The sequence below is a fragment of the Cupriavidus sp. IDO genome (genome assembly GCF_000812465.1).
Taxonomy (GTDB): Bacteria; Pseudomonadota; Gammaproteobacteria; order Burkholderiales; family Burkholderiaceae; genus Cupriavidus.
Genome location: NZ_JWMA01000055.1, coordinates 108714 through 164073, shown reverse-complemented (window position 1 = coordinate 164073; position 55360 = coordinate 108714). Strand labels below are relative to the sequence as shown.

Annotated in this window: 60 protein-coding genes and 1 tRNA gene (2 of these 61 only partly in view); 34 read left to right on the top strand and 27 right to left on the bottom strand. The window is 63.5% G+C overall.

Annotated elements, in window-relative coordinates; all coding sequences use genetic code 11:
* The 13 genes from RM96_RS18235 to RM96_RS18175 all read left to right on the top strand — a co-directional run.
* On the top strand, window positions 1–2809 hold the 3' portion of the coding sequence (locus RM96_RS18235; RefSeq protein ID WP_039012567.1) for a 2-oxoglutarate dehydrogenase E1 component. It extends 44 nt beyond the left edge of the window; the window shows 2809 of its 2853 coding nt (coding positions 45–2853); its start codon lies off the left edge, out of view; it ends in the stop codon at window positions 2807–2809.
* Between the two features lie 90 nt (window positions 2810–2899).
* Entirely contained in the window at window positions 2900–4171 is a 1272-nt protein-coding gene (odhB, locus tag RM96_RS18230) for a 2-oxoglutarate dehydrogenase complex dihydrolipoyllysine-residue succinyltransferase (protein ID WP_039012565.1), read from the top strand.
* A 93-nt stretch (window positions 4172–4264) separates the two neighbouring features.
* Entirely contained in the window at window positions 4265–5689 is a 1425-nt protein-coding gene (gene lpdA, locus RM96_RS18225; RefSeq protein WP_039012563.1) for a dihydrolipoyl dehydrogenase, read from the top strand.
* Window positions 5690–5835: 146 nt separating this feature from the next.
* Complete coding sequence (gene zapE, locus RM96_RS18220; RefSeq protein WP_039012561.1) at window positions 5836–6933, top strand: cell division protein ZapE; 1098 nt, start codon at window positions 5836–5838, stop codon at window positions 6931–6933.
* A gap of 113 nt (window positions 6934–7046) precedes the next feature.
* A complete protein-coding gene (locus tag RM96_RS18215) occupies window positions 7047–9626 on the top strand; it encodes a heavy metal translocating P-type ATPase (RefSeq protein WP_039012559.1) in 2580 nt (859 codons plus the stop codon).
* A 2-nt stretch (window positions 9627–9628) separates the two neighbouring features.
* The gene (gene ccoS, locus RM96_RS18210; RefSeq protein ID WP_011298204.1) at window positions 9629–9775 is read left to right on the top strand and encodes a cbb3-type cytochrome oxidase assembly protein CcoS; all 147 of its coding nucleotides are present in this window, start codon (window positions 9629–9631) and stop codon (window positions 9773–9775) included.
* Window positions 9776–9943: 168 nt separating this feature from the next.
* Window positions 9944–11392 (top strand): cytochrome-c oxidase, cbb3-type subunit I, encoded by a 1449-nt coding sequence (gene ccoN, locus RM96_RS18205; RefSeq protein WP_039012556.1) that lies wholly within the window; start codon window positions 9944–9946, stop codon window positions 11390–11392.
* A gap of 19 nt (window positions 11393–11411) precedes the next feature.
* Window positions 11412–12080, top strand: a complete 669-nt coding sequence (ccoO, locus tag RM96_RS18200) for a cytochrome-c oxidase, cbb3-type subunit II (protein WP_039012554.1) — start codon at window positions 11412–11414, stop codon at window positions 12078–12080.
* Window positions 12081–12083: 3 nt separating this feature from the next.
* Window positions 12084–12248: a cbb3-type cytochrome oxidase subunit 3 gene (locus RM96_RS18195; RefSeq protein WP_039012552.1), complete on the top strand. Its 165-nt coding sequence runs from the start codon at window positions 12084–12086 to the stop codon at window positions 12246–12248.
* A 2-nt stretch (window positions 12249–12250) separates the two neighbouring features.
* On the top strand, window positions 12251–13165 hold the full coding sequence (gene ccoP / locus RM96_RS18190; protein WP_039012550.1) for a cytochrome-c oxidase, cbb3-type subunit III: 915 nt from the start codon (window positions 12251–12253) through the stop codon (window positions 13163–13165).
* A 49-nt stretch (window positions 13166–13214) separates the two neighbouring features.
* On the top strand, window positions 13215–14687 hold the full coding sequence (ccoG, locus tag RM96_RS18185) for a cytochrome c oxidase accessory protein CcoG (RefSeq protein WP_039012547.1): 1473 nt from the start codon (window positions 13215–13217) through the stop codon (window positions 14685–14687).
* A gap of 82 nt (window positions 14688–14769) precedes the next feature.
* The gene (locus RM96_RS18180; RefSeq protein ID WP_039012546.1) at window positions 14770–14991 is read left to right on the top strand and encodes a membrane protein; all 222 of its coding nucleotides are present in this window, start codon (window positions 14770–14772) and stop codon (window positions 14989–14991) included.
* Entirely contained in the window at window positions 14988–15233 is a 246-nt protein-coding gene (locus tag RM96_RS18175) for a hypothetical protein (RefSeq protein ID WP_039012545.1), read from the top strand. Before RM96_RS18180 ends, RM96_RS18175 begins: the two co-directional genes overlap by 4 nt.
* A 29-nt stretch (window positions 15234–15262) precedes the next feature.
* On the opposite strand, the gene fnr is transcribed toward RM96_RS18175, so the two are convergent.
* A complete protein-coding gene (fnr, locus tag RM96_RS18170; RefSeq protein WP_039012542.1) occupies window positions 15263–15988 on the bottom strand; it encodes a fumarate/nitrate reduction transcriptional regulator Fnr in 726 nt (241 codons plus the stop codon).
* A gap of 78 nt (window positions 15989–16066) precedes the next feature.
* Here fnr and RM96_RS18165 point away from each other — a divergent pair, with 78 nt between their 5' ends.
* From RM96_RS18165 to truB, 8 genes are all read left to right on the top strand, one after another.
* A complete protein-coding gene (locus RM96_RS18165; protein WP_039012540.1) occupies window positions 16067–16825 on the top strand; it encodes a sulfite exporter TauE/SafE family protein in 759 nt (252 codons plus the stop codon).
* Between the two features lie 550 nt (window positions 16826–17375).
* Window positions 17376–18287 (top strand): SMC-Scp complex subunit ScpB, encoded by a 912-nt coding sequence (gene scpB / locus RM96_RS18160; protein ID WP_039012538.1) that lies wholly within the window; start codon window positions 17376–17378, stop codon window positions 18285–18287.
* Window positions 18288–18292: 5 nt separating this feature from the next.
* Window positions 18293–20143: a 23S rRNA pseudouridine(2605) synthase RluB gene (gene rluB, locus RM96_RS18155; RefSeq protein WP_039012536.1), complete on the top strand. Its 1851-nt coding sequence runs from the start codon at window positions 18293–18295 to the stop codon at window positions 20141–20143.
* Between the two features lie 289 nt (window positions 20144–20432).
* Window positions 20433–20921, top strand: a complete 489-nt coding sequence (rimP, locus tag RM96_RS18150; protein WP_039012534.1) for a ribosome maturation factor RimP — start codon at window positions 20433–20435, stop codon at window positions 20919–20921.
* Window positions 20918–22393 (top strand): transcription termination factor NusA, encoded by a 1476-nt coding sequence (nusA, locus tag RM96_RS18145; protein WP_039012533.1) that lies wholly within the window; start codon window positions 20918–20920, stop codon window positions 22391–22393. The genes rimP and nusA overlap by 4 nt, the downstream gene beginning before the upstream one ends.
* An 83-nt stretch (window positions 22394–22476) precedes the next feature.
* A complete protein-coding gene (gene infB, locus RM96_RS18140) occupies window positions 22477–25365 on the top strand; it encodes a translation initiation factor IF-2 (RefSeq protein ID WP_039012531.1) in 2889 nt (962 codons plus the stop codon).
* A gap of 61 nt (window positions 25366–25426) precedes the next feature.
* Complete coding sequence (rbfA, locus tag RM96_RS18135; protein ID WP_039012529.1) at window positions 25427–25795, top strand: 30S ribosome-binding factor RbfA; 369 nt, start codon at window positions 25427–25429, stop codon at window positions 25793–25795.
* A gap of 84 nt (window positions 25796–25879) precedes the next feature.
* The gene (truB, locus tag RM96_RS18130) at window positions 25880–26827 is read left to right on the top strand and encodes a tRNA pseudouridine(55) synthase TruB (RefSeq protein WP_039012527.1); all 948 of its coding nucleotides are present in this window, start codon (window positions 25880–25882) and stop codon (window positions 26825–26827) included.
* A gap of 128 nt (window positions 26828–26955) precedes the next feature.
* Here the strand turns inward: truB and RM96_RS18125 are convergent, their stop codons facing one another.
* From RM96_RS18125 to RM96_RS18110, 4 genes are all read right to left on the bottom strand, one after another.
* Window positions 26956–28557 carry a DHA2 family efflux MFS transporter permease subunit gene (locus RM96_RS18125; RefSeq protein WP_039012525.1) on the bottom strand — a complete coding sequence of 534 codons (1602 nt, stop codon included), beginning with the start codon at window positions 28555–28557 and terminating at the stop codon, window positions 26956–26958.
* A gap of 2 nt (window positions 28558–28559) precedes the next feature.
* Window positions 28560–29816, bottom strand: a complete 1257-nt coding sequence (locus RM96_RS18120; RefSeq protein WP_039012522.1) for an HlyD family secretion protein — start codon at window positions 29814–29816, stop codon at window positions 28560–28562.
* Between the two features lie 44 nt (window positions 29817–29860).
* A complete protein-coding gene (locus tag RM96_RS18115; protein ID WP_039012521.1) occupies window positions 29861–31399 on the bottom strand; it encodes an AdeC/AdeK/OprM family multidrug efflux complex outer membrane factor in 1539 nt (512 codons plus the stop codon).
* An 86-nt stretch (window positions 31400–31485) separates the two neighbouring features.
* Complete coding sequence (locus RM96_RS18110) at window positions 31486–31962, bottom strand: MarR family winged helix-turn-helix transcriptional regulator (RefSeq protein ID WP_039012517.1); 477 nt, start codon at window positions 31960–31962, stop codon at window positions 31486–31488.
* Between the two features lie 193 nt (window positions 31963–32155).
* Between RM96_RS18110 and typA the strand changes: the two genes are divergently transcribed.
* Window positions 32156–33976: a translational GTPase TypA gene (gene typA / locus RM96_RS18105; protein WP_039012516.1), complete on the top strand. Its 1821-nt coding sequence runs from the start codon at window positions 32156–32158 to the stop codon at window positions 33974–33976.
* A gap of 58 nt (window positions 33977–34034) precedes the next feature.
* Here typA and RM96_RS18100 read toward each other — a convergent pair whose 3' ends face one another.
* On the bottom strand, window positions 34035–34898 hold the full coding sequence (locus RM96_RS18100) for a sterol desaturase family protein (RefSeq protein ID WP_039012515.1): 864 nt from the start codon (window positions 34896–34898) through the stop codon (window positions 34035–34037).
* Between the two features lie 219 nt (window positions 34899–35117).
* On the opposite strand from RM96_RS18100, the gene RM96_RS18095 reads away from it, so the two are divergent.
* The 4 genes from RM96_RS18095 (at window position 35118) to dusA (ending at window position 39810) form a co-directional block, all read left to right on the top strand.
* Window positions 35118–36686 (top strand): methyl-accepting chemotaxis protein, encoded by a 1569-nt coding sequence (locus RM96_RS18095; RefSeq protein ID WP_039012514.1) that lies wholly within the window; start codon window positions 35118–35120, stop codon window positions 36684–36686.
* Between the two features lie 113 nt (window positions 36687–36799).
* Window positions 36800–37888, top strand: a complete 1089-nt coding sequence (locus RM96_RS18090; protein WP_039012510.1) for an enoyl-CoA hydratase/isomerase family protein — start codon at window positions 36800–36802, stop codon at window positions 37886–37888.
* A gap of 127 nt (window positions 37889–38015) precedes the next feature.
* Window positions 38016–38576, top strand: coding sequence for an NADPH-dependent FMN reductase (locus tag RM96_RS18085; RefSeq protein WP_039012503.1), 561 nt, complete (start codon window positions 38016–38018; stop codon window positions 38574–38576).
* Window positions 38577–38793: 217 nt separating this feature from the next.
* Window positions 38794–39810 (top strand): tRNA dihydrouridine(20/20a) synthase DusA, encoded by a 1017-nt coding sequence (dusA, locus tag RM96_RS18080; RefSeq protein WP_039012501.1) that lies wholly within the window; start codon window positions 38794–38796, stop codon window positions 39808–39810.
* A gap of 455 nt (window positions 39811–40265) precedes the next feature.
* Here the strand turns inward: dusA and RM96_RS39395 are convergent, their stop codons facing one another.
* Window positions 40266–40415, bottom strand: a complete 150-nt coding sequence (locus tag RM96_RS39395) for a hypothetical protein (RefSeq protein ID WP_193752475.1) — start codon at window positions 40413–40415, stop codon at window positions 40266–40268.
* Window positions 40416–40772: 357 nt separating this feature from the next.
* Between RM96_RS39395 and RM96_RS18075 the strand changes: the two genes are divergently transcribed.
* Window positions 40773–41036, top strand: coding sequence for a hypothetical protein (locus tag RM96_RS18075; protein ID WP_039012664.1), 264 nt, complete (start codon window positions 40773–40775; stop codon window positions 41034–41036).
* A gap of 121 nt (window positions 41037–41157) precedes the next feature.
* A tRNA-His gene (locus tag RM96_RS18070) sits at window positions 41158–41233 on the top strand.
* Between the two features lie 109 nt (window positions 41234–41342).
* Here RM96_RS18070 and RM96_RS18065 read toward each other — a convergent pair.
* The 20 genes from RM96_RS18065 to RM96_RS36365 form a co-directional block, all read right to left on the bottom strand.
* The gene (locus RM96_RS18065; RefSeq protein WP_039012499.1) at window positions 41343–42566 is read right to left on the bottom strand and encodes a hypothetical protein; all 1224 of its coding nucleotides are present in this window, start codon (window positions 42564–42566) and stop codon (window positions 41343–41345) included.
* Window positions 42532–42759, bottom strand: coding sequence for a DUF4224 domain-containing protein (locus RM96_RS39390; RefSeq protein WP_039012497.1), 228 nt, complete (start codon window positions 42757–42759; stop codon window positions 42532–42534). Before RM96_RS39390 ends, RM96_RS18065 begins: the two co-directional genes overlap by 35 nt.
* A gap of 137 nt (window positions 42760–42896) precedes the next feature.
* Window positions 42897–43169: a hypothetical protein gene (locus RM96_RS18055; RefSeq protein ID WP_039012496.1), complete on the bottom strand. Its 273-nt coding sequence runs from the start codon at window positions 43167–43169 to the stop codon at window positions 42897–42899.
* On the bottom strand, window positions 43166–43810 hold the full coding sequence (locus RM96_RS18050; protein ID WP_238587309.1) for an HNH endonuclease: 645 nt from the start codon (window positions 43808–43810) through the stop codon (window positions 43166–43168). The genes RM96_RS18055 and RM96_RS18050 overlap by 4 nt, the downstream gene beginning before the upstream one ends.
* Window positions 43811–43845: 35 nt before the next feature.
* Entirely contained in the window at window positions 43846–44349 is a 504-nt protein-coding gene (locus RM96_RS18045; RefSeq protein WP_052279574.1) for a DUF1643 domain-containing protein, read from the bottom strand.
* Window positions 44349–44957, bottom strand: a complete 609-nt coding sequence (locus RM96_RS36370; protein ID WP_052279573.1) for a hypothetical protein — start codon at window positions 44955–44957, stop codon at window positions 44349–44351. The genes RM96_RS18045 and RM96_RS36370 overlap by 1 nt, the downstream gene beginning before the upstream one ends.
* Window positions 44954–45907, bottom strand: coding sequence for a hypothetical protein (locus RM96_RS39695; protein ID WP_202966745.1), 954 nt, complete (start codon window positions 45905–45907; stop codon window positions 44954–44956). The genes RM96_RS36370 and RM96_RS39695 overlap by 4 nt, the downstream gene beginning before the upstream one ends.
* Complete coding sequence (locus tag RM96_RS40545; RefSeq protein ID WP_274520198.1) at window positions 45894–46025, bottom strand: hypothetical protein; 132 nt, start codon at window positions 46023–46025, stop codon at window positions 45894–45896. The genes RM96_RS39695 and RM96_RS40545 overlap by 14 nt, the downstream gene beginning before the upstream one ends.
* A complete protein-coding gene (locus tag RM96_RS18030; RefSeq protein WP_039012659.1) occupies window positions 46022–47212 on the bottom strand; it encodes an RNA-directed DNA polymerase in 1191 nt (396 codons plus the stop codon). Before RM96_RS18030 ends, RM96_RS40545 begins: the two co-directional genes overlap by 4 nt.
* A gap of 221 nt (window positions 47213–47433) precedes the next feature.
* A complete protein-coding gene (locus tag RM96_RS18025; protein ID WP_039012494.1) occupies window positions 47434–47787 on the bottom strand; it encodes a four helix bundle protein in 354 nt (117 codons plus the stop codon).
* Window positions 47788–47804: 17 nt separating this feature from the next.
* Window positions 47805–48455 (bottom strand): Lcl domain-containing protein, encoded by a 651-nt coding sequence (locus tag RM96_RS18020; protein ID WP_082016590.1) that lies wholly within the window; start codon window positions 48453–48455, stop codon window positions 47805–47807.
* 123 nt (window positions 48456–48578) lie between these two features.
* Window positions 48579–48893, bottom strand: a complete 315-nt coding sequence (locus RM96_RS18015) for a hypothetical protein (protein WP_039012492.1) — start codon at window positions 48891–48893, stop codon at window positions 48579–48581.
* Window positions 48894–48907: 14 nt separating this feature from the next.
* The gene (locus RM96_RS18010; protein WP_039012491.1) at window positions 48908–50005 is read right to left on the bottom strand and encodes a hypothetical protein; all 1098 of its coding nucleotides are present in this window, start codon (window positions 50003–50005) and stop codon (window positions 48908–48910) included.
* Between the two features lies 1 nt (window position 50006).
* Window positions 50007–50252, bottom strand: coding sequence for a hypothetical protein (locus RM96_RS18005; protein ID WP_152624140.1), 246 nt, complete (start codon window positions 50250–50252; stop codon window positions 50007–50009).
* A complete protein-coding gene (locus tag RM96_RS40540; protein WP_274520197.1) occupies window positions 50249–50383 on the bottom strand; it encodes a hypothetical protein in 135 nt (44 codons plus the stop codon). Before RM96_RS40540 ends, RM96_RS18005 begins: the two co-directional genes overlap by 4 nt.
* Window positions 50380–50505, bottom strand: coding sequence for a hypothetical protein (locus RM96_RS40535; protein ID WP_274520196.1), 126 nt, complete (start codon window positions 50503–50505; stop codon window positions 50380–50382). The genes RM96_RS40540 and RM96_RS40535 overlap by 4 nt, the downstream gene beginning before the upstream one ends.
* A complete protein-coding gene (locus RM96_RS18000) occupies window positions 50502–50753 on the bottom strand; it encodes a hypothetical protein (RefSeq protein ID WP_039012489.1) in 252 nt (83 codons plus the stop codon). Before RM96_RS18000 ends, RM96_RS40535 begins: the two co-directional genes overlap by 4 nt.
* The gene (locus RM96_RS17995) at window positions 50750–50983 is read right to left on the bottom strand and encodes a hypothetical protein (protein ID WP_039012488.1); all 234 of its coding nucleotides are present in this window, start codon (window positions 50981–50983) and stop codon (window positions 50750–50752) included. The genes RM96_RS18000 and RM96_RS17995 overlap by 4 nt, the downstream gene beginning before the upstream one ends.
* Before the next feature lie 285 nt (window positions 50984–51268).
* Complete coding sequence (locus tag RM96_RS17990) at window positions 51269–51559, bottom strand: hypothetical protein (RefSeq protein ID WP_202966744.1); 291 nt, start codon at window positions 51557–51559, stop codon at window positions 51269–51271.
* 12 nt (window positions 51560–51571) lie between these two features.
* Window positions 51572–52348 carry a S24 family peptidase gene (locus RM96_RS36365; protein ID WP_052279572.1) on the bottom strand — a complete coding sequence of 259 codons (777 nt, stop codon included), beginning with the start codon at window positions 52346–52348 and terminating at the stop codon, window positions 51572–51574.
* A gap of 974 nt (window positions 52349–53322) precedes the next feature.
* Between RM96_RS36365 and RM96_RS17975 the strand changes: the two genes are divergently transcribed.
* The 6 genes in view from RM96_RS17975 to RM96_RS36360 are tightly spaced (at most 8 nt apart) and all read left to right on the top strand, a layout consistent with a single transcriptional unit that may run on beyond the window.
* On the top strand, window positions 53323–53613 hold the full coding sequence (locus RM96_RS17975) for a hypothetical protein (protein WP_039012485.1): 291 nt from the start codon (window positions 53323–53325) through the stop codon (window positions 53611–53613).
* A gap of 7 nt (window positions 53614–53620) precedes the next feature.
* Window positions 53621–53812, top strand: a complete 192-nt coding sequence (locus RM96_RS17970) for a hypothetical protein (RefSeq protein WP_039012484.1) — start codon at window positions 53621–53623, stop codon at window positions 53810–53812.
* The gene (locus RM96_RS39385) at window positions 53809–53985 is read left to right on the top strand and encodes a hypothetical protein (RefSeq protein WP_193752478.1); all 177 of its coding nucleotides are present in this window, start codon (window positions 53809–53811) and stop codon (window positions 53983–53985) included. The genes RM96_RS17970 and RM96_RS39385 overlap by 4 nt, the downstream gene beginning before the upstream one ends.
* A gap of 8 nt (window positions 53986–53993) precedes the next feature.
* Window positions 53994–54290 (top strand): hypothetical protein, encoded by a 297-nt coding sequence (locus RM96_RS17965; protein ID WP_039012483.1) that lies wholly within the window; start codon window positions 53994–53996, stop codon window positions 54288–54290.
* Complete coding sequence (locus RM96_RS17960) at window positions 54290–54649, top strand: nuclease domain-containing protein (protein WP_039012481.1); 360 nt, start codon at window positions 54290–54292, stop codon at window positions 54647–54649. The genes RM96_RS17965 and RM96_RS17960 overlap by 1 nt, the downstream gene beginning before the upstream one ends.
* Window positions 54646–55360, top strand: the 5' portion of a protein-coding gene (locus RM96_RS36360; protein ID WP_052279571.1) for a helix-turn-helix domain-containing protein. The gene runs 260 nt beyond the window's last position; the window shows 715 of its 975 coding nt (coding positions 1–715); it begins with the start codon at window positions 54646–54648; its stop codon lies off the right edge, out of view. The genes RM96_RS17960 and RM96_RS36360 overlap by 4 nt, the downstream gene beginning before the upstream one ends.

The following is a 55360-nucleotide window of genomic DNA, read 5'->3' as shown; positions in this document are numbered from 1 at the left end:
CGCCCCCTATGTTGAAGAGCTGTACGAGGCCTACCTCCAGAATCCCAGCTCGGTTCCCGACAACTGGCGCGCGTATTTCGACGCGATGCAGAATGTCCCGGCTGTGGATGGTTCCAATTCGCGCGATATCGCGCACGCACCCATCGTTGCCTCGTTCGCCGAGCGCGCCAAGCAGGGCCCCATCAAGACCATCGTTGCATCGGCCGATTCCGACATGGGCCGCAAGCGCGTCGCTGCCACGCAGCTGATCGCCGCTTACCGCAACATTGGCTCCCACTGGGCCGACCTCGATCCGCTGAAGCGCCAGGAGCGTCCGCCCCTGCCGGATCTCGATCCCGCCTTCTACGGTTTCTCCGAGGCCGACCTCGACATCGTCTTCAATGCCAGCAATACGTATTTCGGCAAGGAGTCGATGAGCCTGCGCGAGCTGCTCAACAACCTGCGCGAAACCTACTGTGGCACCATCGGCGCCGAATTCATGTACGTGAGCGACCAGGCGCAGAAGCGCTGGTGGCAGGAACGTCTGGAAACCACGCGTTCCAAGCCGGTGTTCACGCTCGAAAAGAAGAAGCACATCCTTGACCGCCTGACCGCGGCTGAAGGCCTGGAGCGCTTCCTCCACACCAAGTACGTCGGCCAGAAGCGCTTCTCGCTGGAAGGCGGTGAGAGCTTCATCGCTGCCATGGACGAGCTGATCCAGCACTCCGGCAGCAAGGGTGTGCAGGAAATCGTGATCGGCATGGCCCACCGCGGCCGCCTGAACGTGCTGGTCAACACCCTGGGCAAGATGCCCGCCGACCTGTTCGCCGAATTCGAAGGCAAGCACGTCGACGACCTGCCGGCCGGTGATGTCAAGTACCACAAGGGCTTCTCGAGCGATGTCTCGACCGAGGGCGGCCCGGTCCACCTGTCGCTGGCGTTCAACCCGTCGCACCTGGAAATCGTCAACCCGGTAGTCGAAGGCTCGGCCAAGGCCCGCCAGGAACGCCGCGGCGAAGTCGGCCACAAGGAAGTGCTGCCGGTGCAGGTGCACGGCGACGCGGCCTTTGCCGGCCAGGGCGTGGTGATGGAGACGCTGAACCTCGCGCAGACCCGCGGCTACGGCACGGGCGGCTCGATGCACATCGTCATCAACAACCAGATCGGCTTCACCACCTCCGATCCGCGCGACGCCCGTTCGACGCTGTACTGCACGGACGTGGTCAAGATGATCGAAGCCCCGGTGCTGCACGTGAACGGCGACGATCCCGAAGCCGTGGTGTACGCCATGCAGCTGGCCGTTGATTTCCGCATGGAATTCAACAAGGACGTCGTGGTCGACATCATCTGCTTCCGCAAGCTGGGCCACAACGAGCAGGACACTCCGGCCGTTACCCAGCCGCTGATGTACAAGAAGATCAGCCAGCATCCGGGTACACGCAAGCTGTACGCCGACAAGCTGTTTGCCCAGAACCTGGTCCCGGCCGAATTCGGTGACGAGAAGGTTAAGGAATACCGCGCCGCCATGGATGCGGGCAAGCACACGGCCGACCCCGTCCTGTCGAACTTCAAGAACAAGTTCGCCGTGGACTGGATGCCGTTCCTGAACCGCAAGTGGACCGATGCCGCCGACACCGCCGTGCCGGTGACCGAGCTGAAGCGCCTGGCCGAACGCATCACCACCACCCCCGAGCACCTCAAGCTGCACCCGCTGGTTGAAAAGGTCGTCAAGGACCGCGCCAACATGGGCCGTGGCGACCAGCCTCTGGACTGGGGCATGGGCGAACACCTGGCCTTCGCGTCGCTGGTATCGTCGGGCTACCCGGTGCGTATCACCGGCCAGGATGCAGGCCGCGGCACCTTCACCCATCGTCACGCCGTGCTGCACGACCAGAACCGTGAGCGCTGGGATGCCGGCAGCTACGTGCCGCTGCAGAACGTGTCGGAAAACCAGGCGCCGTTCACGGTGATCGACTCGGTGCTGTCCGAAGAGGCCGTGCTCGGCTTCGAATATGGCTACTCGGCCGCTGAACCGAACGCGATGGTGATCTGGGAAGCCCAGTTCGGCGACTTCGTCAACGGTGCCCAGGTGGTGATCGACCAGTTCATCTCGTCCGGCGAAGTGAAGTGGGGCCGTGCATCGGGCCTGACCCTGATGCTTCCGCACGGCTACGAAGGCCAGGGTCCGGAACACAGCTCGGCACGTATCGAGCGTTTCCTGCAGCTTTGCGCCGATCACAACATGCAGGTTTGCCAGCCGACCACGCCGGCACAGATCTTCCACCTGCTGCGTCGCCAGATGATCCGCCTGTTCCGCAAGCCGCTGGTGATCATGACGCCGAAGTCGCTGCTGCGTAACAAGGACGCCGTGTCGCCGCTGTCCGACCTGGCCAAGGGCCATTTCGAGACGGTGATCAGTGACCACGAGGAACTGAACGCCAGCAAGGTCAAGCGCGTCATCATGTGCTCGGGCAAGGTCTACTACGACCTGGTCAACACGCGCAAGGAACGCGAGGCCAACGATACGGGGATCATCCGGCTGGAGCAGCTGTATCCGTTCCCGCACAAGGCAGTGGCTGCAGAACTCAAGAAATATCCGAACGCCAACGAAATCGTGTGGTGCCAGGACGAGCCGCAGAACCAGGGCGCCTGGTTCTTCGTGCAGCACTACATCATGGAAAACATGACGGAAGGCCAGAAGCTCGGTTATGCCGGTCGTCCCGCCTCGGCTTCGCCGGCGGTGGGCTACTACGCAAAGCACAACGAGCAACAGAAGGCGCTGCTGGATGCTGCCTTCGCCAAGCTCAAGGGCTTTGTTCTGACCAAGTAAATCAAGCGGCAGCCACGGCGACGCGCGCAGATGTTCGCCGTGGCATTGCCAGCATAAAGACAACACGCATAACACGAGGAATTCACAACCATGGCTATTGTTGACGTCAAGGTTCCGCAACTGTCCGAATCGGTCGCCGAAGCGACCATGCTGAACTGGAAGAAGAAGCCTGGCGAAGCTGTCGCCCAGGACGAGATCCTGATCGAAATCGAAACCGACAAAGTCGTGCTGGAAGTGCCGGCCCCGTCGGCTGGTGTCCTGTCGATTATCGTCAAGAACGACGGCGACACCGTCGTGGCCGATGAAATCATCGCCAAGATCGACACCGAAGCCACGGCTGGCGCCGCGGCTCCCGCAGTTGCCGCTCCCGCACCTGCCGCGGCAGCTCCGGCTCCGGCCGCCGCTCCCGCCGCCGCTCCCGCCGCCGCAACGGCCAACCCCGGCGCCGTCGCCATGCCTTCGGCTGCCAAGCTGATGGCTGAAGGCGGCCTGTCGGCCAGCCAGGTTGCCGGTACCGGCAAGGACGGCCGCATCACCAAGGGCGACGTGCTGGGCGCAGCCGCCGCTCCGGCCCCCGCCGCCAAGGCCGCCCCGGCTCAGGCCGCGGCCAAGCCCGCGCTGCAGCAGGTCCCCGCGCAAGTCGACTTCGCCGCCCTGGGCGACCGTCCGGAAGAGCGCGTGCCGATGAGCCGCCTGCGCGCCCGTATCGCCGAGCGCCTGCTGCAATCGCAAGCGACCAATGCCATCCTCACCACCTTCAATGAAGTGAACATGAAGCCGGTGATGGATCTGCGCAACAAGTACAAGGACCGCTTCGAGAAGGAACACGGCGTGAAGCTGGGCTTCATGTCGTTCTTCGTCAAGGCTGCGGTGCACGCGCTGAAGAAGTTCCCGCTCATCAACGCATCGATCGACGGTAACGACATCGTCTACCACGGCTACTTCGACATCGGCATCGCCGTCGGCTCGCCGCGCGGCCTGGTGGTGCCCATCCTGCGCAATGCCGACCAGATGACCCTGGCCGACATCGAGAAGAAGATCGCCGAGTTCGGTGTCAAGGCCCGTGACGGCAAGCTGTCGCTGGAAGAACTGACCGGCGGCACGTTCTCGATTTCGAACGGTGGTGTGTTCGGCTCGATGCTGTCGACCCCGATCATCAACCCGCCTCAATCGGCCATCCTGGGCGTGCACGCCACCAAGGACCGCGCCGTGGTGGAAGACGGCCAGATCGTGATCCGTCCGATGAACTACCTGGCAATGTCCTATGACCACCGCATCATCGACGGCCGCGAAGCCGTGCTGGGCCTGGTCGCGATGAAGGACGCGCTGGAAGATCCGGCCCGCCTGCTGCTGGACCTGTAAGAACCGATCCCCCCGCGCGCGAGCCGCGCGGGGCGCGTTCCCGGTGTTGACGGCGCGCCGGCACATGCTGCCGGCGCCCAATAAGGAATTTCCATGAGCAAACAATTCGACGTGCTGGTGATCGGCGCCGGCCCCGGCGGCTATATCGCCGCTATCCGTGCGGGCCAGCTGGGCCTGAACGTGGCCTGCTGCGAAGGCAACCCCTACGACGATCCCAAGAGCGAACCGCGCCTGGGCGGCACCTGCCTGAACGTGGGCTGCATTCCCTCCAAGGCGCTGCTGGCTTCCTCGGAAGAGTTCGAGAACGTCCAGCACCACCTCGGAGACCACGGCATCACCGTGGGCGACGTCAAGGTCGACGTGTCCAAGATGCTCAAGCGCAAGGACGAGATCGTCGGCAAGATGACCAAGGGCATCGAGTTCCTGTTCCGCAAGAACAAGGTGACGCTGCTCAAGGGCTACGGCAAGTTCGTCGGCAAGACCGCCGACGGTTTCCAGGTCGAGATCGCCGGTGAAGTCGTGACCGCCAAGCAGGTCATCATCGCCACCGGCTCGAAGGCTCGTCACCTGCCCGGCGTCAAGGTCGACAATGACCTGGTCAGCGATAACGAAGGCGCGCTCAAGTTCCCGACCGTGCCTAAGAAGCTGGGCGTGATCGGAGCCGGCGTGATCGGCCTCGAACTGGGCTCGGTGTGGCGCCGCCTGGGGTCCGACGTGACCGTGCTGGAAGCGCTGCCCGCTTTCCTGGGCGCCGCCGACGAAGGCGTAGCCAAGGAAGCCCAGAAGCAGCTGACCAAGCAAGGCCTGAAGTTCAGCCTGGGCGTGACGGTCAATGAAGTGAAGACCGGCAAGAACGGTGTCACCGTCAGCTACACCGACAAGGATGGTGCTGCGCAGACCCTGGAAGTCGATCGCCTGATCGTGTCGGTCGGCCGCGTGCCGAACACCGATAACCTGGGCCTGGATGCTGTCGGCCTGGCGGCGGACCAGCGTGGTTTCATCGAGGTGGACGACCACTGCGCCACCAAGGTGCCGGGCCTGTGGGCCATCGGCGACGTGGTGCGCGGCCCGATGCTGGCGCACAAGGCCGAGGACGAAGGCGTGGCCGTGGCCGAGCGTATCGCCGGCCAGAAGCCGCACATCGACTACAACTGCATTCCGTGGGTGATCTACACTTTCCCGGAAATCGCATGGGTAGGCAAGACCGAAGCCCAGCTCAAGGCCGAAGGCCGCGAGTTCAAGGCCGGCCAGTTCCCGTTCATGGCCAACGGCCGTGCGCTGGGCATGGGTCATCCGGAAGGTTTCGTCAAGATGCTGGCCGATGCCAAGACCGACGAGATCCTGGGCGTGCACATCGTGGCCGCGAATGCGTCGGACCTGATTGCGGAAGCCGTGGTGGCCATGGAGTTCAAGGCCGCCAGCGAAGATATCGGCCGTGTCTGCCATCCGCACCCGTCGATGTCGGAAGTCATGCGCGAAGCCGCGCTGGCTGTCGACAAGCGACAGCTCAATATGTAAGGCGGCAGCCTTTCATTGCCTGAGTACCGGCGCGCCGCATCAGCGGCGCGCCGTTTTCACTTGCAGCCCATGCCGGGACGTCTTCCGGGCATGGCCGCGGATGAGGCAGCAGCTATCCGCGCGCAGTCCAGAACGAACCAGCCAGCATGAACGTCAGCGAGTACTACGAGAAGGAACTGAAAGAGCGCGGCTACCAGTCCGACGAGGCGCAGTTGCGCGCCGTGGCGAGGCTGCAGCAATGCTACGACGAGTGGGTCGCCTACAAGAGCCGCCGCAACAGTACCCTGAAGAAACTGCTGGTCCACCCGGACGTGCCCAGGGGCGTGTACCTGTGGGGCGGCGTGGGGCGGGGCAAGTCCTTCCTGATGGACAGCTTCTACGCCTGCGTGCCGGTCGTGCGCAAGACGCGGCTGCATTTCCACGAGTTCATGCGGGAAGTCCACCGCCAGCTGGAAGAGCTGCGTGGGCGGCCGGATCCGCTCGACGAGCTGGCCAAGCGGATCGCCCGGCGCTTCCGCCTGATCTGCTTTGACGAATTCCACGTCAACGACGTAGCCGACGCAATGATCCTGCACCGGCTGCTGCAACAGTTGTTCGAAAATGGCGTGCAGTTCGTGATGACGTCCAACTACCGTCCGGATCTGCTGTATCCCGACGGCCTGCATCGCGACCGGGTGCTGCCCGCGATCGCGCTCCTGCAGGAGAAGCTTGACGTTCTCAATGTCGATGCCGGCATCGACTACCGCAAGCGCTCGCTCGAGCAGGTGCAGGCCTACCACACGCCGCTCAATGCGAAGGCCAATTCCGCGTTGCGCGATGCCTTTACCTCCATTGCCGGTGTCGCCGACGAGTCGCCGATCCTCCATATCGAGCATCGTGAGCTGCGCGCGCTGCGCAAGGCGAATGGCGTGGTCTGGTTCGATTTCGGCACGCTCTGTGGCGGCCCGCGCTCGCAGAACGACTACCTGGAGCTGGCGTCCCAGTTCCACACCGTGATCCTGTCGGACGTGCCGCGCATGACGCCCCGAATGTCATCCGAAGCGCGCCGCTTCACGTGGCTGATCGACGTGTTCTACGACCACAAGGTCAAGCTGCTGATGTCGGCCGAAGTGCCCGCCGATGAGCTATACACGGAAGGGCAGATGGCCAACGAGTTTCATCGCACGGTGTCCCGGATCATCGAAATGCAGTCGCGCGAGTACCTTGAGGCCGAGCGACGCACCATGGATACGACGCTGACCTGATCCATCGGCTCCCAGTATTGGCCGGATGCTGACGACGCTCTGGCCGCATTGATCTAGATCAAGGCCGTTTGCGAGACCGCCATATACCCTGCAATGGGTAATAAAAGGTCTCCATGTCGTCCCCTCCCGCCAGTCCCTCCGCCAGCCTCCTGGCCGCCGGCCATTCCACGGCCATTGGCGGCGATGCCGTCGGCCATGCCAGGCCGGCCCCGGCGCGCACCGCCGCAACGGCGGAGTGCTTCCATTGTGGTCGGCCGGTATCGGAAGCCGAGCCGCTCTGGGCCGACATCAACGGCACGCGCCACGCCTTCTGCTGTGGCGGCTGCCAGACACTTGCCCAGACCCTTCATGCGGCCGGATTTGCCCACCTATACGGCGACCAGGCACGTTTTGCCCGACCCATCGACGACGATGCGCGGCGAGAGGCTGAGCCGATCTGGGCCGCATATGACTCGCCGGAACTGCGCAGCCAGTTCGTGCGCCTGCTGGACGGGAGCCGCGCGGAGATCACGCTGGCGCCGGAGAACATCCGCTGTGCAGCCTGCGCGTGGCTGATCGAGCAGCATCTCAGCCGCCAGCACGGCGTGGAATCCGTGGTTGCAAACGTGGCGACACGTCGCGTGGTGGTGCGGTGGCGCGAGGACGAGCAGAGCGTGTCCGGCCTGCTGGCGGCGCTCGCGGGTATCGGCTACGTGGCCTGGCCGTTCGAGGTATCGCGCTCGGACCAGCAGGACCGCCGCGCGCGGCGTAGCCTGCTGATGCGCATGGCGGTCGCCATGCTCGGCATGATGCAGGTGATGATGTATGCGTGGCCGATCTACACCCATGAAGCCTCCATCGATCCCGGACAGTTGCAGCTCATGCGCTGGGCCAGTTTCGTCCTGACGCTGCCAGTCGTTTTCTATTCCGCTTCGCCGATCTTCTCGGGCGCCTGGCGCAGCCTTCGCCAGCGCCATATGGGCATGGACGTCCCGGTGGCCATTGGCATCGGTGCCGGATTCGTGGCCAGTGCGCTGGCGACCGTGCGCGGGGTGGGGGAAGTCTATTTCGATTCGGTGACGATGTTCGTCGCCTTCCTGCTGCTGGCCCGTTTCCTGGAGTTGCGCGTGCGCCAGGCCTCGCGCAGCGGCGCCGAGATGCTGGCGCGCCAGCTTCCGGCCACGTGCGAACGCCTCGCGAGCACGGGCGCAGTGGGTGAGCGCGTACCGGTGACACGCCTGCAGACCGGCGACCTGATTCGCGTTAAGGCCGGGGAAATTGTTCCCGCCGACGGCACTATCTTCACCGGTGCGAGCGAGCTGGACGAATCCATGCTGACCGGTGAGAGCCGGCCCGTCCACCGGAGCGCAGGTGAATCCGTGCTGGCTGGCTGCTTCAATACCGCCAGTCCGCTCGAGATGAGCGTGACGCGCGTCGGCGCCGGCACGAGGCTGGCCGAAATCGTCGCCGTGCTCGACCGGGCGCTGGCCGAGAAGCCGCGCCTCGCTACGCTCGCCGACCGGGTCGCTGGCTGGTTCGTGGCGACGCTGCTGGCGCTCGCGGCTGTGACCGGCGTGGTCTGGTGGCTCTGGATCGACTCCTCACGCGCGTTGATGGTAACGGTGGCTGTGCTGGTGGTGAGTTGCCCATGCGCGCTTTCGCTCGCCACGCCCGCGGCCCTGGCGGCGGCAGGGGCGGCGCTCTCGCGCCGCGGCGTGCTGCTCACGCGCTCCCATGCGCTGGAAACGCTTGCTCGCGTAACGGATGTTGTGCTCGACAAGACCGGCACGCTGACAGAAGGGCGGTTCGCCGTTACCGCACGGAAGACATTCGGCGAGGCAGGCGTGGGTGCGTGTTTCTCCCTCGCGGCAGCCATGGAGCGCGGTGGTGAGCACCCGATTGCGCGGGCGCTTATTGCCGCGGCGGGGCAGTGTGCTGACGCAGCGACGTATCAGGTGACCGGCCTCCGGAATTTACCCGGGCAGGGTCTGGAGGCCAGCGTGGACGGCCGGTTGCTGCGTCTGGGGCGCGGCGATTTTGTGGCGGCGATTGACGAAAGCGGTCAGGCTTTGGCGACGATTGCCTCGATGCGCAATGCAGAGGGCCACCCCGGCGCCACGCAGGTCTGGCTGGGCAGTCCGACCGGATTGCTTGCCATGTTTGTGCTGGCCGACGTCGAGCGCGAGCAGACCGCGAGCTTGCTATCCCAGTTGCGTGCCCTGGGCGTGCGTTGCCATCTTGTCTCGGGCGACAACGCCAGCGCAGTGCAATGGTGGGCGTCTCACTTTGGTATCGACCGTGCGCACGGTGAGATCACCCCCGAGGGCAAGCGCGACTACGTGGCCGCCCTCCAGCGCGACGGAGCGATTGTGCTGGCTGTCGGGGATGGCATCAACGATGCGCCGGTGCTGGCGCAGGCGCAGGTCTCGATTGCCATCGGCAGCGGCGCACCGCTTGCCCAGGCCGGGGCCGATGCAGTTCTCACCCATGGCGGCGTGTCCGAGATTGCGAGCGCGCTGGCCGTCTCGCGAAAGACCCGGCGCGTAGTGCGCCAGAACCTCGGCTGGGCCTTTTTCTATAACGTGGTTGCCATACCGCTGGCGGCAACCGGATATGTCACGGCCTGGATGGCAGGCATCGGCATGTCGGTGTCGTCGCTGCTGGTGGTCGCGAATGCCTGGGGCCTGCTGCGCGCCGGCCGCAAGGGAGGGTAGCAATGGAGACGCTTTACCTGCTGGTGCCGATGAGCCTGGTGCTGGTCGTAGTGATCGCTGGCGCGCTCTGGTGGGCGTTGCATGCCGGCCAGTACGACGACCTCGACCGGCCTGGGGAAGCCATTCTGCTCGACAACGACAAGCCGTGAAAGGACGCCGGAACACGGAAAAAGCGCGGCAAAAACCATGTCGGACTTGCATATCGCACGGTGGTTCACGGCCTTATCTGGCGACTTGATAAAGATCAACGCGGTAAGCGGCTGGTTTTTCTAAAGTCACATCGTCAATCGGTTTATCTTTTTTGTTTGGGGGTCTGAATGGATGTCACCGCCGCGTCTTCACGCGTCGACACCTTCAATTACAGCGTCGTAAGACAGTTCTCTGTCATGACTGTAGTCTGGGGGATCGTCGGTATGGCCGTTGGCGTGCTGCTGGCAGCACAGCTGATTTGGCCGGAACTCAACTTCAACACGCCTTGGCTCTCGTTCGGTCGCCTGCGTCCGCTGCATACCAATGCGGTGATCTTCGCATTCGGCGGCAGCGCGCTGTTCGCAACGTCGTACTACGTGGTTCAGCGCACCTGCCAGACTCGCCTGTTCTGCGGGCCGCTCGCAGCCTTCACGTTCTGGGGCTGGCAACTGGTGATCGTCGCCGCTGCCATCACGCTGCCGATGGGCATCACCAGCTCGAAGGAATATGCCGAGCTTGAATGGCCGATCGACCTGCTGATCACGGCAGTGTGGGTCGCCTACGCGATCGTGTTCTTCGGCACCATCGTCAAGCGCAAGACCCGACATATCTACGTGGCCAACTGGTTCTTCGGCGCGTACATCCTGACGATTGCCATTCTGCACATCGTCAACAATATCGAAATGCCGGTGTCGATGTGGAAGTCCTACTCGGCCTACGCCGGCGTGCAGGATGCCATGATCCAGTGGTGGTACGGCCATAACGCGGTGGGCTTCTTCCTGACCACCAGCTTCCTGGGCATGATGTACTACTTCATTCCCAAGCAGGCCGAGCGTCCGATCTACTCGTACCGCCTGTCGATCGTCCACTTCTGGGCGCTGAATTTCACCTACATGTGGGCCGGTCCCCACCACCTGCAGTACACCGCGCTGCCTGACTGGGCGCAGTCACTGGGCATGGTGTTCTCGCTGATCCTGCTGGCGCCGTCCTGGGGCGGCATGATCAACGGCATCATGACCCTGTCGGGTGCCTGGCACAAACTGCGCACCGACCCGATCCTGAAGTTCCTTGTGGTGGCATTGTCGTTCTACGGCATGGCCACGTTCGAGGGCTCGATGATGTCCATCAAGACCGTCAACGCGCTGTCGCACTACACCGACTGGACGATCGGCCACGTGCACTCGGGCGCCCTGGGCTGGGTGGCGATGATTTCCATCGGTTCGCTCTACTACCTGATTCCGCGGCTGTTCGGCGAGAAGCAGATGTACAGCATCCGGCTGATCGAGTGGCACTTCTGGATCGCCACCATCGGCGTGGTGCTCTATATCGCCTCGATGTGGATTGCCGGCGTGATGGAAGGCCTGATGTGGCGTGCCACGCAGCCGGACGGCACGCTGACCTACGCGTTCGTTGAGGCGGTCAAGGCCAAGTATCCGTTCTACCTGATCCGTCTGCTTGGTGGCCTGTGCTTCCTGTCGGGCATGCTGCTGATGGCCTACAACGTTGCCAAGACCATCATCGGCAAGCCCGCCGTGGATGCGCCGATTCCGGCCAGCGTCCCTGCCTCTGCCCACTGATCAAACCAGGATAGAAACGATGTCCGAAAAGCAAAGCTTCTTTTCCCACGAAACGCTGGAGAAGAACATCGGCTGGCTGATCATCTGCACGATTCTCGTGGTCAGCATTGCCGGTCTGGTTCAGATCGTGCCGCTGTTCTTCCAGCATTCCACCACCGAGCCGGATCCGGGTATCAAGCCGTATTCGCCACTCCGGCTGATGGGTCGCGATATCTATATCCGCGAAGGCTGCGTTGGCTGCCACTCGCAGCAGGTGCGCACGCTGCAGGCCGAGACCGAGCGCTATGGCCACTTCTCGACGGCAGGCGAGTCGGTGTACGACCACCCGTTCCTGTGGGGTTCCAAGCGTACCGGTCCGGACCTGGCCCGCGTTGGCGGTCGTTACTCGGATGACTGGCAGCGCATCCACCTGCGCAATCCGCGCGATGTGGTGCCTGAATCGGTGATGCCGTCCTACCCATGGCTCGAAAAGGCTGTGCTGCCGACCAACGACATCCAGGCGCGCATGCGTGCGCTGGTGCGCCTTGGCGTGCCGTACAGCGAAGCGGAAATCGCCAAGGCACCGGCTGAACTGAAGGACAAGACCGAGGAAGACGCGCTGGTCGCGTATCTGCAGGGTCTGGGCACCAACCGCCGAAATGTGCGCGTGGACGCGGCCGCCGCCGCGCCGGCGCCGGCCAAGGAGTAAGTCATGGTCATGTTCACTGCCTTCGCCACGGTCGTTTCGATGGTCGTATTCCTGGGCATCTGCTGGTGGGCGTGGTCGGCCGGCCGGCAACCTGCCAACCGGGAGTCCGCCATGCTGCCGTTCGCACTGCCTGACGAGCCCACCACAACATCGAGCCGGAACACCTAGTCATGAGCGATTTCTTTTCCGATTACTGGAGTTACTACATCGCCGCCATCGCGCTCGTCGGCATCGTCTGGTGCGTGTGGCTGCTTTTTTCGCAACGCAAGGTCACCAAGGTTGCCGGCGCGAGCGAGGACACCGGCCATGTCTGGGACGGGGACCTGCGCGAGCTGAACAATCCGCTGCCGCGCTGGTGGATGTGGATGTTCCTGCTGGCCTGCATCTTTGGCCTGGTCTACCTGGTGCTGTATCCGGGCCTCGGCTCGTACGCCGGCGTGCTGAAGTTCTCGACGCAGGGTGAGCTCGCCGCACACCGTGAAGCCCAGGAGAAGATGCAGAACGAGATCTATGCCAAGTACCTGAAGATGGACGTCAAGCAGGTGGCGGCAGATCCGCAGGCTCGGGAAATCGGCCAGCGCCTGTTCCTGAACTACTGCGCGCAATGTCATGGTTCCGATGCGCGCGGCAGCCGCGGCTTTCCGAACCTGACCGACCATGACTGGCTCTATGGCGGCGAGCCGGAGACGATCCAGCAAACCATCACCAAGGGCCGCAATGGCGTGATGCCGCCGTTTGCGTCGACCATCGACGGCAAGCTTGCCGGTGACGTCGCCCAGTACGTGCGTTCGCTGTCGGGCCTGTCGTCGGATCCGATCCGGGCGTCGCGAGGCGAAAGCACGTTCAAGTCGACCTGCGCGGCGTGCCACGGCTCGACGGGCAAGGGCAACCAGGCGCTCGGCGCTCCGAACCTGTCGGACAATGTATGGCTGTACGGCAGTTCGGAAGGCAGCATTGTCGAGGCCATCCTGAAGGGCCACAACAACCATATGCCGGCACATGAAGAAATCCTGACACCCGAACGCATCCGGATGCTGACGGCCTATGTCTGGGGCCTATCCAACACTGGAGGGGCTGGCCAATGATGGCAGACTCAGATGCGGGGCGCGCAGCACTCCCTGCGGAGGCGCGTCCATGAATGCCCCCGGGACTGGCCCTGCGGCCCGGGCGGCTGAGTCTCTGGGCTCGGCCGCCGCGGTCGTCGAAACCTCGGACGAAACGCTCTACGAGGTACGTCGAAAGATTTATCCGCGCTCGATAACGGGCGCGTTCTCGAGCTGGCGGGTCTGGATGGTCATCCTGACCCAACTCATCTACTACGGCACGCCCTGGCTCCAGTGGAACGGACGCCAGGCCGTGCTGTTCGACCTTGGCGCCCGCAAGTTCTACATCTTCGGCCTGGTGCTGTGGCCGCAGGATGTCATCTATCTTGCGGTTCTTCTGGTCATCTCGGCGCTGTCGCTCTTCCTGTTCACGGCAATCGCTGGTCGATTGTTCTGCGGCTACGCGTGTCCGCAGACCGTCTACACAGAGATCTTCATGTGGATCGAGCGGCATGTCGAAGGCGACCGCTTTGCCCGCATCCGGCTTGACGGAGATCCCTGGAGCCCGCGCAAGCTCAGGCTCAAAGCCACCAAGCATTTCCTGTGGGTGGTGATTGCGCTCTGGACCGGCTTTACGTTCATCGGCTATTTCGCGCCGATCCGCGAACTCGGCGGGAAGGTGTTGAGTCTGTCGCTGGGGCCCTGGCAGGCGTTCTGGATGCTGTTCTACGCCTTCGCCACGTGGGGCAACGCGGGCTTCATGCGCGAGCAGGTCTGCAAGTACATGTGCCCCTACGCTCGTTTCCAGAGCGTGATGGTGGACCGCGACACCTATGTGGTGACGTATGACATCGGCCGTGGCGAACCTCGCGGCAGCCGCTCTCGCAAGGTCGACCACTACAAGGCGGGGTTGGGGGACTGCGTCAACTGCAGCATCTGCGTGCAGGTATGCCCGACCGGCATTGATATCCGGGACGGGTTGCAGTACGAGTGCATTGGTTGCGGGGCGTGTATCGATGCCTGCAACCAGGTCATGGACAAGATGGAGTATCCGCGTGGCCTGATCCGGTACACATCGGAGAATGCCATGCGCAAGGCCCTTTCCGCGGTAGCGTCGCGCAAGCGCCTGGTGCGTCCGCGGGTGATCATCTACTCGGTGATCTGGCTCGTGCTGGTGGGGGGCTTCATGGCTTCGCTGGCGATGCGCACGCCGCTCAAGGTCGATATCATCCGTGACCGCGGTGCGCTTGGCCGCGAAGTGGACGGGCGCTGGATCGAGAACGTTTATCGCCTGCAGCTGATCAACACGACGGAAGCACCGATGCGAATCAGCGTTCGCGCGGACAGTGACGAGCTGAAGAATCTGACGGTTGAATACGATACCCAGGCCGAGTCGCTTGCGCCGACGTCGAACCGGCTGCTGCCTGTTCGAATCCGGGTGCCAATCGAGGAAGCCGCACAGGGTACGCACAAGATCAATGTGACGGTAACCAGCGAGGGCACAGGGCAGGGTAGTGCGCAAATCAGGCAATCTACTAGTTTTATCGTGCCACGCAATTTGTGAAGCTAAGTTGGGCGCAGGGCGTAGACGGCCTGCGCCACACCAACCGGAAGCGCTACCGATAGGCGCGAATGAAGGGGGCTAGATGAAGAATCAAGGCAATCCGTGGTGGAGGGAGCCGTGGCCGTGGCTGCTGATGAGCGGCCCGCTGCTGGCGATGGTGGCCTGCGGCGTGACCATCTGGCTTGCGGCCACCCATCCGGACCGTCCGGTCGACGGTGTGGTCCGTCATGGGCTGGTCGTTGAAAAGGTTGGCGCTACGTCGGCACATGCGCCGGCCATGCGGTCGGCTGCGAGGCAGCCATGAGGCTGCGCTGGCTGATGTGGGTGCTGTGGCCCGCCTTTCTGATGGCAGGCCTGGCCACGGCAACGGTGTTCTCGCTTGTTGATCCGGGTGACCTGAATTTTTTCGGCCAGCCGATCGAAGCGTCGCGAGAGTCGGTCTATACGATCGGATTTCTGCTGGCGTGGGTGTTTTGCGCGCTGTCCAGCGGGCTGACGCTCTACACCATGCCCACCAAGTTGAGCGATACTGACGAGCTTGAGTGAACAGCGCCGCCGCAGGGCGGAGGCGCTGTTCAGCAGGGCCGGCTGTAGAGCTGCTTGATGCCTGCCATGTCGACGAGCTTCACGTGACGTTGGCGAATCTGGATCAGGCCGGCTTCAGCAAAGCGTGAGAAAAGCCGGCTGACAGTTTCCAGCTTGAGTCCGAGATAGCTGCCGATTTCTTCGCGGCTCATGCGCAGCACGAACTCGGATGCAGAGTAGCCTCGCGCCGAGAGGCGCTCGGACAGATTGACCAGGAAGGCAGCCAGACGCTCTTCGGCACGCATCGAACCAAGCGTGACGAGCATCATCTGGTCTTGCGAGATTTCCTTGCCCATCAACCGGAGGAACTGGTGCTGCAGCGAAGGCAGGTCGGCGGAGAGGGTCTGCAATTCCGTCAGGCGGACGACGCATACCTCGGTGTCTTCGAGTGCTGTGGCGTCGGAGGCGTGCTGCATTTCTCCGAGGCCGTCGAGGCCGACCACTTCACCGGGCAGATGGAAGCCGGTGATTTGCGAGCGGCCGTCTTCGGTCGTGACATGCGTCTTGAGGGTGCCGAAGCGGATGGCATAGACAGCGGTCAGCGGATCGCCCATGCGATACAGGGTTTCCCCCTTGTGCACGCGAATACGATCCTGGACCAGCGTGTCCATCTTCTCGAGGTCGCGCTGGCTCATGCCGACCGGGAGGCACAGCTGCCCCATGGCGCAAGTGGAGCAGCGGGGCGACATCTCAGTGACGGGAATGGTGGTGAGCAATTGGAACCTGCAATGGATGGCTGCGAGGGCGCGATAAGTGCATTTTAACGTGCGATGTGATGCAGCAGGGAGTAATAGTTGACATTTGGCGTGCTTCTTAGCGTTTTTTTGCTTGCACTGCTCGGTGGCGTGCATTGCGCAGCCATGTGTGGGGGCATTGCCCTCGCCGTGGAGCAGCGCAGTGCCGTGGTGGTGCCAGTGGCTGTCCTGCGGCGGCCGCGCGACTGGCTGATCGAGCTGCTTGTCATGCACCTGGGCCGGATTTCCACCTATATGCTTCTGGGCGCCGCGCTGGGGGCCGTCGGGGCGGCGGCGTGGAAGCAGGAATACTTGCCGGTGCAGCGGTGGCTATTTGGCGCCGGGAGCGCCATGTTGTTGTTTTCCGGTTGGCAACTCATGCGCGGCAAAACATTCGGCGTGGCATGGCTTGAGCGGCTGGCCGCCATGGGTAGTGGCGCCGTGGCCGGGCGCCTGGGGGCCTGGACGGCGCGGATTCCATCGTTCTTGCGCAGGCCTGGTGGCTTGTCGCGCCGTTACGGCATGGGCCTGGCGTGGGGCATGGTGCCTTGCGGTATGGTCTATGGGGCGCTTGCATTGGCGCTACTTTCGGGCAATGCGATGTCCGGAGCACTGGTGATGGGCGCTTTTGGCCTGGGGACCCTGCCTAACCTGCTCGTGCTGTCCGGTCTTTCCGGCTACCTCCGGCAGGTGTCCCGCCGCCCGGCCGTCCGGATCGGGGCGGGCATTGCGGTCATGACGTTCGGCGCACTGGGGATCTGGCGGGCGGTGTTGCTGCCACATTCGCTGACCGAGCACGGCTTCTGCCTGGTGTTCTGACGGCGCGCCGGACGGGCTCATGCTGCAGGAAGGTTGCAGGTGTGGGCGGGAATGCCATACAATCGCGAGCATTGCGGTATCGCGCGGCGTTTTTTCCGAGCAGCGCCAGGCGGCCCCTATATAATCGGGGCGCGTCCAGAGGTTCCGGGCGGTCTTCTACGCCGGCCTCGTTCCCCGCAGTCCATCCGGTTCAAAAGATCTGGTTTAAAAGACCGGCTGGCACTGCGGAGTTGGTGATGCCAGCCTTGCTCCCGATTTCCGTTTTTTCTTGCTGTCGAGGCGATGTGGTTCGCCGGAGACTAGATGTCCGCCCCCGAGGGGAAGGCGCGACGCAAGAGGTTCGATGCCGGCCCAAGCCGGAGGTCGAACGATCTCCTGCCGGATCGACCCGGCAATTCGATGCAATAGACAGTGCACGGCTTTGATGCGGCGAGCATTTGAGTTGGCTGCGCAATGAGATGGCGGTGGCTTTCGCACCGCTGAATCCAAAATCTCCGGTGCCCCGGATTCGTCCGGGTGCAGGTGCAAAGACAGGCTGCACACCATCAACATGAATACCCAAGAGGCGAAGATCGTCCTCGAGACTGCGCTGATCTGCGCGCAGGAGCCCCTGCGCGTCAACGATCTGCGGCGGCTTTTTGCCGACGATGTCGGCGCGGACACGATCCGCGTCCTGCTCGAGGAGCTGCGGCAGGACTGGCAGCAGCGGGGGGTGGAGCTGGTTGCGCTGGCCAGCGGCTGGCGTTTCCAGAGTCGTCCGGAAATGCGTGAATTCCTGGATCGGCTGAATCCGGAAAAGCCGCCGAAGTACTCGCGTGCGGTCATGGAAACACTGGCGATCATCGCCTACCGGCAACCGGTGACGCGCGGCGATATTGAGGAAATCCGCGGTGTCACGGTCAGTACCGAGGTGATCAAGAAGCTCGAGGACCGCAGCTGGATCGAGGTCATCGGCCACCGCGACGTGCCGGGCAGGCCCGCGCTGTATGCCACCACCAAGGCATTCCTGGACGACCTCGGGCTGCGCACCCTGGATGAGCTGCCGCCGCTGGAAGATGCGCAGGCGCAGGTCCAGGCCGCGCTGCTGGACCAGCAAGCCATAGATTTCGAAGAGGCCGCAACGAGCCAGCCCGCCGTTGGCGACGAAGAAGCTTTTGCCGAGCCGGGCGCTGCCGCAACTGGCACGTCGGATCCGGTGGATGCAGCGGACGCTGGAACGGCGGCTCCAGCTGCCGGTCAGCAGGATGCGCCTGATGTCCCCGCCGGGCAGGATTTACAGGCCGAACAGGCCCGAGCGGACACGATCGATGCCGAGGTGAAGCCGGGCGGCGAACCTCCGGTCGCAACGGCCAACGGCTTCCATTTCGATGCCATCGCCGATACGCAGGATAGCGAGAACAGCGCATCGGGCGATGCGAATCCGCCGCACACGAGCGAGCACGACGAGCGCGTGCCCAACTGAACAACATGCAACATCCGATAGTGAATACTTTGTCTGATTCCGTAGAGCAAGACGTCCGCCAGACGGACGTACCGGCCGATGCAGGGGCCGCCGATTCCGGATCGGGCACCGACGGCGCGCCGCGCCGCAAGGGACTGCGCCGCGGTTTGCGAAACCTGGTGGCATCGCGCCGCCAGGCCGCGCAGGACCGTGAAGGCGGACGCGCCGAGGGCGGTGACGCTCCCGCGCAAGCCGATGCTGGTGATGCGAATTCCCCGGGTGCCGCTGCGGCGCCGACCGGCCGTGGCACACAGCGCGGTCGCGGCAAGCGCAAGCCTGCGCAGGCCGAGGGCGAGCGCGACACGCCGCGTGAAGGTGCTCAGCGTGCCGAAGGCGTGAAGCCCGGTCAGGGCAATGGCGGCAAGCCGGAAGGTCGCAACAAGCGCAAGCCCCAGCAAGGGCAGCGCGGTCCCAGGCCCGCGCCGGCGGATGGCGAAGCCCAGAAGGGCGCGCGCGCGCAGGGCGGCCGCAAGGGCGGCGCCCAGCAGCGCAAGGGCGAGCCTGCGGGCGACAAGGCCGCAGTTTCCGGCGAGGATCTGTTCCGTTTCGTCATTTCCGATCAGTACGATCAGGAAGAGATGGCGATTCCGCGCACCAAGGCCAAGCCGGTGCGCGAGCTTTCGGCGGATGACGATGCGCCGAAGCTCCACAAGGTGCTGGCTGAGGGCGGCCTGGGTTCGCGTCGCGAAATGGAAGAGCTGATCCTGCAAGGGCGGGTATCGGTCAACGGGCTGCCGGCGCATATCGGCCAGCGCATCCTCCCGGCCGACCAGGTACGCGTCAATGGCAAGCTGATCCATCGCAAGGTATCGAGCAAGCCGCCGCGAGTGCTGCTGTACCACAAGCCGGCCGGTGAAATCGTCAGCCAGTCCGATCCCGAAGGCCGTCCGACGGTGTTCGACAACCTGCCGCGCATCAAGACCGGCAAGTGGGTCGCGGTGGGCCGTCTCGACTTCAATACCGAAGGTCTGCTGATCTTCACGACCTCCGGCGACATCGCTAACCGTTTCATGCATCCGCGCTACGGCGTGGAGCGCGAGTACGCGGTGCGTACGCTGGGCGAACTGGCCGAAGCCGATCGCCAGCGCCTGCTCCACGGCATCAAGCTGGATGATGGCGAGGCGAATTTCCTGCGCATTGCCGACGGTGGCGGCGAAGGCGTGAACCAGTGGTACCACGTGGCGCTGACCGAGGGCCGCAACCGCGAGGTGCGCCGCATGTTCGAGGCGGTCGGCCTGACGGTGTCGCGCCTGATCCGCACGCGCTACGGCCAGTTCCTGCTGCCGCGTGGGCTCAAGCGCGGTCGCTGGCAGGAGCTGGAGGCCAATGACGTCAAGGCGCTGATGACCGGTATCGGCCTCAAGCTGCCGGGCAAGGAGCAGGGCGGCGCCAAGGGCGCCACCAAGGTCGGTGGCCGCAAGCAGCGGACCGAGGCTGCCATTGCCGGCATGCCGATGCCGACCGGCATGGACGGCCTGCCGAGGTTTGAAAAGGGCGGCCCGCGCGGCGGTGGCGCCGGGCGTGGGCAGCCGGATCCGATGCAGACGTCGATGGGCTATATCACCCGTGGTGGTCCGACCATCCTTACCTCGCACACGGCCAACCTGGGTGGCGGGCGTGGCGCCGGCGGCGGACGTCCCGGTCGCAGTGGTGGCGGGATGGGCGGTGGCATGGGTGGCGGCATGGGCGGTGGTCAAGGCCGATCGCAACGCCGTGGCGGCGGCGAAGCCAACGGCAATGTGATGCCGAAGGCTGCCAAGCCCGGTGGCAACCGCGCTCCCCGTGGCAAGGGCGGCAACCGCGGCGGCAATCGCTGAGGCGGGTGTGCGCGGCTATTGCGGTAGCCGCGCACAAGTATTGTGCAGATATGCCGTCCTTTTGCCTTTTGGACATAATCTGCGTATAATTAAAGTCTATTCAAAAAGTCATCCTCCCAAGGATGGGCGAATGATGGGCATTGCGCCCATTTTTTTTTGGTTCGCCCGTACCGCAGCGCTTGCGGCGCAACGTGGGGAAGGCTGGCAGGTAAGGCTGCTGCAGGACCGTCGCAGACGGCACCGCCGGATTGGCCTGCCAAGGTGTTGATGGCCATTACTCGGGATTACAGTGCATCTGGCAGATTTGATCGAAACCACCCTTAACGGCATGGGATATGAGCTCGTTGAGCTCGAGCGTGCTCCGGCCGGATTGCTGCGTGTCTATATCGATCAGCCTGAAACCGGCATCGTCATCGAGGATTGCGAGAAGGTAAGTCGGCAACTGACGCACGTGCTGACTGTCGAGAATGTCGACTACGAGCGCCTCGAAGTCTCGTCGCCGGGATTGGACCGGCCGCTGAAGAAGCTGGCCGATTACGTCCGTTTTGCCGGTGCCGAGGCGCGGGTCACGCTGCGCCTTCCGGTCAACGGGCAGAAGAACTTCACAGGGATCCTGCAGGCACCCACCGGTGAGGAGGGTGCGGAAAAGGTCGGGCTGGAGTTCGAGGGCAAGGATGGCCCGGCACTGCTGGAATTTGCCGTATCCGATGTCGACAAGGCACGTCTGGTGCCGGTGATCGACTTCAAAGGAAATCAAAGAAAAGGGAACAAGCAATGAGCCGCGAAGTTCTGTTGCTCGTCGATGCGCTTGCGCGTGAAAAGAACGTCGACAAGGATGTGGTATTCGGTGCCCTGGAGGCTGCACTTGCCTCGGCCACCAAGAAGCGCTTCGAGGAAGATGTGGATATCCGTGTCGCGATCGATCGCGAGACTGGCGAGCATGAAACGTTCCGTCGCTGGCTTGTCGTTCCCGACGAGCAGGGCCTGCAAGAGCCGGACAAGCAGATCCTGCTGTTCGAAGCCCGCGAAGACAACCCGAGCCTCGAGCTCGACGATTACGTCGAAGAGCAGATCGAGTCGGTCGAATTTGGCCGTATCGGCGCGCAGGCCGCCAAGCAGGTGATCCTGCAGCGGATCCGAGACGCCGAGCGCGAGCAGATCCTGAATGATTACCTGGATCGCGGCGAAAAGATCATGACCGGCACGGTCAAGCGTGCCGACAAGAAGGGCCTGATCGTGGAATCCGGCCGCGTGGAAGCGCTGCTGGCCCGCGACCAGATCATTCCGAAGGAAAACCTGCGCACGGGTGACCGTGTGCGCGCCTATATTCTGAATGTGGACCGCGCCGCGCGCGGCCCGCAGATCGAACTGTCGCGTACTGCGCCTGAGTTCCTGATCAAGCTGTTCGAGAACGAAGTGCCCGAGATGGAGCAGGGCCTGCTCGAGATCAAGGCGGCTGCGCGTGATCCTGGCGTGCGCGCCAAGATCGCGGTGGTGGCGCATGACAAGCGTATCGACCCGATCGGTACCTGCGTGGGCGTGCGTGGTACGCGCGTCACCGCGGTGCGCAACGAGATCGGTGGCGAAGCCGTGGACATCGTGCTGTGGTCGGAAGATCCGGCGCAGTTCGTGATCGGCGCGCTGGCGCCGGCACAAGTGCAGTCGATCGTGGTGGATGAAGAGAAGCACAGCATGGACGTGGTGGTCGACGAGGAAAACCTCGCCGTCGCCATCGGCCGCAGCGGCCAGAACGTACGCCTGGCGTCCGAGCTGACCGGCTGGCAGATCAACATCATGACCCAGGAAGAGTCGGCGCAGAAGCAGGCTGAGGAAAGCGATGCCGTGCGCAAGCTCTTCATGGCCAAGCTGGACGTTGACGAGGAAGTGGCCGATATCCTGATCGAGGAAGGCTTCTCCACGCTGGAAGAAGTGGCCTACGTCCCCATCAGTGAAATGATGGAGATTGAGGCGTTTGACGAAGATACTGTCAACGAGCTGCGCAACCGCGCGCGCGATGCGCTCTTGACGATGGAACTGGCCCGGGAAGAGAAGGTGGAAGAGGTGTCGCAGGATCTGCGATCGCTCGACGGCCTGAACCCGGAACTGATCGGCAAGCTGGCCGAAGGCAATATCCATACGCGTGACGACCTGGCCGAACTGGCCGTCGACGAACTTGTCGAGATGGTTGGCGTCAGCGAGGAAGAAGCCAAGGCGCTGATCATGAAAGCACGGGAACATTGGTTTAACTGAGGGACACGTCCGGATGGTTCATCCGGGCGCGCTTTCCGCAACGATTTGTCCCGACGTAGAAACCAAGCATTGAAAGGGTTTGAATGGCAAGCACAACAGTTGCCCAACTGGCCGCAGAACTGAGTCGCAGCGCAGCTGCCCTGCTGGAACAATTGCAGGCGGCTGGGGTGGGCAAGGCGACGCCAGACGACATCATCACCGAATCGGATAAGACCAGTCTGCTGGACTATCTGAAGCGCTCCCATGGCCAGGCCGATGACAGCCGCAAGAAGATCACGCTGACCAAGCGCGAGACTTCCGAGATCCGTCAGGCCGACTCCACCGGCAAGACCCGCACCGTCCAGGTTGAAGTGCGCAAGAAGCGCGTGCTGATCAAGCGCGACGAAGCGGCGCCGGAGTCGCACGCCGATGTCGGCGAGCAGGAGCCGGTGATCGACGCCGCCGAACAGGCACGCCGTGAAGAGGAAGATCGCCGCCAGGCAGAACTGCTGGCGCGCCAGGAAGCCGAGCTGAAGGCACGCCAGGAAGCGGCCGAACGCGAGGAAGCCGAGCGCCGCGCCAGGCAGGAAGCGCTGGAGGCAGAGCAGCGTCGCCAGGCCGAGCTTGTCGCCAAGAAGGCGGAAGAGGAAGCGGCCGCATCGCTCGCCGTGACTGAGGCCGCGGAAGACGATTCGCGCAAGAAGGCCGAGGACGAGAAGGCTCGCGTTGCCGCCGAGCGCGTGGTTGCGCAGAAGGCTGCCGACGACGCCAAGGCTGCCGCCGACAAGGCGCGCGCCGAGCAGGATGCAGCCCGCAAGCGCCGCGAAGCCGCGGAAGCCGAGGCCCGTGCCATTCAGCAGATGCTGAATGCGCCGCCTCGCGTGCTGAAGGCGCCTTCGGAGCGCAAGGCGGAAGAAAAGAAGGCCGAGCAGACCGGCACGCTGCACAAGCCGGTCAAGCCGGCTGGTGCGACGACCGAAGCCAAGGCCGTCGACAAGAAGCCTGCCACGACGACGACCACGACCACCACTACCGTCGACAAGAAGACCGGCAAGGTGGTGAAGACCGGCACCTGGCAGGACGAAGGTTCGCGCAAGAAGGGCAGTGGCCTGAAGACCCGTGGCGATTCCTCGGGTGGCGTGGGCGGCTGGCGCGGTGGCCCGCGTGGCCGCGGCGGCAGGCAGCAGCAGCATGACGACGGCCGCAGCAACTTCCAGGCACCGACCGAACCGGTGGTGCGTGAAGTGCACGTGCCGGAAACCATCTCGGTGGCAGATCTCGCCCACAAGATGGCCGTGAAGGCATCCGAGGTCATCAAGCAGATGATGAAGCTCGGCCAGATGGTGACCATCAACCAGGTGCTGGACCAGGAAACCGCCATGATCGTGGTGGAAGAAATGGGCCACAAGGCATTTGCCGCCAAGCTGGATGATCCGGAAGCCCTGCTGGTCGTGGACGGCGAAGATCATACCGACGCCGAACTGCTGCCGCGTCCGCCGGTGGTGACTGTGATGGGTCACGTCGACCACGGCAAGACCTCGCTGCTCGACTACATCCGCCGTACCAAGGTTGCCGCGGGCGAGGCCGGTGGCATTACGCAGCACATCGGCGCCTACCATGTGGAAACCGATCGGGGCGTGATCACCTTCCTGGATACCCCGGGTCACGAGGCCTTTACGGCCATGCGTGCCCGCGGTGCCAAGGCAACCGACATCGTGATCCTGGTGGTCGCGGCTGACGACGGCGTGATGCCGCAGACCAAGGAAGCGATTGCGCATGCCAAGGCTGCAGGTGTGCCGATCGTGGTGGCGATCAACAAGATCGACAAGCCCGAAGCCAACCCGGACCGCGTCAAGCAGGAACTGGTGGCCGAGCAGGTGGTGCCGGAAGAGTACGGCGGCGATTCGCCGTTCGTGCCGGTGTCCGCCAAGACGGGCGCAGGTATCGAGGATCTGCTGGAGCAGGTCTCGCTGCAGGCTGAAGTGCTGGAGCTGAAGGCTCCGGTGGATGCACCGGCCAAGGGCCTGGTGGTGGAAGCCCAGCTCGACAAGGGCAAGGGCCCGATCGCTACCATCCTGGTGACGAGCGGTACGCTCAAGCGCGGCGATGTGGTACTGGCCGGCAGCGCGTACGGTCGTGTGCGCGCCATGCTGGACGAAAACAGCAAGCCGGCGAAGGAAGCCGGTCCGTCGATCCCGGTGGAAATCCAGGGTCTGTCGGAAGTGCCTGCCGCCGGCGAAGAAGTGCTGGTGCTGCCGGATGAGCGCAAGGCACGTGAAATCGCGCTGTTCCGCCAGGGCAAGTTCCGCGACGTGAAGCTCGCCAAGCAACAGGCGGCCAAGCTCGAGACCATGCTGGAGCAGATGAGCGAAGGCGAAGTCCAGTCGCTGCCGCTGATCGTCAAGGCCGACGTGCAGGGTTCGCAGGAAGCGCTGGTTCAGTCGCTGCAGAAGCTGTCGACCGACGAAGTGCGCGTGCAGATCGTGCACGGTGGCGTGGGTGCCATCTCCGAGTCCGACGTCAACCTGGCGACGGCATCGAAGGCGGTCATCATCGGCTTCAACGTGCGTGCCGACGCCGGTGCGCGCAAGCTGGCCGAGCACAATGGCATCGACATCCGTTACTACAACATCATTTACGATGCGGTAGACGAGATCAAGGCGGCCATGTCCGGCATGCTGGCGCCCGAGAAGCGCGAAACCACGATCGGTCAGGTCGAGGTGCGCCAGGTGTTCCGCGTGCCGAAGATCGGCGCGGTGGCCGGCTGTATGGTTACCGACGGCCTGGTCAAGCGGAACTCGCTGGTGCGCGTGCTGCGCAATAACGTGGTCATCCACGATGGCGAGCTGGATTCGCTGAAGCGCTTCAAGGACGACGTCAAGGAAGTCAAGCAAGGCTTCGAGTGCGGTCTGTCGATCAAGAACTTCAACGATGTTCAGGAAGGCGACCAGCTCGAAGTGTACGAAATCACCGAGGTGGCGCGTACGCTGTAAGGCGGCGCAACAACGGCAGGCCAGATGGCCTGCCGTTGTCATCTCGACAAGACAGTATTGAATGGCCAAGAAAGGCACCATCTCCTCCCGCAATCTCCGTCTCTCAGACCAGATCCAGAAAGACCTGGCCGAGATGATCCAGCGCGAACTGCGCGACCCGCGCCTCGGCCTGGTCACGCTGCAGTCTGTGGCGCTGACGCCGGACTACGCGCACGCCAAGGTGTACTTCACCGTGCTTGGCGCCCAACCCGCTGATGCAGAGGCCATCCTGAATGAAAAGGCCGGCTACCTGCATTCGCTGCTGTACAAGCGCCTGCACATCCATACCGTGCCGACGCTGCGCTTCTTCCACGACACCTCCGTCGAACATGCGATCGAGATGTCCAAGCTGATCAACGAAGCGAACTCGACGCGCTCGAAGGACGACTGAATCCCGGTCCACGCCGCTGGCGTGGATGCCGGTGGTTCAACTTCCCTTGTGCGCCGCAGCTTCGCCGCGCATTCCCATCCTCCGATGACCGATTCCAACACCACCCGCCCGCCGCGGCTGCCGCGCCGCGAAGTGCATGGTGTGCTGCTGCTCGACAAGCCGCTTGGCCTGTCGTCCAACGACGCGCTGGTGCGCGCCAAGCGCCTGCTGCGCGCGCTCAAGGCGGGCCACACGGGCACGCTCGACCCGCTGGCGTCCGGCCTGCTGCCGCTTTGCTTCGGCGAGGCCACCAAGTTCTCGCAAGACCTGCTCGAAGCCGACAAGACCTACGAGGCCGTGGTGCGTCTCGGAGCCCGGTCGACGACGGGCGATGCGGAAGGTGATCTGATCGACGAGCGCGCAGTCACGTGTGACCGGGAACACATCGAACAGGTCCTGACCCGATTCCGGGGCGAGATCGAGCAGGTACCGCCGATGTACTCGGCGCTGAAGAAAGATGGCCGGCCGCTGTACGAATATGCGCGCGCCGGCCAGACCGTCGAGCGGGCTGCCCGGCGTGTGACCATCCTTGCGATTTCGATGCTGGATTGCGCGCTGCCGCAGGCGCCGACATTCACCATGCGCGTGACCTGCAGCAAGGGCACATATATCCGGACACTCGCCGAAGACATCGGTGAAGCGCTCGGCTGTGGCGCGCACCTGACGGCGTTGCGCCGCACGGCTGTAGGCGATCTCGCGCTGGATGGGGCGGTCACCCTCGAGCAGATCGAGCAGCAGGACGACGCCCTGCGGCCCGGCATGCTGGCCCCGGTCGATGCCTTGCTGCGGAAGTGCCCGCCGGTGCAGCTCGACGAGGCCGCTGCCGCACGCTTCCTCCAGGGGCAGCGCATTGCGCGCCGCGATTTGCCGGCAGAGGCCGAACTGGCCGAAGAGACGCTTGCCCGCGTCTATGCCGGCGATCCGGCGCGCCTGCTCGGTGTCGGCCGCATGCGCGAAGGCGCCTTGCGGCCCGAGAGACTGGTGCGCATGTAGCCACTCGGAATCTGCCAGCACGGGCGCCAGCCGGGCTCAGTAAAAAAGGCCACGTGGATCCGGCGAACCGGAAGCACGTGGCCTTTTTGATTTCTGCGACGGATCAGGACGTCAGGAGGATTCGCTTGTCAGTGCGCACCCGCCGCCGCATCCGCCCCGGCGCCACCCTTGGCCGGCCGGGTCAGCCAGACAAAGCCGATCAGCGCGAAGAACAGCACCCCGGAAATCCAGAAGATGTCGTTGGCGCCAAGCATGGCCGCCTGCTGGCTGATGTTGCGCTCCATGAGCCCAACCGCCTGCGACTGGCTCATGCCCATCTGCATCATGTGATTGAGTTGTTCGCTGTACACCGGGTTGTAGGGGTTGATCTTCTCCACCAGCTGCGCGTGGTGCAGGGCAGAGCGGTTCTCCCAGACCGTGGTCGAGATCGATGCGCCAATGCCGCCGAAGGTGATCCGGACGAAGTTCGACAGGCCGGAGGCGGCTGGGATCTTCTCGGGCGGCTGGCCCGACAGGATGATCGACGTCAGCGGAATGAAGAACATCGCCATGGCCGCACCCTGGATCAGCGTCGGGACCATCAGCGTCCAGGTGTCCACCTGCGTGGTGAAGCCGGACCGCATCAGGCTGACGATGCCAAACGTGATAAACGCGGCCGTGGCGACCCAGCGGGCGTCCATTCTTGGCAGGTTGCGCCCGATCACCGGCGACAGCAGGATGGCAAAGATCCCCACCGGCGCCATCACGATGCCCGCATCTGTCGCCGTGTAGCCGACGATGGTCTGCAGCCACAGCGGCAGGATCACCAGGTTGCCGAAGAACAGCCCGTATGCCACGGAAATCGCGACCACACCGGCGCCAAAGTTCCGCCCCTTGAACAGGCTGATGTCGACGATCGGGTGCTTCTCATAGGTCTCCCAGGCCAGGAAGAACAGGAAGCCGACGATGGCGACCAGCGTCAGCACCACGATCTCGGTCGAGTGGAACCAGTCGAGCTCCTTGCCCTTGTCGAGCATGAGCTGCATCGAGCCGACCCAGATGACGAGCAGGGCCAGGCCAATGCGGTCGATCGGCAGGACCTTGGTCGGCGTCTCGCGATCCTTGTAGATCGCCCACGTCGCGTAGGCGGTCAGCAGACCTACCGGCACGTTGATGTAGAAGATCCACGGCCAGGTCATGTTGTCCGAGATCCAGCCGCCCAGCAGCGGTCCCATGATTGGCGCGACCAGCGTGGTCATCCCCCACAAGGCGAGCGCCATGGTGCTCTTCTGTGGCGGATAGCTCGCCAGCAGCAGCGACTGCGACAGCGGGATCATCGGCCCGGCCACGGCGCCCTGCAGGACCCGCGCGGCAAGCAGCGTTTCCAGGTTTGGCGCGACGCCGCACAGCCACGACGACAGCACGAACAGCAGGATCGACGTAATGAACAGCCGCACCGCGCCGAAGCGCGTGGTCAGCCACCCCGTCAGCGGCACCGAGATGGCGTTGGCGACCGCGAACGAGGTGATGACCCAGGTACCCTGGTTCGGCGCCACGCCAAGATCGCCCGAGATTGCCGGGATCGACACGTTGGCGATGGACGAATCCAGCACGTTCATGAACGTGGCCAGCGACAGCGCGATGGTGCCGATCACCAGCTTGCCGCCGCTCAGCGGCTGCGGCTGCGCGGCACGCGCCGGTGGCCGGCTGCCGGCGCCGGCGCGGTCACCCGCGGAGAGGGCGTTGGCCATGATCAGCTGTTAGCCGGCTTGGCGATGGTGGCGCTGGCGGCGGGCACGGCGGGCAGCTGGCTGCCCTGACGGCCACCGTTGTTCAGGGCGATGATGCGCGAGATCAGGGTGTCGGCATCCTGCGCAACCTTGTCATAGACGTCGGTCTGCATCGGCTTGGCCGCGGTGGTGGCGCTGACCATGGCCGCGCCTTCTTCCTTGCGCACATCGACCGTCACGTTCATCGATAGGCCCACGCGCAGCGGATGGTCCTTGAGCTGCTGCGGGTCCAGTGCGATACGCACCGGCAGGCGCTGCACCACCTTGATCCAGTTACCGGTGGCATTCTGCGCCGGCAGCAGCGAGAAGGCGGAGCCGGTACCTGCCGAGAAGCCGGCGACCTTGCCCTCGTACTTCACCTTGGAGCCGTAGACGTCAGCCTCGAGCGTCACTGGCTGGCCGATGCGCATATGCGTGATCTGCACTTCCTTGAAGTTGGCATCCACCCAGACCTGGTCGAGCGGCACGACCGCCATCAGCGGAGCGCCCGGGGCCACGCGCTGGCCGACCTGCACCGAACGCTTGGCCACATAGCCGGTGACCGGCGCCGGCATCGTCGAACGCGCGAACGACAGGTAGGCCGAACGCAGGTTGGCGGCAGCGCGCTGCACGTTGGGGTGCTTCTCCACGGTGGTCTGGTCGGTCAGCACCTTGTTCGAGGCGAGTTGCTCGCGCGAGGCCAGCAGGGCGGATTCCGCGCCTTTCAGCGCGGCCTGGGCGTGCGAGATTTCTTCGTTCGACACTGCGCCCGAGCCGGCGATCGCCTGGCGACGGCGCAAGTCCTCGCGGGCCTTGGCGACATCAGCTTCGCGCAGGGCCACGTTGGCGGCGAGCGAGCCGTTATTCACGTAGAGCGTGCGGACTTCGCGCACGGCCTGTGCGAGCTGTGCCTCGGCCTGTTCCAGTGCCACCTGCGAATCAGCACGGTCCAGCTGGATCAGCGGCTGGCCGGCGGTGACGAGCTGGGTGTCGTCAGCGGTGATCGAGACCACGGTGCCTGCCACAAGCGGGGTGACCTGGACCACGTTGCCGGCGACATACGCATCGTCGGTGCTCTCGAAGTGGCGCGCATACAGGCCCCAGTAAGCACCGTAGCCGATGCCGGCCACGACGACGGCTGCCGTCAGGGAGAGCAGCATCCGCTTGCGCTTGCCATTGTTATTGACCGGAGGCTGTGCCTGGGGATTGGGGGTGCCGGCCGCTTGCTGGTTGTCGCTCATGATGTTCTCTGGTGAATCTTGTCTGCAATGACTGGGTGCGCGGATCAGCCGCGGGCGCCCGCCTGGTTGTTGTTATGTGCCGCTTCGCCCTCGTGACCTTTTTCGTGCTCGTCGGGCTCCTGGTAGCCGCCGCCGAGGGCCTTCATCAGGCCCATCTGCAGATCGAGCCGGCGAGCCTGCAGGTCCGTCGACAGGCGGCGCTGCTGCAGGACGGTGCTCTCTGCGTTCAGCACGGTCAGCTGGGTGCCGAGGCCGGCCTTGTAGCGCATGGTGGCCAGCGAGTAGGCATGTTCGGCCAGGTCCAGGGCTTCGCGCTGGGTCTTGATCTGGGTGTCCACGCTGCGGATGCTGGTCATGGTATCGGCCGTCTCGCGCAGGGCATCGACCAGCGCTTGGTTGTAGTTGGCCACGGCGATGTCATAGCCTGCGTACTTGCCTTTCAGGTTGGCGCGCAGGCGGCCGCCTTCGAAAATCGGCAGGCGCAGCGTCGGGCCAACGCCAAACGTGCGGCTGGCGGCCATCAGCAGATGGGACGGGTCCAATGCCGCCAGGCCGGCAAAGGCGCTCAGGGTCAGGTCAGGCAGGAATTCCTTTTTCGCGACCTTGATGTCCTTGGACGCGGCTTCCACGCGCCAGCGCGCGGCTACCAGGTCGGGGCGGCGGCCGAGCAGGCCGATCGTCAGGCTGTCCGGCAGTTGCGGTGTGGCCTGGGCCAGCAGCACCGGGCGCTGGATCTGCAGGCCGCGGTCAGGGCCCTTGCCGAGCAGGGCGGCGAGCTGGTTGCGGGCGAGGGCAATCTCCTCGTCCACCCGCTGCAGGTCGGTCTGTGCTGCGGCCACGGTGCCTCGTGCCTGGGTGGTTTCCACCTGGGTGTCGAGGCCTGCGGTCAGGCGCTGGCGCGACAGGTCGGTCAGGTCGCGGCGCTGGGCGATGGCGCGTTCGGCCACGTCGCGCTGGGCGTAGAGCGCGGCAAAGCGGGCGTAGTTGCGTGCAATCGAGGTGGTCAGGAGCAGGCGCGAAGCCTGGCTTTCGGCCTCGGCCGCACGATCGTCGGAGAGCGCTGCTTCGAGGGCGTCGCGGTTCTTGCCCCAGAAATCGAAATCGTACGAAAGGTTTGCCTGCAGGCGTGATTGGTTCTGCCAGGAGCCGGCCAGCGGGGTGCCTTCGAACAGGTCCTTTTCCGAAATGCGCTGGCGGATCAGGCTGCCTTCGAAGTCGATATGCGGGTACAGCTCGCTGCGGGTGGCGTCGGCCATGGCGCGCGACGCTTCCACGCGGGCAAAGGCGGCCTGCAGGCTCGGGTTGTCCTTGATCGCTTCATCGACCAGGGCACGCAGCTGCGGATCCCTGAACTGGTCGACCCAGTCCTGCGTCGGCCATTGGCCGTGTTCGTCGGGAAGGGTCTGCGCCGTGGCCATGGTGGCCGGATCGGTAACGGTCTGGGTGCTATGAGAGTTGCCAAGGGCCGCGCAACCGGCCAGCACCGCCGCGGCGAGGGCCGTCAGGGCCAGCGTGCCGGCGCGGCGGCCCAGCTCGCGGAAACGCGCAGGCCGGGATGCGAGGAAGGAGAGTGCTTGGTTCATTGTCTTGCTCCGTACTGGAGCCAGTTTGTTATCTGGGTGTATGTCGGAAGCCGGATGGGCTGAAGCGCCTGTTCGGTCTGCCTTCGCTACCCGCTGTTGTTATCGATCAGACGCCGCAGCATATTACGCAGGGCATGGACTTCGTCGTCGGAGAAGCCGCGGAAGTGATGGGCCAGTACCTTGCAGAACACGGCGGGCAGACGCGCAACAAGGTCCTGGCCTTCGGGCGTCAGAGAAAGGTCGACCACGCGGCGGTCGATATCGCGCCGCCGGCGCTCGATCAGACCGCGCTTTTCCATGCGGCTGAGCAGCCGCGTGACGGAACCCATATCGGTGTTGAGTTCGCGTCCGAGGTCGGTCACGGTGCAGGCGCGCCCGGTGGCGAGCATCATCAGGCAGCTGGCCTGGGCGTGGGTAATGTCCAGGCTGCTGACCTCCTGCTCGACGCCGTGCGCCAGCATGTTCTTCGCGCGCTGCATCAGGTAGCCGACGCTGTCGGACATCTGGTACTGGGCGGGATCGAATACGCCGGGAGTACGTTCGGAGGGCAGATCCTGTGACATCTTTGCCTTTGCAATCTTTGCTATGGCAAATATATGTTCACGTTTAACGATGCGCAAGGACGGAAATTCGCTATTTCTGATTACGCAATAGTTTTTACTAGGTAAACCAGGGCTCGGGTCAGCGCTTCTTGCGCTGCAACATGCTAGAATGTTAGGTTACCTTAAGATTCTCCGCTCTCAGCGAGACGCTGCAATGACCCGCGCCATCCGAAATATCGCCATCATCGCCCACGTCGATCATGGCAAGACCACCCTGGTCGACCAGCTCCTGCGCCAGGCAGGCACCTTCCGCGACAACCAGCAAATCGCCGAACGTGTGATGGACTCGAACGACCTGGAAAAGGAACGCGGGATCACGATTCTCGCGAAGAACTGTGCTGTTGAGTACAACGGCACCCATATCAATATCGTCGACACCCCGGGCCACGCCGACTTCGGCGGTGAAGTGGAGCGCGTGCTGTCGATGGTTGACGGCGTGTTGCTGCTGGTGGACGCCGTGGAAGGCCCGATGCCGCAGACGCGCTTCGTCACGCGCAAGGCGCTGGCGCTGGGCCTGAAACCGATCGTCGTGATCAACAAGATCGACCGCCCGGGCGCCCGTCCGGACTGGGTGATCAACCAGACCTTCGACCTGTTCGACAAGCTGGGCGCGACCGACGAGCAGCTCGACTTCCCGGTCATCTACGCTTCGGGCCTGAACGGCTACGCCGGCCTGACCGAAGACGTGCGCGACGGCGACATGAAGCCGCTGTTCGAGACCGTGCTGGACAAGGTGCCGGTGCGTAACGACGATCGGGACGGCCCCCTGCAACTGCAAATCATCTCGCTGGACTACTCCAGCTACGTCGGCAAGATCGGCGTTGGCCGCATCTCGCGTGGCCGCGCCCGTCCGCTGCAGGACGTGGTGGTCAAGTTCGGCCCGGAAGGCAACCCGATCAAGGGCCGCATCAACCAGGTGCTGAAGTTCCAGGGCCTGGAGCGTGAGGTCGTGTCCGAGGCCGAAGCCGGCGACATCGTGCTGATCAACGGCATCGAAGAACTGGGTATCGGCTGCACCGTGTGCGCGCCGGACGCCCAGGACGCGCTGCCGATGCTGAAGGTGGACGAGCCGACGCTGACCATGAACTTCTGCGTCAACACCTCGCCGCTGGCCGGCCGTGAAGGCAAGTTCGTGACCAGCCGCCAGCTGCGCGAACGCCTGGACCGCGAACTGAAGTCCAACGTGGCGCTGCGCGTGGCCGATACCGGCGACGACACCATCTTCGAAGTGTCGGGCCGCGGCGAACTGCACCTGACCATCCTGCTGGAAAACATGCGCCGCGAAGGCTACGAGCTGGCCGTGTCGCGTCCGCGCGTGGTGTTCAAGGAAATCGACGGCGTGAAGAACGAGCCGTACGAACTACTGACCGTGGACGTCGAAGACGGCCACCAGGGCGGCGTGATGGAAGAGCTGGGCCGCCGCAAAGGCGAACTGCTCGACATGGCTTCGGACGGCAAGGGCCGTACCCGCCTGGAATACCGTATCCCGGCCCGTGGCCTGATCGGCTTCCAGGGCGAGTTCCTGACGCTGACGCGCGGCACCGGCCTGATCAGTCATATCTTCGACGACTACGCACCGGTGCGCGAAGGCGGCCTGGGCGAGCGTCACAACGGCGTGCTGATCTCGCAGGACGACGGCGATGCCGTGGCCTACGCACTGTGGAAGCTGCAGGACCGCGGCCGCATGTTCGTCAAGCCGGGCGATGCGCTGTACGAAGGCATGATCATCGGCATTCACAGCCGCGACAACGATCTGGTCGTCAACCCGATCAAGGGCAAGCAGCTGACCAACGTGCGCGCTTCGGGTACCGACGAAGCCGTGCGCCTGGTGCCGCCGATCCAGATGTCGCTCGAATATGCGGTGGAATTCATCGCCGACGACGAGCTGGTCGAGCTCACGCCGAAGAGCATCCGTCTGCGCAAGCGCCACCTGAAGGAGCACGAGCGCAAGCGCGCCTCGCGTGAAGGCGCGTAAGCGCTGCGGGCGTCAGTCTCGCTGTCATGAAAAAGCCGCGCCAGGTGCGCGGCTTTTTCTATTGTCCGGCGCTTATTGCCGTGCCGCCTGCGCCCCGCGGGCTGCGCCATTCCGGCGGCTTCCACAGGTAGCGTGGATCACGATCGCGCCAGGCATCGGTGAACATGTCCCGCCATTCATGGAAGGTCAGCGTCAGCGGATTGTGCGTGCGGATCTGGCGCGTGATGCCGTACTCCGGTGCTTCCCGCTCGGGCACGAAGGTGCCGAACAGCCGGTCCCAGATCGTCAGAACGCCCGCGTAATTGCGGTCGATGTAATGCGCATTCTTTGCGTGGTGCACGCGATGAACCGAGGGCGTGTTGAGGACCGTCTCGATCATCGGCCAGCGTTTGCCCAGGCGCGTATGCACGAAGAACTGGAACGCCAGATTCAGCCCGACTGCCAGGATCACCCAGTCAGGTGTGAAGCCCATCCACGCCAGCGGAATCCAGAACAGCCACATGCCCGAAAGCGGGTACGTCAGGCTCTGGCGGAACGCTGTCGAGAAGTTCATTCCTTCGGATGAGTGGTGCGTGACGTGCGACGCCCATAGCCATCGCACCCGGTGGCTGGCGCGGTGGAACCAGTAGTAGAGAAAATCCTGGAGCAGGAGCAGCAGGGCAAAAGACCATGCGGTTTCCGGAACGGCCCGCAAGCCATGCTGATAGCACCAGGTATAGACCGTGCGAATCATCAGCCAGAGGAAGAAGGCGTCCGAGGCCTGGTGCATCAGCGCGAGCGCCGCATTGGATACGGTATCGCGAAGGCTGTACACCGAGCGGTCGCGCCGCGCCCAGTACCACGCTTCCGCGCCAATGGTGAGCACGAAGACCGGCGCGAACGCCAGCAGGATGAGTCCGGGATCGAGTGAATCTGTGGTCATGCCGCAAGTGTGCACATTTCGGACAGGATTGCGTGGAAGAGTTCCTCCATACGGGGGCAGGGCGTGTTGCGGCTCAGCATCGGTCCGCACAAACCAGGAGCTTATCCGAACAAAAATGCAGTTCTGTCCGTCGCGCGGCAAGTGTCAAGGAAGAGGGCGGGGCGCCGTAGATGAGCAGGACGGCCGCTCGGCAGTCCCCCTTTTTCGGAGAGCCCCCAAATGTTCCGCAACACCACCATCGGAGCCAGATTGTGGTTCCTGACTATCGTAACGAATTTGATCCTGCTGATTGTCGGCGCCGTTGGCTGGCTTGGCATGTCGCGCAGCAATGACGCCACGCATCAGATCTACCAGCAGCAGCTCTCTGCAGCCGTGAACCTTGCGGAGGCGCGCTCCAATCAACTGCTGGTGCGTATCCTGCTGGACCAGGCCGCGTTCGCCACCGACCCGGCGGACGCTCGCGCCCGCGCCGACACGGCCGAGGGATTCGCGAAGCAATCGGAGGCCGCGTGGAAAGCCTACCTGGCGTTGCCGCGTTCGGCGGAAGTGGCCAAGGCCACCGAAGACGTTTCCGCCAGGCGAGAGGCGCTCTTCAGGCAAGGCGTTGCGCCGATGATCGCGGCACTGCATGCAGGCGACCGCGAGGCCGTGATGAAGTCCGTGATGGAGACGATCCCCAGGCTCGACATTGCCTTCACGGCCGTCAGTACCGAACTGAACCGCTTGCAAGTGGCGAGCGCCCGCGACGTCTACGAGGCTTCGCAGCAGCGCTACAGCCGCCTCTTGACGCTGTCGGCCGGCGTGCTGCTGATCGGGCTGGTGTTCAGCACAGTGGTCGCGTGGCGCCTGCGGCAATCGATCGTGAAGCCGCTGGACATTGCCATCGCACGCTTCGAGCAGATTGCCGGGGGCGATCTGAGTGGCGGTGCTGTTGCCGGTGCCGGTACGCTCGCCGATGAGAAGGCGCGCAGCGAGACCAGCCGGATGCTCGGCATGCTTGGGCGCATGCAGTCCAGCCTGGTGGCCATGGTGAGCGAAGTGCGCGGCGGCGCGGACTCGATCGCCGCGGCCAGCAAGCAGATTGCCACCGGCAATTCCGATCTCTCGCAGCGCACCGAACAGCAGGCTGCGTCGCTGGAAGAGACCGCGTCCAGCATGGAAGAGCTGACCGGCACGGTGCGCCAGAATGCCGAAAGCGCGCGCGAGGCCAGCCATCTGGCGACCGATGCCACGACGCTCGCCGAACGGGGCAGCGAGGCCGTGTTGCGCGTGGTCAGCACCATGCGGTCGATCGACGCAAGCTCCGGCAAGATCGTCGACATCATCGACGTGATCGAGAAGATTGCCTTTCAGACCAATATCCTCGCGCTCAACGCGGCGGTGGAAGCGGCGCGCGCGGGGGAACATGGCCGCGGGTTTGCCGCGGTGGCCGGCGATGTGCGCGACCTGGCGCAGCGGTGTGCAAGCGCATCGAAGGAGATTCGCACCCTGATCGGCGCCTCGGTGTCCAATGTGCGTGAAGGCAGCGGGCTGGTCGGGGATGCTGGCCGCGCGATGCAGGACATCGTCGATGCGGTGCGGCGTGTCAGCGCCATCATCAGTGACATCAGCGCAGCATCGGACGAGCAGTCGCACGGGATCGAGCAAGTCAATGTGGCGGTGTCGCACATGGACGGCATGACCCAGCAGAACGCCGCGCTGGTGGAGCAGGCCGCTGCCGCGGCGTCCTCGCTGGAGGATCAGGCCGAGCGGCTCACCAGCCTCGTCGCGACGTTCCGTCTCGCCTGATCGGCTGCGGCTTGGGTAGCGGCATTTGCGTGCGCGAAAGGCAGCGTTCGGGGGGCGCTTCTGCACACGTGACTGGCGTAAAATTACCAGTTGCATTCGTGGAGAACAGAAACATGACTGACTTCGTCACTACAGAAGTCCAGGGTGGCATCGGCTACCTGACGCTGACCCGTCCGCATGCGCTGAATGCGCTGTCGCTCGACATGATTCGCGCCATCACCCAGGCCCTCAACGGATGGGCTGCAGACCCGAAGGTGGTGGCCGTTGTGGTGGCCGGTGCCGGTGGCAAGGCCTTCTGCGCCGGCGGCGATATCCGCTACTTCCACAAGGCCGCCCAGGAAGGCGACCCGCTGCTCGACCAGTTCTTTGTCGAGGAGTACGCGCTCAATTTTCTGGTCCACCGGTACGCCAAGCCCTATATCGCGCTGATGGATGGCGTGGTGATGGGCGGCGGCATGGGCATCTCGCAGGGTGCGCGGCTACGCCTGGTTACCGAGCGCACGAAGATGGCGATGCCGGAAACCAATATCGGGCTGTTCCCGGATGTCGGTGGCGGTTGGTTCCTGTCGCGCACCCCCGGCCATGTGGGCGAGTACCTCGGACTCACCGGCGCATTGATCGGTGCCGCCGATGCCCTCTACGCAGGGCTGGCCGACGCTTACCTGCCCGGCAACGCACTGGCCGAACTGGTGGCCTCCTTGCGCACGCAGCAGTTTGACAGCGGCGACGCCGTGCTGGCCCATATTGCTGCCTTCACCAGCCAACATGCTGATGACTGCGTGCCTTCGCAGAGCCAGCTGGCTGTTCTGCGCGACCAGATCGACCGCATATTCGCCGGTACGACCGTACAGGACATCCTGGCCACCGTCAGCGATGCCGAAGGCGACTGGGCAGCCCAGACCGCCGCGATGCTGCGCAGCCGCTCGCCGCTGATGCTTTGCGTGACGCTGGAGCAGATCCGTCGCGCGCGCTCCATGTCGCTCGAAGACGAACTGCGCATGGAGCTGGGCATGATGTACTACGTGTTCCGCAAGGGCGACGCCGTAGAGGGTATCCGCGCCCTCGCCATTGACAAGGACCATAAGCCCCGCTGGCAGAACACCCGGCTCGACGAGGTCAGCCGCGAGAAGGTGCGGTCGTTCTTCGACAGCCCCTGGCGCGCCAACGCTCATCCACTCGCGGCTCTGGGCGGATCGGCATAAGGCAGCACAAGGCGCCTGCTTCACGACTCGGGTAGAGTGACAGCTGGACCGGCGTCGGCTTGCCATGCCATCCATGGCGGGCTGTGCCGGTCTGCATTATTCAGACCACACAGTTGAAGGAGTCGTGATGAGTAATCCTCGTGATGTCGCTGTCCTGGTGGGAAGTCTGCGCAAGGGAGCCTTTAGCCGCAAAATGGCCAATGCGCTGATCGCGCTGGCGCCGCCGCAGCTCAAGCTGGAGATCGTCGAGATCGGCAATCTGCCGCTGTACAACCAGGACCTCGACGAGCATCCGCCCAAGGAATGGACGACATTCCGTGAGCGTATTCGCCGTGCCGATGCCGTCCTCTTCGTGACGCCGGAATACAACCGTTCGGTGCCGGCGCCACTCAAGAACGCCATCGATGTCGGCTCGCGCCCTTACGGCAGCAGCGCCTGGGATGGCAAGCCGGGCGGCGTGATCAGCGTGTCGCCGGGTGCTACCGGCGGATTTGGCGCCAATCATCACCTGCGCCAGTCCCTGGTGTTCCTGAACGTGCCGGCACTTCAGCAGCCCGAGGCCTATATCGGCGGCGCCGACAAGCTGTTCGACGAAAGCGGTGCGCTCGCCAACGATTCCACTCGCGGATTCCTTGGCAAATACCTGACGGCCTACGCGAACTGGGTGGAACGCAACGCGGCACGCTGAGTCTCGCGGTCAAGGCCACGGGCGGAACTTGGTGCCGTGGCCTATACTCTTGTCCTTTCGTCGGCAGCCGTGCGCGCCCAGACCGCATGCGCCTGGCGATCGCGATGGACCGTTCTACAATGGAACCGGCCCCTGCGGATGCCGAAACCGGCACAAATCAGACGCCAGCCAGATATATCCGGGGTAGGGCGTCGCCCCTGCTCACTAGCCGTATCCCATGACTGCAAGCCCTCGCCGCGTATCGGTTGCTCCAATGATGGACTGGACTGATCGCCATTGCCGGATGTTCCACCGTCATCTCAGCCGCCACACCTGGCTGTATACGGAAATGGTGACGACCGGCGCACTACTGCACGGCGACGTTCCGCGACATCTTGATTTCAACGCTGCCGAACAACCCGTGGCCTTGCAACTGGGCGGCAGCGAGCCTGCAGACCTTGCCATGGCCGCGAAGCTTGGGCAGCAATGGGGCTACGCCGAGATCAACTTGAATTGTGGATGCCCGTCGGAGCGCGTCCAGCGCGGCGCGTTTGGCGCGTGCCTGATGGCCGAGCCGCAGCTGGTGGCCGACTGCGTGAAGGCGATGCGCGACGCAGTATCGATTCCCGTGACGGTCAAGCACCGGATCGGGATCGACAAGATCGAGCACTACGATTTTGTTCGTGACTTTGTCGGCAAGATCTCGGAGGCAGGCTGCGAAACATTTATCGTGCACGCGCGCAATGCGATCCTGAAGGGCCTGAGCCCCAAGGAGAACCGCGAAATCCCGCCGCTGCGCTATGAAGTCGCCTACCAGCTCAAGCAGGAATTTCCCCGGCTCGAAATCCTGATCAATGGTGGCATCGTCACCTACGAGGAGATGGAGCGGCACCTCGAGCACGTCGACGGCGTCATGATCGGCCGCGAGGCTTATCACCAGCCATATGTGATGTCGGAAGTTGACTCGCGCTTCTATCACGACGCCGCTGCACCGATCCGCTCAAGGCTGGAAGTCGAGCTGGAGATGCAGCGGTATATCGGTGAGCTGGTGGCGCGGGGTGGCTACATGGGCGCGGTGACGCGCCACATGCTTGGTCTGTATCGCGGGGTGGCCGGTGGTCGCGGCTGGCGGCGCGTGCTGTCGGACGCCAGGCGCATGCATGCAGCCCGGACGCGTGCGGATGTCGATGTCTTGTTCGAGGAGGCGCGCTCGCATCTGACGTCGGCTGAGCCTGCGCCGCTGGCTGCGGCATAGCCAATGTTGTCGCCACGTGCGATTCGAGAAACATCTCTAAATTCGAACTGGCGGCTTATGCATGCCGAATCTGCGAGTACCGCGTGCCGCACATGCTGGGCGCAATCTGCTGGAAACCGGCACCAGGAAAGGGATTCCCCTTATTTGCCGACTGCGGTCACTTTCTTACACTGTGGCTGCCCTCGAATACAGGGCTTTCTTCAACTGATTATTCAGCCCGCTTCTTGCGGGCTGTTTTTTTTGCGGCTGCTGTTTGTTGGCAGCAGTCCGTGTGCCTTCCGTTTACCCGTATGGTGCCCGTCTGAAATGACAGGTACATTGCATTCGCCTTCAGGGCATTTGAGATCGCTAAAGTTAAGAGTCCGCGCTGCGGGCTCTTTTTTTTTGCGCTCAACGGGAGGGTTTGATCGCATGGTGACGAAAGAGTTCCTTGCGATTTCCCCCCCCTGCACTAACTACTTGCTGGTCGTACGGCTGATGCCTACATCCAGCGTGCCGTACGTCGTGATGCTGGATTGCCCGCCATCCACGCCACCAGCCGCGCATCCCGTCAGGCTTGCCGCCAACGCTATTGCGACCGCCAGACGATTCAGATGATCACCCATTCCCTTTGCTCCAGTCCCCTGCTTCAACGTCAGGTTTGGCAACGCTCTCGGAATCAGGTTCCGTTCGCTGGTGCGGCATGAGGACAAAAAAGAGCAGGCGACGCCTTGCGTGTGTCGCCTGTTGGGAAGGTCGAGGGGGGTCAATTCCCTCGCAAAGAAGTATCGCGCAATGGCGGTTGCAGCCAGAACCCTGCGTAGGTAGGGGCTGTTCACAGCATATTTGCGTGATACCCCGGTTGCGTGCTGCGCGTACCGCCGTGCCTGCGGCGCCAGGCGCCGTGATACGATGCCTTCCACGTGGCGGCGGCCAGTAGCCGTTTGCTGGCAGATTTCAAGCGCATCCTGAGGGTGTCGGGCGTGGATGAGGAAGAGCCGTTCGGCGTTGTCTTTGAAGACTTTCGATTGATATGGGTGGCGGAACGCCTGCAGGACGGCAAGTGGACCGCCCGTTATTGCTGGCACCGCGGCACATCGGCCGAGGCGGGCAGGGCGCTGCAAGAGGATGTACTGAACGGAAAGTCCCGGCGGCTGCTCGGCCAGTTCGAGAGCGAGGCAGACGTCATCGTTGCCATCAGGGAAGCCGTGCTGCTCGAGGCAAAGTGGGGATCTGCCAAGCCATGAAGCCCCGGACCGCGAAGTTGAGGCGATCCTCAAAAAAATTGTGCGGGATACTAGCCATACGGGAAAGATCTTTGTATAATCTTGTTTTTCGTCGATCAGCGATCTGCTGATGACCTCTACGGTGGCTGTAGCTCAGTTGGTAGAGTCCAGGATTGTGATTCCTGTCGTCGTGGGTTCGAGTCCCATCAGCCACCCCAAAATTCTTTTTTGTATCAATGGTTTAGGCTCTGCGCCTTAGTTCTTGATGCGAACATTCCAACGAAATCGGAAATCTTCCAACGGCGCCCACGGCGCCGTTTTCGTTTTCTACTCCGTCGCAGCGGCCCGTTTCACCTTTCTCCGGTCGTAGTGACGATGTGTCGTGGCCGGGTTTGCGTGGGCCGCAAAGTCATAGGCGTCAGCCGCCCGCTGCTCCAGTTTCGTCGTGATTGCCGCTGGCCGAATGTCCATGGCAGAGAAGTAGGCGGGGTGGTCGGTGATCGAATACTTGGGCGCAGCGTCGCCGTCGGCGGCCCATTTCTCGCGCCGCCGGTTGGCAGCATGCTGTTTTGCTGTCTGGAGCGCCCGCGCCGCCTCCGGGTCGAAGGAGGCGATCCACTCCCACATCGCATCCTGCCAGACCGATCCCCATCCGCTCTTGCTGTATGGCTGGCCCTTCCGATTCGGGAACAGGAATAGGCTCTTTATCACGACGCGCTTCGTCGACGTCTCTGCAGCGGTTCGCTTGGCGCGCTCGACGACAGCCCGCAGCCGCGGCGACCAGTCGCGAACCTTGACGACCTCAGCCTCACCCTTCTTGCGCTTCGCCCCGATAACTCGAACGCCGTCGTCCGTCAGCCCCGAAAGTCGGTACGGTCTGACCTCCGCGGCACGGAAGCCGGTCAGATACGTGAACATGGCGGCGCATCCCATGGTGCGGAACGCCTGGCCCTGCCGAACAGCCCACAGGTAAAAGCGGACAACCTGGCTGCGCGAGACAGTCCGCACGTCTTTGTCGGCCTTGTTCAGCATCAGTCCGACGAACGGGTTTGCCTCGATCAGGGCCCAGCGAATCGCGTAATTGCAGATTGTCGACATCAGGGACAGCTCTTTGTTGGCCTTGATCGGCGCGCCAGCTTTCTCCCGGGCCTCCAGAAACTGGTATCCATGGACGGCCCGAAGGCCGGCCGGCGCCATCTTGCCAAAGAACAGAGTCAGATTCGCGTACATGCCTGCGCGCACGGACTTTCCTTCCTTGGACTGATCCCGGAAGTGCGTAGCGTCGACATCCTTCTTGAAGCGGTCGATCATGTCGGCGACGGAGCCGGCGACAATCTGACCAGCTTGAATGTCCAGCGCTTTCCGTTTGGCCGTCTGCTCCGCCTCGGCTATGGCTTTGCGATCGCCAAGCGGCGCGGTGGCAAGGGTCTCGCTCTTGCCATCGGGGTATTGGTAGTAGTACGAAACTTTCCGGGCGCCGATGTACTTGTACAGCCAATCGACGCCGGTTCGCTCCTTACGCGAAGGCTTGGAGGTTCGGCGTGCTGTCATACTTTGCCGGGGTCTTCGATTCCTCGATCCCCAGTTTGCGGTTGTAGTAGGCCCTGGCCACCTTTGGCAGGCCGTTCTTGTCCATGACGTAGCGCCAGCGATGGCGGTCCAGCCATTTCGCCATTTCATGTCGCTGGTTGGCCTTGCAGCCGACCAACTCGGCCAGCTCGGCCGCCGAGAGGAAATCACTCACTTTTCCCTCCAATCCGCCACGCACGGCGGGTGAGTTCGATGATACGTTCTGCGTTCTGCTGCATTTACAGGTGATACGTTGTAATTCGTGGATACAGCCCAGAGGCTGTACCGCTGGGATAGCTATGGGGTGGGTACTCACCGGAGGGTATGACGCCTGATGCCGGTGATGCCTGGCGGCAGGCCGCTGGTTGCGGTGCCTGCTTCCGCCTGCTCGCCGGTCAGAAAATCCGAGCTGCCTTGGTTCGTGACCTTGAGGTAGTCGACCTCTACCTTCGCGCTGTCCACCAGGACTCGGGCAACGTCGGCGACAGCCCGAGCCCGCTCGACCTCCATCGGCTGCTCGCGATTGCGCAGATCAGCAAGGGTATCCAGGAGGTGCTGGCGGACGGTGGTGATGTTATTGCTCATGACTGCTGCTCCTTCGCCTCGCGGGCGATGCGATTGACTTGGCGGGTGATGGCGCCCTTGAGTTGGACCAGCTTCGCCAGCTCAGGGGACCGGTTGCGGGGATGGTTCCGACGCGCGAGCTCGCCGCGCGTAACCAGCTCGAGCGCGTCTACGGTGATCAGCGCGGCATCAGTGGTGTACCGGCCAGGCAGGAATGCCACGGCATGCCCCGGCGGGATAGGCCCGTGAGCGGCCTCCCAGACCAAGCGGTGGACGCCAACCCAGCGCCGGGCGGGGACCAAGTTCGGGTCGTCGGTTACCTTGCGCTCCAGATACCCATCCTTTGTGATGCGCTCGCTGCCGATCGGCACATAGTTTGTGTTGGCCGCGCCGCGGCGTTCCCCTTTCTTGAAGTGCGCGCGCACGGTGTTCGGGTGATGGCCGGCGCTGCCCTTGATCCCTTTGTTCCAACTGGCGTGCCCAGGACGAAAGCGATTGCCATTGTCACGGCTACCATCGAGGCGCCCCGCATCCGGCGTCGCCAGATACTCGGCGGTCTTGCGCAGGCCAAGCTTGTCCGCGAGCCGATAGATTGCGGTGGTAGACGTGCCAAGCGCCTTCGCCAAGTCGCTCGTCTTCGACCCGGGATAAAGCTGGCGCACAGCCTCAACCTCGTATGGTTGCCATATATGCCGCATCATTCCACCTCGGCTGCCGTGTCGATGCGCGCCAGGCTGCAGCTGTATGGCAGCATCAAAGGATGGGCGGGCGTGCCGTCTGGCAGGATCCGCAGCGCGTGTGCAGCGATGCCGGTACGGGCCATCTTCGCGAGCATCTCCGATGCCTCTGGTCGGCCACGAGCATTTGCGCCCCAGGCGGCCACGACGATGCCTCCTGCGTGCATGACATCCGTGATTGCGTGCGCCATGTGCTCATGGTTATTGGGCCCCACAGGCCAGCCTGCGGCCTTCAGTGCCTTCGGGTCCGTCGCGCGATAGGCATAGAGGTTCACTACCTCAATCGCGCCGCAGCCAGCGCGCGAGGCGAAGCCGATGCACTTTCGGATGGTCGGGTCATCGAGATCGGCGTCAGCCGTGCTCGGATTGAGCATGATGAACAGCATGCTGGGTCCGTCCGCCCAGCGCCGGCCGAGCCGGTACCGGTAGGCGCCGCACTCGGAAATGATGGCGGTCTTTTTCATCACGCGCCCTCCTTGCGGTACAGAGCTCGGAAGGCATCCGCATCGCATTGCGACACCCAAGCGCCATCGCCGAACTTGTAGGTGGCCGCGAATTTCCCTCCGGGAAACGTGAACGTCGCCGAGCAATGGCCATGTTCTGACTCTAGGCGATCGCCGTAGACGTGGGCATGGGTCGCCGTTGATCCCGGATACTTGGTTTCGACGAGATCAATCAGCGCCGCCTCCGCGGCTTTCCGGCCGCGCCGTCGAGCGGCATCCATCGAGGCGCAAGACTGGCTGCAATAGACGAATTGCCCCTTCTGTACCGGTTCGGGGTCGGACCAGGTATCGAAGTCAGGATCGGCCTCGATCTCTTCCATTTCCTCGTCGACGCGGCATCCGCAGTGGAAGCACTCAAAGTGCCATCCCTGCTCGATGAGCGCGAGCGGCGGAACTGGCCCGGGGGCGAATTGGTCGAGTGCCGGCCGGCGGCGGCAGTATTCGACGCCATCCCAGTCGCAGCCCATCTCGCTTCCGCCTTCACGCCGCGCTGTCGCGCTATTGGTGGCGAACACGATTTCCCAGTTGTCGCCGCCGTCATGCACCTCGTATGCCTTCAGGGGTTTCATGCCGCCTCCTTCGCAGTGGTTGGCGTGGCGCTCATGGCGACGTCGATACGGTCTGCAATGGACTCAGCGAGATCCGGTGCCGCATTGCCATACTGGTAGCTTCGGAGCGCATGGGATGCGGCGGTCAGCAATTTGCGTACGCCGTCTACCTGGCCGGCAGGAGGTGCGGCTGGCACGTGCTGGGGGAGGGGCGAGTGCTTCGGCTTGGCTGCCTGCTTGGCGCGGATCTGCTCGACCTTGGTCCATATGCGGGCCAGCTCCGTCTCGCCAGCAGCGTGCATGTCCAGTCCCTGTGCCAGGCATAGCGCTGCAAGCGTAACCATCACGCCGCCGACCTCCTGGTGCTTTTCGCCGACAGGGCGCCCATAGACGTAGTCCACAAGCTGGTGCGCCTCGCTGGCGGTCGCGCCGCACGACTGCACCAGTTCAAGCGCCTCCTCCAGAAAGCGGTGGTTCCGCTCCTGCTGATCGGCGGCTATCTCGGCGCCGAAGCACTCCAGCATCCACGGCTGCACGCGCGCTTGGAAGGGCTCGGCAGGCGCAGGGGCGGCGTCCACGCGTCCGCCAGTCGGATCGGCCGGGTCAATCGGATAGACGCCTTCCTCCGGATACTCGGCAAGCGAGACAGCAAGAATGCTCCGCTCATTGGTAGTGCCGTCGTCATCCGAGACGGTGCCGGGGCGCCTGACTTCGAGGATCAGTTCGGACTCGTCATCGCCCATGGATTCGGCTCCGCGCACCAGCTCAGCCGCCAATGCGCGAGCTGTCTCCATGGAGATACACCACGCGACCGGCTCCGCAGCGGCCAGCGCAGCAGAGGGGAGGGAGTCCAGTGCCTGAAGGAGAGCCGTGCGGTACTGGCCCATCGTCTGAAACGTAATGGCGTAGCCATCGTTCGCGATCAGCGCGCGAATATCCGCGCCGATGATGGAAGGTTCAGCGGTTGCCATGATGCAAATCCTTTCTTTCTGCGATCCGCTTCATCCAGCGGTAGTTGGTGTAGACCGCGAAGGCGACGGCGCCGAGGAAGGCAATCGCCATGACAGCCAGTGCGACCAGGCAGCTCATGACGTCTCCAGCTGGGTTTGACCGCGGGGAGCGCGGTAAGCCTTGGTCAAATCGCCGCTGATGGCGTGGCCGCGCCGGCGCGCGATGTTCGCCAGGCGCGCCTGGTCGTGATGACTGCCGGTAGCCTGCCGCAGGAGGCCCAGATAGCTATTTACGGACGCGTGAACGTCAGCCGCTTCCATCTGGCGCAGCCGGCGGGCTCCCTCATTCACCGTGCGAGCGCGGGTGGTGCGCACCCACGGCCGGACGACCTGGCCAACGAAATCGACGCCGCGGGTGACCGGTTGCAGAATGGTCTTGGCCGGATTCAGACGAGCGCCCAGCTGGCGCGGCAGGAAGGCTTCAATCTCGGCGTGCGCGGCGTTTAGCCACTGTGGCGACTGGTGCAGCAGCACGAAGTCATCCACGTAACGGATGTAGTGCCGTGCGCGTACCCGGTGCTTCACATGCTGATCCAGCGTGTCCAGGTAGACATTGGCGAAGAACTGGCTGCTCAGATTGCCGATCGGCAGGCCGCGGTGCGCCGGTTGGTTGAGTAGACTCTTGTGGGGCGGTACGAGCGCCAGTAGGTCAGGCGTGGACTGCATTTGCACGCCTGGCCGCGGGTCATGCATCAGCACAAGGTCGGCCAGCCACATCCACCAAGGCTCGGTGACTCGGGCGGCGAGCTGGGCGCGCAAGACGTTCTTGTCGATGCTGACGAAAAAGTTAGCGAGGTCGCACTTCAGGTACCAGGCCGGCCGTACCCAATTCTCGGTGACGCTGCGTACCTTGGCCTCAAGCCGGCGGGCGGCATAGAGCGTGCCGCGGCCCGGGATACAGGCGCAGCTATCCGCTATGAACGAGGCATAGAAGCGTGGGGAGATGCGGTTGTACAGCAGGTGATGCACCACCCGGTCGCGGAAGTCTGCCGCCCAGACCTCGCGCGGCTTTGGGCGCGTCACCACGAAGCAGATGGAGCGACCGGGCTGGTAGCTGCCGTCGAGCAGCTCGCTGTGCAGCTGACAAAGGTTGCGCTCGAGCTGCTGCTCGAAAGCGAGAGCGTTGTGGGTGTTGCGCTTGTTTTTCCGGCAGTCGAAATACGCGACCACCAGGTCTTCGAAAGAAGCAGGTTCCGCACCGGCTTGATCTGCGGACGGCGCGGGCGCGAAACTCGTTGTTCTTGTGGTTGTTGTTCTGGTTGCCATCATTGAAGTTCTGATTCCACGCGTTGTTTGAGTTGCCCGCGTACTGCGTCGATTCGTGCTATCCACGTCGCCTCGCCGAAGGCCCGAAGCCGATCAGCGGGGAAACTGCGCCGGACCTGGCCTGGTGACTCCCAGCGGTATCCGTGGTGCGCATGGCGGTGGCCTTGTGAGCCAGCGGCACGACCAGATTAAAAATCGCACGGGCGAGACGGCCTTGACCGTCAGGCAACAGGCGACGATGCGGATCTGCGCCATCCATTGGCTTGCTTCCCGATGCTGTTGGTGAGCGCCACCGTCTTCGCGTACTGAGGCTTCGAGATGAGCCGCTTGTCTACGGACAGGCGAAGCAGCAGCTCGGCAACCTGCAGGCGCTCGACCAGATCTAGCAGGTGCGGCACCTTCTCCCGCGCTGTGTTCGCGCGGAAGATCAGCACGGTGATCTCGATGCACTCGTCACGGAGCTTCCCGCCGATCGACGCCTTGAAATCGCGCGGCATGTTCTTGGCAAGCTCCGTAGCAGCGTCGAGCAGGTCGTACGCCACCTTGTAGATCGGGAGGTTGGTGTGGATGGCCATGCTGAATGACTAAAGGATCAAATGGTCAATCTGCGGACGGCGCGGGCGCGAAACTCGAAGTCCTTGCGGTTGTCGTACTGGTAGCCATCACCGAAGAGCTGACCCCACGCGTGGCTCGAGAAGCCCGCGTACTGCGTCGACGACCAGTACCAAGCCTCTTCGAAGGCCTCGGCACCGCCTTCCTGAAAGGCTGTGGCGGCGGTCTGGGCCGGGCTGTCCTCCGTGTAGGCGTACGTGGCCGGCACGGCGCTGATGTTCTCGCCATGGCGGTAGCCCACGTAGTTGCCGGCGGTCGGCTTCAGGTAGCGGTAGGCGATCTCCAGCTCATCGCGTGCCGGCAGGTACCAGTCGTCGAAGCCATTGAGCTGCAGTCCGACAGCCCACAGTGCCAGAGCGCTACCGGCTCGCGCCATCGCGATCGTGTTGGCATTCCCGTCGTAGTAGCTGAGCGCGTCGTCCAGCTGCTTGCTGTTGGCATGCCAGGGCGTGTCCTCGTGCTCGCCGCCGTCCTTCGGCGCGACGACCAGGACATAGATGCCATCGTCCTGGCGAATCTGGCCGGCATAGAAGCCGCCGCCAATGGCGTCGCCTGCCTTGAGCGCAGCTGCGGCTGCCTGGCTGATGGTGGTTTGCACTGCGATGGCTTCGACTGCGGTGACTGCGTTCATGACTGTCCTCTCAATGAGTTGGTGGCACTGCGTTGTAGGGGCGGGTACTTGCGGCGGGCTCGGAGACGTGGCTTCCCGCGGTGTTTTTCGACTTGGGGCTGTCGTGCCGCTTTCCCCGGTTGATCAGGCCGCCTCTTCCAGGGGGAAAAGAACCGGCAAGTCGTCAGGCGCATCCTGCAGGCGCCCCTCGATGTCCGACATGACGAGCACGCCGTCTGCACGCATCCACTGGACTCGCGTCTCGCCGTTCGGGCCGGCGCCGCGGAACAGGCGAATCGGCTGAGCAAGGATGACGGCGCGTTCGCCGTCGCACTTCGGATCCTCGACCGTGAGCGGGACAGCCTGTTTCATGTAGGCGATCTCCAGCTTGTCGAGTGCTGCGACATCTCCGCGGCGTGCGGCGCGGGAGGCTTGGCGCTTGATTTCTGCGATGTTCATGGTGAAGTCCTCGGTTACCCGCGAAGGGGAGAGAGAATCCCGCGCCAGCTGCCGTCCTGCAGAAGGCAGACGCCGGTCGAACGGTCTTTGTTGGATGCCCAGGAAAGGGAGACGTCATCCGTCTTGACCTGCCCCAGGAGGCGAAGCAGGTTCGGGCCATCGAAGGAAGCCTCAAGGTGCGCCTCGTCGGCACGCGCCTTGAGCTCAATCTCGGCATCGACAGACTGGGTGCCGTTGGAAATGCTGATAGCGCAATCGCCTCCGTCCTGCTCGAACCGGATCGCGCCTTGCTCATCGAAGATGCGATGCAGTGGGCAGATCTGGAGGAGGTCGTTGCGCGCGAAGGTAACGAATTGATCCGGCCGTGGAACCATCCGGCGCCAATCGAAGTACTTCGCCCCCTGCCTGTTGCAGATGACGCGCACGCCATCGCGGCTGCCAACTACATGGCTTTCATAGATCTCGAAGTGCTCGGCGCCGACGTTGGCGAGGAGTTCCGCAGCGTCGCCCGTAATGGTCATGCCGAACTCGGACAGCTTCTCCCCAAAGTTGCGGGGAGCTATCGGCAGGCAGTTTGCGGCCAGCATGAAGCCGTCGCATCCGACCAGGTGTATGGCCTCACCGTCGCACTCCAGCCAGAGGCTGCGCAGGAATGGCTTGTCGTGCTGCTTGGGCCCGGCGATCGCAAACGCAACGGTAGGGATCAAGGCGGTCAGGCCCGGGGCGTCGAACGAGGCGATCTGCGCGCCGGCGATCTTGGGTTCGGGGAAGCTCTTGCCTGGCAGAGTCGGAATGGTCAGCCTGCACTTGCCTGCGCGGGCAATGGTCTTGCCGTCCTTCTCGGTGAAAGTAATGGTCTGCGCCCCCATCCCGGCAGCTGCGTTGAGCTTGTCAACCGGCAGGCAGACGTCCACCGCCTCGTCTTCGACGTCTGCCGGAACCGTTGCAATGACGCTCATGTGTCCATCGGAGCCGGTGAAGGTCACGGCGCCGGCGCCCGCTGCGGCCTGCAGGCGGATGTGGGTGAGAACGGGGAGTACCGACTTGGGCGCAGCTGCTTGGCCAGCGGCCTTCAAAGCGGTGCTCAGATGGTTTCCAGCGATTGAGAACATGTCACTGTCCGTTGGGTTGAGAGAGGGCGGCAGCGAACTGCTCGCGGACAATCACCAGGCGGGCAAGAGCGTCCTGCGCGGCCAGCGAGTAGAAATTGCCAGTCTCGAGAACGCCATCGATGGCGGCAACCACTTCCATCGGCGAGGGAAGGCCGGCCGGAATAGGGGCCTTGCCGACACGGCTGGCGCCGGCGGCGAATGCTTGGTTGTTCGCCAGCGTGCGGGCGCGGAAGTCGTCCATGCTCATGCCTGCTTCACCTGGACATTGCGGGCACCGCAGAGCAGCGCACGGTTGATGGCAGCGTCATGGGCGGCCCACCAGTTGGCGAAGCGGCCCGTATAGACGCACTGACGGTTGATGAAGATGCGGAAGGTCACGATTGCCTCCAGATCGGGGTGGACATAGGCGCGTCCAAGTTGAGCGCGATATAGAGGCCTGACAGGGTGATCACGCCGAGGGCGATCCCAAACCAGAAGAGCACGTCGCGGAGGATCTTCATGCCCGGGGCCCTCCCAGTTCAGGTATGTAGTCCGGCGAGTCGACGGTCAGCCAGTGCTGAAACACGACCATGACGCCCTCCGCCTCCAACGACTTCGTAAGCACGTTGCGGCGCGGCACCAGCTCGTTAATCTGTTGACGGTGATCCTTAGCCGGTAACGCCAGACGGTCGAACTCCTCGCGGTCTGCTATCCCGACGAACACGCAAGTCGGGGTCACGACGGATGCCCAGCTGCTCGGTGAGGTCATGCCACACCTCCAGCACGCTGGATGACAGCCTCGCGCTCGTGAGCGCGGGTGATGCCTTCACCGTCGACACCGTCGCGCGCATTGCGCTCGGCGAGCACGTTCTTCTGGCTGACGGAGAGGAGCCCGAGGACGTTACGGATGATCTGGTGGGCGGCCTGAAGCTCGCGGAGCAGCTCAGCCTGCTGGTTGGCTGCAATGGCCTGGCGGACGGCGGCTTGATCGGGCGTCATGGCTCAGACCTTCCCGCCCAAGGACAGCGCGAGCAGGACGAGAAGCGCCCAGCCCATGATGCCAATGCCAACGATGATCTCCATGCCGCTCTCCATCTTGCGCTGCACCCAGTGGTGCGCCGATGGATAGACTATAGCGATACGCTAAAACAAAGGCAACAAGAAAACGTGCGATTCGCTAAATATATTGTTTAGCGTTACGCTTGCGGTGTAGTGCGCGGGCAACAAAAATCCCACCGCAGTGGGTGGGCTCATCTCATAGTGGTTGGGTGGGGGGGCTAGCCCTTACAGGAGATCACCATGGATCGGCTGATTGCGGTTCCCCCCAGCAAAGCTGGCATTGGTTGTGGACGCGCCGCCAGCCATGATGCTGCCGATCTCGCTGCTACTGGAGATAACGTTGTAGCCACGCTCGCCGCAAATGTCGCCGGCTCGCTCCAGGCAAGCGCCCCAGGTTCTGGCTAGCCCAGAGCAGTTCAGGGCATACGCCTCGCGCCCATCCGGCCCATATGTCTTGGAGGCCGACGCACAGCCGGCAATAAGAATCGCCACGGCGGTGATGCCGATGATCTTCATGTGCCCTCCCTGTTAGAACCGTGTCTTGATCTTCTTGCGCCTTACCGGATGAGCCACGTAGTACATCCAGGTGATCTCTTCCGGCTTGAAGAACAGGATGCCAGGCTCGCTATAGGAGCCAAGTTGTACGCCATTGCGAAGGGACTGGAGTCGCTTGAGCATGGTCTCGCCGGTCCCGAGCCGGACAAGTACGTCATCACCCAATTCGACTTCTGTCCCGGGTTCCACAAAGGCGAAGTCGCCAGGGTTGTAGACGGGCGCCATTGATGTGCCGATGACCGGTGTAAGGAAGGCATGCGGATCGTCCGTCGCCAGCACTGCAAATTCTTCTGTTGCGCCCACCAGGTAACCGCCGTCAGTCCAAATTCTCTCAGGGAGGCCGCCGTTGGCCCGACCCACAACGTAAATACGTCGTGCAGATGAGCTGCCGACCTGGATGTGCGGGTCTGGCAGCCGCGAAACATTGTAAGTGTCTGTTTCAGAACCCTCGTTAAGTTTTGCTTCAATCTGATCTGTTCCAGGCGATGGCTTGACAGTCGCGAGGTTCTGGGCGGAGGCGTGGTCCACATCCATCCATCCACGCTTTTCGCCAAGAGCCGCCTCAATCTTGCGGGCGGCATCGTCGCCCATGTGTTTGGGCTTCCCGGTCTTGCTGTCCGGCTGACGGTTCTTGATTTGGCTGAGGTAAGCCGATGAAAGGCCAGCCTTTTCGGCCAGAGCGGCGGCCGTTTCCATCCGGCGGATGGCCTCAAGCAAGTTGAGGCGGCGTATCTCGTCAATGGTTTTCATGCGCGCCATTCCATAGCAATTCGCTAAACAAGGAAATGTGCGATTCGCTATTGTCATTCGTTTAGCGAATCGCTATAGTGCAGCTATGGATCTCAAATCTTACCTCTCCGGAAAGCGTGGCCGGCTCGTCGCTTTGAGCAAGGCCATCGGCGCCCATGCATCCGATGTTAGTCGATGGGCTACTGGGGAGCGTCCAGTTCCAGTCCCTTTCGGGCGACCGATTGAAGATGCAACGGGTGGCCTCGTTACGCGGAAGGAAATGTTCAGTCACGAGGTGCTGGAGCGGGTCTGGCCCGAGTTGGTGGGCGCGGTTGACAGGATTAAGGCCATCGACGACGTGCAGCCTCCGGTCGCAACGTCGGAACAGAACAAGGGCTGAAGCCCGTAATAAGGGCCGGCACAGATCGGCAGAGGAACCACGGGGTAACGAAATCAGGGGCTGTACCAGTGGGTGATAGGCAAATAGGGGATGGCATGACGCACGTACGCGTGGGTAGCACGTCGGGCAAGTTGACCGCTGAGATGCGGACCGTCGTGGACGAGGAAACGAAGGACGAGTTCTTGCGCTTGGCATCGAGCGAGGGAATGAGCGTTTCTGAGTATCTGCGGGACATGGTGATGATCCATGTGCATGGCCGTAATCACCTTGTGAGGTTACACAAAGCCCGGCTGGATCGGATGGCAGGAGTAGGGGCAGATGACAGCGAATAGATGGCGGAGAAAGGGCGGCCCAGTTCCGTCCCACATCCGTCCCGCTTTTGTCCCTCTTCTGGCCACCATGGCCGGGCGCTGATCTGGCGAAATTAGTGCTCATGTCGTTCTGGGCATTTAGCAGTTTGTGAGGCGGGGATTCCCGCAAAGTCCGCGACTAAGCCGCGGTTCGATAACGACAGCGTACTTGCCGCCCCACCCAACTGCACGCAGCGGAGTGGGGGCGGGATTGCGGGGCGCTGAGTAACTTTGAGCAAGGCACCATGACCACCACACTTTCGCCGGCAAAGCTTGAACAAGCTGTCCGGATGGCGCTTTCTTCCGAGCGGCGGAAGGAGCTGATGGACCTGATGGGATGGGATAGCTCCGATGTGAGCCGCATCCTGGCCAATACGCAGGGCATTCCCCTGAACAAGATCGACATGCTGACGGGCAACTGCGGCTTCGCCTTGGTGACGAAGCCCTATCTGGACGCCATCAGCACGTTGTGCCAGGTGGGCGCCTCGTGCCACTGCGCGCGAGAGGGCTTCGGCGAGTGTGGCTCCCGGCGCTGAGGTGGCTATGAGCGATCGCCTCACACCCGGCGGTGCTTACCGCATGCCCAGCGGCCGGCGCACTTTCTTCGCGCGCTTTGTGCACTCCCAGAACGCCTACCAATTCGTCTACGAGGACGACGGCACGGAAATCCGCCACCGGCAATTCCTGCTGACTGAGAAGAACCTGAGCCTGGCGGTACCGGAGGTGGGCCAGTGATTCACGAGCTGATGCCCCGCGCGGCGCTGCGCGAGCAAGGCGCCCAGGCCTTCCGCCGCGGGCTGAAGGCTGATGACAACCCGCACTGGCCGCCGGGCACCGATGCCCACCTGGAGTGGCATGCGGGTTTCAAGGACGAGCAATACCGGCCGGTGAAGGCCAATCACGCATAGGAGCGCCCATGCACACCGCAGTCGCGCACACGAGCATTCGCGTCTACCACCAGCTAAAGCAGGATGGAACCCTGTCCAAGCGGCAGAAGGAGATCCTCGCCGTGATGAAGCCGTTCCCAGCCGACTATTCGCTGCAGGAGCTGGTGAAGCTGACCGGCCTGCCGGTGAACATCGTCAGCGGCCGCGTGAACGAGCTGCGCGAGGACCTGGGCGAGCTCGAGCGCGGGCCGGCGCGAGCATGCAGCGTCACCGGTCGGACGATTCGCCCGGTGCGGCGCCGGCATCCGCAAGGGAGCCTCTTCTGATGCTGGTGGTCGTCATTGCGAACGGCAAGGCCATCCGCGTCAATCCGCTTCTGCACCCGGACATGCTCTGTCACGGGCAGCAGTGCTACCTGCGCTTTCCGGGCGTCTGCCGGAACAACCCGGACACCGTGGTGCCGGCTCACTCCAACCAGCTCAAAGACGGCAAGGGCAAGGGCCTGAAGGCTGACGACCGCATGACGATCCCGGCCTGCTTCTGGTGTCACTACGAGCTCGACCAGGGCAAGCGATTCAGCAAGGAGCAGAAGCGCGTGCGCTGGGATTGGGGATACGGCCGGTGGGCGCCGTACCGGGAAAAGCAATATGGCGTGCCGGCGGCGCGCGTAGGAGCAGTTGCATGAGCGTCGAGGCTATTACCTGGGCCCTTCGCCAGAAGGTCGGGCGCTCATCCACCAAGCACGTCCTGACCCTGATGGCCAACTGCGCGGCCGAGCCGGCGCTGCGCTGCTACACATCCATCGCCTACCTCGTTGAGGCGACCGAGCTTGACCGGAAGACCGTCATTGCGGCCATCCAGAAGCTCGAGGAGATGGGTTTGATCACCGATGACGGCGAGCGCACGGGCCGTACGGGACAGATCGTGGTCTACCAGATGAACGTCGGTCAGAGCGCAGAAGAAGCCGAAGGTGGGGAAAAACGGAACAGTTCCAAAAACGGAACAGTTCCGAAAACGGCGGCAAAGGGTACCAAAAACGGATTGAAACAGTCCCAAAAACGGACGGAAAGGTATCCAAAAACGGGACACGGAACAGAAGGAACAGAAGAGGAACAGAAGGGAACGGGAAAGGGCGCGCACGAAAAGCCTGAAAAAGCCCCGAAACCCTTCGAAGCCTTCTGGACGCTCTATCCCCGGAAAGCCTCGAAAGGCGATGCCGAGAAGGCGTACCTGAAGCTGGCTCCCGATGCTGCCCTACAGGCGGTGCTGCTTGATGCGGTGGCGAAGCAGACCGGCTGGGACTCGTGGAAGGAGGAGGGCGGCAAGTTCATCCCTTACCCGGCGACCTGGCTGCGTGACCAGCGCTGGACCGACGAGCCGCCGAAGCAGTCGACGC

Coding starts and splice junctions, on each gene's coding strand:
- odhB (WP_039012565.1), top strand. CDS start 2,900: ATGGCTATTGTTGACGTCAAGGTTCCGCAACTGTCCGAATCGGTCGCC.
- lpdA (WP_039012563.1), top strand. CDS start 4,265: ATGAGCAAACAATTCGACGTGCTGGTGATCGGCGCCGGCCCCGGCGGC.
- zapE (WP_039012561.1), top strand. CDS start 5,836: ATGAACGTCAGCGAGTACTACGAGAAGGAACTGAAAGAGCGCGGCTAC.
- RM96_RS18215 (WP_039012559.1), top strand. CDS start 7,047: ATGTCGTCCCCTCCCGCCAGTCCCTCCGCCAGCCTCCTGGCCGCCGGC.
- ccoS (WP_011298204.1), top strand. CDS start 9,629: ATGGAGACGCTTTACCTGCTGGTGCCGATGAGCCTGGTGCTGGTCGTA.
- ccoN (WP_039012556.1), top strand. CDS start 9,944: ATGGATGTCACCGCCGCGTCTTCACGCGTCGACACCTTCAATTACAGC.
- ccoO (WP_039012554.1), top strand. CDS start 11,412: ATGTCCGAAAAGCAAAGCTTCTTTTCCCACGAAACGCTGGAGAAGAAC.
- RM96_RS18195 (WP_039012552.1), top strand. CDS start 12,084: ATGGTCATGTTCACTGCCTTCGCCACGGTCGTTTCGATGGTCGTATTC.
- ccoP (WP_039012550.1), top strand. CDS start 12,251: ATGAGCGATTTCTTTTCCGATTACTGGAGTTACTACATCGCCGCCATC.
- ccoG (WP_039012547.1), top strand. CDS start 13,215: ATGAATGCCCCCGGGACTGGCCCTGCGGCCCGGGCGGCTGAGTCTCTG.
- RM96_RS18180 (WP_039012546.1), top strand. CDS start 14,770: ATGAAGAATCAAGGCAATCCGTGGTGGAGGGAGCCGTGGCCGTGGCTG.
- RM96_RS18175 (WP_039012545.1), top strand. CDS start 14,988: ATGAGGCTGCGCTGGCTGATGTGGGTGCTGTGGCCCGCCTTTCTGATG.
- scpB (WP_039012538.1), top strand. CDS start 17,376: ATGAATACCCAAGAGGCGAAGATCGTCCTCGAGACTGCGCTGATCTGC.
- rluB (WP_039012536.1), top strand. CDS start 18,293: ATGCAACATCCGATAGTGAATACTTTGTCTGATTCCGTAGAGCAAGAC.
- nusA (WP_039012533.1), top strand. CDS start 20,918: ATGAGCCGCGAAGTTCTGTTGCTCGTCGATGCGCTTGCGCGTGAAAAG.
- infB (WP_039012531.1), top strand. CDS start 22,477: ATGGCAAGCACAACAGTTGCCCAACTGGCCGCAGAACTGAGTCGCAGC.
- rbfA (WP_039012529.1), top strand. CDS start 25,427: ATGGCCAAGAAAGGCACCATCTCCTCCCGCAATCTCCGTCTCTCAGAC.
- truB (WP_039012527.1), top strand. CDS start 25,880: ATGACCGATTCCAACACCACCCGCCCGCCGCGGCTGCCGCGCCGCGAA.
- RM96_RS18125 (WP_039012525.1), bottom strand. CDS start 28,557: ATGGCCAACGCCCTCTCCGCGGGTGACCGCGCCGGCGCCGGCAGCCGG.
- RM96_RS18120 (WP_039012522.1), bottom strand. CDS start 29,816: ATGAGCGACAACCAGCAAGCGGCCGGCACCCCCAATCCCCAGGCACAG.
- RM96_RS18115 (WP_039012521.1), bottom strand. CDS start 31,399: ATGAACCAAGCACTCTCCTTCCTCGCATCCCGGCCTGCGCGTTTCCGC.
- RM96_RS18110 (WP_039012517.1), bottom strand. CDS start 31,962: ATGTCACAGGATCTGCCCTCCGAACGTACTCCCGGCGTATTCGATCCC.
- typA (WP_039012516.1), top strand. CDS start 32,156: ATGACCCGCGCCATCCGAAATATCGCCATCATCGCCCACGTCGATCAT.
- RM96_RS18100 (WP_039012515.1), bottom strand. CDS start 34,898: ATGACCACAGATTCACTCGATCCCGGACTCATCCTGCTGGCGTTCGCG.
- RM96_RS18095 (WP_039012514.1), top strand. CDS start 35,118: ATGTTCCGCAACACCACCATCGGAGCCAGATTGTGGTTCCTGACTATC.
- RM96_RS18090 (WP_039012510.1), top strand. CDS start 36,800: ATGACTGACTTCGTCACTACAGAAGTCCAGGGTGGCATCGGCTACCTG.
- RM96_RS18085 (WP_039012503.1), top strand. CDS start 38,016: ATGAGTAATCCTCGTGATGTCGCTGTCCTGGTGGGAAGTCTGCGCAAG.
- dusA (WP_039012501.1), top strand. CDS start 38,794: ATGACTGCAAGCCCTCGCCGCGTATCGGTTGCTCCAATGATGGACTGG.
- RM96_RS39395 (WP_193752475.1), bottom strand. CDS start 40,415: ATGGGTGATCATCTGAATCGTCTGGCGGTCGCAATAGCGTTGGCGGCA.
- RM96_RS18065 (WP_039012499.1), bottom strand. CDS start 42,566: ATGACAGCACGCCGAACCTCCAAGCCTTCGCGTAAGGAGCGAACCGGC.
- RM96_RS18055 (WP_039012496.1), bottom strand. CDS start 43,169: ATGAGCAATAACATCACCACCGTCCGCCAGCACCTCCTGGATACCCTT.
- RM96_RS18045 (WP_052279574.1), bottom strand. CDS start 44,349: ATGAAAAAGACCGCCATCATTTCCGAGTGCGGCGCCTACCGGTACCGG.
- RM96_RS36370 (WP_052279573.1), bottom strand. CDS start 44,957: ATGAAACCCCTGAAGGCATACGAGGTGCATGACGGCGGCGACAACTGG.
- RM96_RS39695 (WP_202966745.1), bottom strand. CDS start 45,907: ATGGCAACCGCTGAACCTTCCATCATCGGCGCGGATATTCGCGCGCTG.
- RM96_RS40545 (WP_274520198.1), bottom strand. CDS start 46,025: ATGAGCTGCCTGGTCGCACTGGCTGTCATGGCGATTGCCTTCCTCGGC.
- RM96_RS18030 (WP_039012659.1), bottom strand. CDS start 47,212: ATGGCAACCAGAACAACAACCACAAGAACAACGAGTTTCGCGCCCGCG.
- RM96_RS18025 (WP_039012494.1), bottom strand. CDS start 47,787: ATGGCCATCCACACCAACCTCCCGATCTACAAGGTGGCGTACGACCTG.
- RM96_RS18020 (WP_082016590.1), bottom strand. CDS start 48,455: ATGAACGCAGTCACCGCAGTCGAAGCCATCGCAGTGCAAACCACCATC.
- RM96_RS18015 (WP_039012492.1), bottom strand. CDS start 48,893: ATGAACATCGCAGAAATCAAGCGCCAAGCCTCCCGCGCCGCACGCCGC.
- RM96_RS18010 (WP_039012491.1), bottom strand. CDS start 50,005: ATGTTCTCAATCGCTGGAAACCATCTGAGCACCGCTTTGAAGGCCGCT.
- RM96_RS18005 (WP_152624140.1), bottom strand. CDS start 50,252: ATGAGCATGGACGACTTCCGCGCCCGCACGCTGGCGAACAACCAAGCA.
- RM96_RS40535 (WP_274520196.1), bottom strand. CDS start 50,505: ATGAAGATCCTCCGCGACGTGCTCTTCTGGTTTGGGATCGCCCTCGGC.
- RM96_RS18000 (WP_039012489.1), bottom strand. CDS start 50,753: ATGACCTCACCGAGCAGCTGGGCATCCGTCGTGACCCCGACTTGCGTG.
- RM96_RS17995 (WP_039012488.1), bottom strand. CDS start 50,983: ATGACGCCCGATCAAGCCGCCGTCCGCCAGGCCATTGCAGCCAACCAG.
- RM96_RS17990 (WP_202966744.1), bottom strand. CDS start 51,559: ATGAAGATCATCGGCATCACCGCCGTGGCGATTCTTATTGCCGGCTGT.
- RM96_RS36365 (WP_052279572.1), bottom strand. CDS start 52,348: ATGAAAACCATTGACGAGATACGCCGCCTCAACTTGCTTGAGGCCATC.
- RM96_RS17975 (WP_039012485.1), top strand. CDS start 53,323: ATGACCACCACACTTTCGCCGGCAAAGCTTGAACAAGCTGTCCGGATG.
- RM96_RS17970 (WP_039012484.1), top strand. CDS start 53,621: ATGAGCGATCGCCTCACACCCGGCGGTGCTTACCGCATGCCCAGCGGC.
- RM96_RS17965 (WP_039012483.1), top strand. CDS start 53,994: ATGCACACCGCAGTCGCGCACACGAGCATTCGCGTCTACCACCAGCTA.
- RM96_RS17960 (WP_039012481.1), top strand. CDS start 54,290: ATGCTGGTGGTCGTCATTGCGAACGGCAAGGCCATCCGCGTCAATCCG.